This window comes from Lentzea californiensis (assembly GCF_024648825.1).
Taxonomy (GTDB): domain Bacteria; phylum Actinomycetota; class Actinomycetes; order Mycobacteriales; family Pseudonocardiaceae; genus Lentzea; species Lentzea californiensis.
Genome location: NZ_JANBBE010000007.1, coordinates 341,187 through 397,895, shown reverse-complemented (window position 1 = coordinate 397,895; position 56,709 = coordinate 341,187). Strand labels below are relative to the sequence as shown.

Annotated in this window: 54 protein-coding genes (2 of these 54 running past the window's edge); 29 read left to right on the top strand and 25 right to left on the bottom strand. The window is 68.3% G+C overall.

Annotated elements, in window-relative coordinates:
- Both LX88_RS26340 and LX88_RS26335 read right to left on the bottom strand, forming a co-directional pair.
- Window positions 1-294 carry the 5' portion of a hypothetical protein gene (locus LX88_RS26340; RefSeq protein WP_258950479.1) on the bottom strand. Its footprint begins 291 nt before the window's first position, so the window shows 294 of its 585 coding nt (coding positions 1-294); it begins with the start codon at window positions 292-294; the stop codon falls past the left edge of the window.
- 72 nt (window positions 295-366) lie between these two features.
- Window positions 367-1,293: a LuxR C-terminal-related transcriptional regulator gene (locus LX88_RS26335; RefSeq protein WP_258950478.1), complete on the bottom strand. Its 927-nt coding sequence runs from the start codon at window positions 1,291-1,293 to the stop codon at window positions 367-369.
- Window positions 1,294-1,475: 182 nt separating this feature from the next.
- Here LX88_RS26335 and LX88_RS26330 point away from each other — a divergent pair, with 182 nt between their 5' ends.
- Entirely contained in the window at window positions 1,476-3,272 is a 1,797-nt protein-coding gene (locus LX88_RS26330; protein ID WP_258950477.1) for a S8 family peptidase, read from the top strand.
- 92 nt (window positions 3,273-3,364) lie between these two features.
- Entirely contained in the window at window positions 3,365-4,114 is a 750-nt protein-coding gene (locus tag LX88_RS26325; RefSeq protein WP_258950476.1) for a PIG-L family deacetylase, read from the top strand.
- 56 nt (window positions 4,115-4,170) lie between these two features.
- Here the strand turns inward: LX88_RS26325 and LX88_RS26320 are convergent, their stop codons facing one another.
- The 4 genes from LX88_RS26320 to LX88_RS26305 all read right to left on the bottom strand — a co-directional run bounded on the left by LX88_RS26320 (window position 4,171) and on the right by LX88_RS26305 (window position 10,109).
- Entirely contained in the window at window positions 4,171-4,803 is a 633-nt protein-coding gene (locus LX88_RS26320; protein WP_258950475.1) for an LPXTG cell wall anchor domain-containing protein, read from the bottom strand.
- Between the two features lie 135 nt (window positions 4,804-4,938).
- On the bottom strand, window positions 4,939-7,809 hold the full coding sequence (locus LX88_RS26315; RefSeq protein WP_258950474.1) for an AAA domain-containing protein: 2,871 nt from the start codon (window positions 7,807-7,809) through the stop codon (window positions 4,939-4,941).
- 122 nt (window positions 7,810-7,931) lie between these two features.
- The gene (ku, locus tag LX88_RS26310; protein ID WP_258950473.1) at window positions 7,932-8,594 is read right to left on the bottom strand and encodes a non-homologous end joining protein Ku; all 663 of its coding nucleotides are present in this window, start codon (window positions 8,592-8,594) and stop codon (window positions 7,932-7,934) included.
- Between the two features lie 129 nt (window positions 8,595-8,723).
- Entirely contained in the window at window positions 8,724-10,109 is a 1,386-nt protein-coding gene (locus LX88_RS26305) for an SDR family oxidoreductase (protein WP_258950472.1), read from the bottom strand.
- 164 nt (window positions 10,110-10,273) lie between these two features.
- On the opposite strand from LX88_RS26305, the gene LX88_RS26300 reads away from it, so the two are divergent.
- The 6 genes from LX88_RS26300 (at window position 10,274) to LX88_RS26275 (ending at window position 14,418) form a co-directional block, all read left to right on the top strand.
- Entirely contained in the window at window positions 10,274-11,455 is a 1,182-nt protein-coding gene (locus tag LX88_RS26300) for an RNA-guided endonuclease InsQ/TnpB family protein (protein ID WP_258950471.1), read from the top strand.
- A 68-nt stretch (window positions 11,456-11,523) separates the two neighbouring features.
- Window positions 11,524-12,243 carry a haloacid dehalogenase-like hydrolase gene (locus tag LX88_RS26295; RefSeq protein ID WP_258950470.1) on the top strand — a complete coding sequence of 240 codons (720 nt, stop codon included), beginning with the start codon at window positions 11,524-11,526 and terminating at the stop codon, window positions 12,241-12,243.
- Window positions 12,240-12,398 carry a hypothetical protein gene (locus LX88_RS26290; RefSeq protein ID WP_258950469.1) on the top strand — a complete coding sequence of 53 codons (159 nt, stop codon included), beginning with the start codon at window positions 12,240-12,242 and terminating at the stop codon, window positions 12,396-12,398. Before LX88_RS26295 ends, LX88_RS26290 begins: the two co-directional genes overlap by 4 nt.
- A 43-nt stretch (window positions 12,399-12,441) precedes the next feature.
- Window positions 12,442-13,644, top strand: coding sequence for a DUF4231 domain-containing protein (locus LX88_RS26285; RefSeq protein ID WP_258950468.1), 1,203 nt, complete (start codon window positions 12,442-12,444; stop codon window positions 13,642-13,644).
- Window positions 13,641-14,057, top strand: a complete 417-nt coding sequence (locus tag LX88_RS26280; protein WP_258950467.1) for an SLATT domain-containing protein — start codon at window positions 13,641-13,643, stop codon at window positions 14,055-14,057. Before LX88_RS26285 ends, LX88_RS26280 begins: the two co-directional genes overlap by 4 nt.
- A 160-nt stretch (window positions 14,058-14,217) precedes the next feature.
- Window positions 14,218-14,418, top strand: a complete 201-nt coding sequence (locus LX88_RS26275; protein ID WP_258950466.1) for a hypothetical protein — start codon at window positions 14,218-14,220, stop codon at window positions 14,416-14,418.
- Here LX88_RS26275 and LX88_RS26270 read toward each other — a convergent pair.
- Entirely contained in the window at window positions 14,337-15,020 is a 684-nt protein-coding gene (locus tag LX88_RS26270; RefSeq protein ID WP_258950465.1) for a DUF2306 domain-containing protein, read from the bottom strand. The genes LX88_RS26275 and LX88_RS26270 overlap by 82 nt on opposite strands.
- A gap of 91 nt (window positions 15,021-15,111) precedes the next feature.
- Here LX88_RS26270 and LX88_RS26265 point away from each other — a divergent pair, with 91 nt between their 5' ends.
- From LX88_RS26265 to LX88_RS44630, 11 genes are all read left to right on the top strand, one after another.
- Window positions 15,112-15,327 carry an RNA-binding S4 domain-containing protein gene (locus tag LX88_RS26265; protein ID WP_258950464.1) on the top strand — a complete coding sequence of 72 codons (216 nt, stop codon included), beginning with the start codon at window positions 15,112-15,114 and terminating at the stop codon, window positions 15,325-15,327.
- A gap of 375 nt (window positions 15,328-15,702) precedes the next feature.
- On the top strand, window positions 15,703-17,196 hold the full coding sequence (locus tag LX88_RS26260; protein WP_090068874.1) for a sugar transferase: 1,494 nt from the start codon (window positions 15,703-15,705) through the stop codon (window positions 17,194-17,196).
- Window positions 17,197-17,210: 14 nt separating this feature from the next.
- Window positions 17,211-18,233: a Gfo/Idh/MocA family protein gene (locus LX88_RS26255; RefSeq protein ID WP_245983693.1), complete on the top strand. Its 1,023-nt coding sequence runs from the start codon at window positions 17,211-17,213 to the stop codon at window positions 18,231-18,233.
- A complete protein-coding gene (locus LX88_RS26250; protein ID WP_258950463.1) occupies window positions 18,233-19,231 on the top strand; it encodes an NAD-dependent epimerase/dehydratase family protein in 999 nt (332 codons plus the stop codon). The genes LX88_RS26255 and LX88_RS26250 overlap by 1 nt, the downstream gene beginning before the upstream one ends.
- A 151-nt stretch (window positions 19,232-19,382) precedes the next feature.
- Entirely contained in the window at window positions 19,383-20,510 is a 1,128-nt protein-coding gene (locus LX88_RS26245) for a DegT/DnrJ/EryC1/StrS family aminotransferase (RefSeq protein WP_258950462.1), read from the top strand.
- 148 nt (window positions 20,511-20,658) lie between these two features.
- The gene (locus LX88_RS26240) at window positions 20,659-25,434 is read left to right on the top strand and encodes a DUF4082 domain-containing protein (protein ID WP_258950461.1); all 4,776 of its coding nucleotides are present in this window, start codon (window positions 20,659-20,661) and stop codon (window positions 25,432-25,434) included.
- Window positions 25,431-26,078, top strand: coding sequence for a NeuD/PglB/VioB family sugar acetyltransferase (locus LX88_RS26235; protein ID WP_258950460.1), 648 nt, complete (start codon window positions 25,431-25,433; stop codon window positions 26,076-26,078). The genes LX88_RS26240 and LX88_RS26235 overlap by 4 nt, the downstream gene beginning before the upstream one ends.
- Entirely contained in the window at window positions 26,075-27,154 is a 1,080-nt protein-coding gene (locus LX88_RS26230) for a DegT/DnrJ/EryC1/StrS family aminotransferase (RefSeq protein ID WP_258950459.1), read from the top strand. The genes LX88_RS26235 and LX88_RS26230 overlap by 4 nt, the downstream gene beginning before the upstream one ends.
- Entirely contained in the window at window positions 27,154-27,714 is a 561-nt protein-coding gene (locus LX88_RS26225; RefSeq protein WP_258950458.1) for an acyltransferase, read from the top strand. Before LX88_RS26230 ends, LX88_RS26225 begins: the two co-directional genes overlap by 1 nt.
- Window positions 27,715-27,842: 128 nt before the next feature.
- Window positions 27,843-28,478 carry a DddA-like double-stranded DNA deaminase toxin gene (locus LX88_RS26220; RefSeq protein WP_258950457.1) on the top strand — a complete coding sequence of 212 codons (636 nt, stop codon included), beginning with the start codon at window positions 27,843-27,845 and terminating at the stop codon, window positions 28,476-28,478.
- 147 nt (window positions 28,479-28,625) lie between these two features.
- Window positions 28,626-28,937 carry an Imm1 family immunity protein gene (locus LX88_RS44630; RefSeq protein WP_372511424.1) on the top strand — a complete coding sequence of 104 codons (312 nt, stop codon included), beginning with the start codon at window positions 28,626-28,628 and terminating at the stop codon, window positions 28,935-28,937.
- Here LX88_RS44630 and LX88_RS26215 read toward each other — a convergent pair.
- Window positions 28,912-29,055 carry a hypothetical protein gene (locus LX88_RS26215; RefSeq protein WP_258950456.1) on the bottom strand — a complete coding sequence of 48 codons (144 nt, stop codon included), beginning with the start codon at window positions 29,053-29,055 and terminating at the stop codon, window positions 28,912-28,914. The two genes, LX88_RS44630 and LX88_RS26215, sit on opposite strands and share 26 nt — an antisense overlap.
- A gap of 204 nt (window positions 29,056-29,259) precedes the next feature.
- Between LX88_RS26215 and LX88_RS26210 the strand changes: the two genes are divergently transcribed.
- Entirely contained in the window at window positions 29,260-30,420 is a 1,161-nt protein-coding gene (locus LX88_RS26210; protein ID WP_258950455.1) for a M48 family metalloprotease, read from the top strand.
- Here LX88_RS26210 and LX88_RS26205 read toward each other — a convergent pair.
- The 5 genes from LX88_RS26205 to LX88_RS26185 form a co-directional block, all read right to left on the bottom strand.
- Complete coding sequence (locus LX88_RS26205) at window positions 30,417-30,872, bottom strand: hypothetical protein (protein WP_258950454.1); 456 nt, start codon at window positions 30,870-30,872, stop codon at window positions 30,417-30,419. The two genes, LX88_RS26210 and LX88_RS26205, sit on opposite strands and share 4 nt — an antisense overlap.
- 3 nt (window positions 30,873-30,875) lie before the next feature.
- The gene (locus LX88_RS26200; protein WP_258950453.1) at window positions 30,876-31,262 is read right to left on the bottom strand and encodes a hypothetical protein; all 387 of its coding nucleotides are present in this window, start codon (window positions 31,260-31,262) and stop codon (window positions 30,876-30,878) included.
- Between the two features lie 60 nt (window positions 31,263-31,322).
- Window positions 31,323-32,069: a maleylpyruvate isomerase family mycothiol-dependent enzyme gene (locus LX88_RS26195; protein ID WP_258950452.1), complete on the bottom strand. Its 747-nt coding sequence runs from the start codon at window positions 32,067-32,069 to the stop codon at window positions 31,323-31,325.
- Between the two features lie 57 nt (window positions 32,070-32,126).
- Window positions 32,127-32,894, bottom strand: a complete 768-nt coding sequence (locus LX88_RS26190; protein WP_258950451.1) for a hypothetical protein — start codon at window positions 32,892-32,894, stop codon at window positions 32,127-32,129.
- A 92-nt stretch (window positions 32,895-32,986) separates the two neighbouring features.
- The gene (locus LX88_RS26185; RefSeq protein ID WP_258950450.1) at window positions 32,987-34,168 is read right to left on the bottom strand and encodes an HNH endonuclease signature motif containing protein; all 1,182 of its coding nucleotides are present in this window, start codon (window positions 34,166-34,168) and stop codon (window positions 32,987-32,989) included.
- 188 nt (window positions 34,169-34,356) lie between these two features.
- Between LX88_RS26185 and LX88_RS26180 the strand changes: the two genes are divergently transcribed.
- Window positions 34,357-35,208: a helix-turn-helix domain-containing protein gene (locus LX88_RS26180; RefSeq protein ID WP_258950449.1), complete on the top strand. Its 852-nt coding sequence runs from the start codon at window positions 34,357-34,359 to the stop codon at window positions 35,206-35,208.
- Complete coding sequence (locus LX88_RS26175) at window positions 35,183-35,359, top strand: DUF397 domain-containing protein (RefSeq protein ID WP_258950448.1); 177 nt, start codon at window positions 35,183-35,185, stop codon at window positions 35,357-35,359. Before LX88_RS26180 ends, LX88_RS26175 begins: the two co-directional genes overlap by 26 nt.
- Here LX88_RS26175 and LX88_RS26170 read toward each other — a convergent pair.
- Both LX88_RS26170 and LX88_RS26165 read right to left on the bottom strand, forming a co-directional pair.
- Entirely contained in the window at window positions 35,343-36,671 is a 1,329-nt protein-coding gene (locus LX88_RS26170; protein WP_258950447.1) for an O-antigen ligase family protein, read from the bottom strand. The genes LX88_RS26175 and LX88_RS26170 overlap by 17 nt on opposite strands.
- Window positions 36,650-37,501, bottom strand: coding sequence for a YveK family protein (locus LX88_RS26165; protein ID WP_258950446.1), 852 nt, complete (start codon window positions 37,499-37,501; stop codon window positions 36,650-36,652). Before LX88_RS26165 ends, LX88_RS26170 begins: the two co-directional genes overlap by 22 nt.
- 137 nt (window positions 37,502-37,638) lie before the next feature.
- On the opposite strand from LX88_RS26165, the gene LX88_RS26160 reads away from it, so the two are divergent.
- Window positions 37,639-38,604, top strand: coding sequence for a TolB-like translocation protein (locus tag LX88_RS26160; protein WP_258950445.1), 966 nt, complete (start codon window positions 37,639-37,641; stop codon window positions 38,602-38,604).
- Between the two features lie 16 nt (window positions 38,605-38,620).
- Here LX88_RS26160 and LX88_RS26155 read toward each other — a convergent pair whose 3' ends face one another.
- Genes LX88_RS26155 through LX88_RS26145 form a run of 3 tightly spaced genes read right to left on the bottom strand, consistent with a single transcriptional unit; the run spans window position 38,621 to window position 42,281 of the window.
- Entirely contained in the window at window positions 38,621-39,814 is a 1,194-nt protein-coding gene (locus tag LX88_RS26155; RefSeq protein WP_258950444.1) for a rhamnosyltransferase WsaF family glycosyltransferase, read from the bottom strand.
- Window positions 39,811-41,259 (bottom strand): lipopolysaccharide biosynthesis protein, encoded by a 1,449-nt coding sequence (locus tag LX88_RS26150; protein WP_258950443.1) that lies wholly within the window; start codon window positions 41,257-41,259, stop codon window positions 39,811-39,813. Before LX88_RS26150 ends, LX88_RS26155 begins: the two co-directional genes overlap by 4 nt.
- Window positions 41,256-42,281, bottom strand: a complete 1,026-nt coding sequence (locus LX88_RS26145; protein WP_258950442.1) for a glycosyltransferase — start codon at window positions 42,279-42,281, stop codon at window positions 41,256-41,258. The genes LX88_RS26150 and LX88_RS26145 overlap by 4 nt, the downstream gene beginning before the upstream one ends.
- Before the next feature lie 110 nt (window positions 42,282-42,391).
- Here LX88_RS26145 and LX88_RS26140 point away from each other — a divergent pair, with 110 nt between their 5' ends.
- Complete coding sequence (locus tag LX88_RS26140; protein ID WP_258950441.1) at window positions 42,392-43,237, top strand: glycosyltransferase; 846 nt, start codon at window positions 42,392-42,394, stop codon at window positions 43,235-43,237.
- A 16-nt stretch (window positions 43,238-43,253) separates the two neighbouring features.
- Here the strand turns inward: LX88_RS26140 and LX88_RS26135 are convergent, their stop codons facing one another.
- Genes LX88_RS26135 through LX88_RS26125 form a run of 3 tightly spaced genes read right to left on the bottom strand, consistent with a single transcriptional unit; the run spans window position 43,254 to window position 48,394 of the window.
- Window positions 43,254-44,504 carry an MFS transporter gene (locus tag LX88_RS26135; RefSeq protein ID WP_258950440.1) on the bottom strand — a complete coding sequence of 417 codons (1,251 nt, stop codon included), beginning with the start codon at window positions 44,502-44,504 and terminating at the stop codon, window positions 43,254-43,256.
- Window positions 44,505-44,551: 47 nt separating this feature from the next.
- A complete protein-coding gene (gene asnB, locus LX88_RS26130; protein ID WP_258950439.1) occupies window positions 44,552-46,375 on the bottom strand; it encodes an asparagine synthase (glutamine-hydrolyzing) in 1,824 nt (607 codons plus the stop codon).
- A 3-nt stretch (window positions 46,376-46,378) separates the two neighbouring features.
- Window positions 46,379-48,394 carry a glycosyltransferase gene (locus tag LX88_RS26125; protein WP_258950438.1) on the bottom strand — a complete coding sequence of 672 codons (2,016 nt, stop codon included), beginning with the start codon at window positions 48,392-48,394 and terminating at the stop codon, window positions 46,379-46,381.
- Between the two features lie 111 nt (window positions 48,395-48,505).
- Here LX88_RS26125 and LX88_RS26120 point away from each other — a divergent pair, with 111 nt between their 5' ends.
- Both LX88_RS26120 and LX88_RS26115 read left to right on the top strand, forming a co-directional pair.
- A complete protein-coding gene (locus LX88_RS26120) occupies window positions 48,506-49,837 on the top strand; it encodes a glycosyltransferase family 4 protein (RefSeq protein ID WP_258950437.1) in 1,332 nt (443 codons plus the stop codon).
- Window positions 49,837-51,132, top strand: a complete 1,296-nt coding sequence (locus LX88_RS26115; protein ID WP_090069157.1) for a UDP-glucose dehydrogenase family protein — start codon at window positions 49,837-49,839, stop codon at window positions 51,130-51,132. Before LX88_RS26120 ends, LX88_RS26115 begins: the two co-directional genes overlap by 1 nt.
- A gap of 54 nt (window positions 51,133-51,186) precedes the next feature.
- Here LX88_RS26115 and LX88_RS26110 read toward each other — a convergent pair whose 3' ends face one another.
- A complete protein-coding gene (locus tag LX88_RS26110; protein WP_258950436.1) occupies window positions 51,187-51,888 on the bottom strand; it encodes a PIG-L deacetylase family protein in 702 nt (233 codons plus the stop codon).
- Window positions 51,889-51,949: 61 nt separating this feature from the next.
- On the opposite strand from LX88_RS26110, the gene LX88_RS26105 reads away from it, so the two are divergent.
- Both LX88_RS26105 and LX88_RS26100 read left to right on the top strand, forming a co-directional pair.
- Window positions 51,950-52,405, top strand: coding sequence for an SLATT domain-containing protein (locus LX88_RS26105; RefSeq protein ID WP_258950435.1), 456 nt, complete (start codon window positions 51,950-51,952; stop codon window positions 52,403-52,405).
- Between the two features lie 56 nt (window positions 52,406-52,461).
- The gene (locus tag LX88_RS26100; protein ID WP_258950434.1) at window positions 52,462-52,770 is read left to right on the top strand and encodes a hypothetical protein; all 309 of its coding nucleotides are present in this window, start codon (window positions 52,462-52,464) and stop codon (window positions 52,768-52,770) included.
- A gap of 60 nt (window positions 52,771-52,830) precedes the next feature.
- On the opposite strand, the gene LX88_RS26095 is transcribed toward LX88_RS26100, so the two are convergent.
- From LX88_RS26095 to LX88_RS26085, 3 genes are all read right to left on the bottom strand, one after another.
- Window positions 52,831-53,931: a right-handed parallel beta-helix repeat-containing protein gene (locus LX88_RS26095; protein WP_258950433.1), complete on the bottom strand. Its 1,101-nt coding sequence runs from the start codon at window positions 53,929-53,931 to the stop codon at window positions 52,831-52,833.
- Window positions 53,932-54,202: 271 nt separating this feature from the next.
- Window positions 54,203-54,970, bottom strand: a complete 768-nt coding sequence (locus LX88_RS26090; RefSeq protein ID WP_258950432.1) for an enoyl-CoA hydratase/isomerase family protein — start codon at window positions 54,968-54,970, stop codon at window positions 54,203-54,205.
- Between the two features lie 7 nt (window positions 54,971-54,977).
- Window positions 54,978-55,934 carry a magnesium transporter CorA family protein gene (locus tag LX88_RS26085; RefSeq protein ID WP_258950431.1) on the bottom strand — a complete coding sequence of 319 codons (957 nt, stop codon included), beginning with the start codon at window positions 55,932-55,934 and terminating at the stop codon, window positions 54,978-54,980.
- Window positions 55,935-56,003: 69 nt separating this feature from the next.
- Here LX88_RS26085 and LX88_RS26080 point away from each other — a divergent pair, with 69 nt between their 5' ends.
- A protein-coding gene (locus LX88_RS26080; RefSeq protein WP_245983686.1) for a serine/threonine-protein kinase crosses the window boundary here: on the top strand, window positions 56,004-56,709 show its 5' portion. The gene runs 620 nt beyond the window's last position; 706 of the gene's 1,326 nt are visible here — the first part of the coding sequence; the start codon lies at window positions 56,004-56,006; its stop codon lies off the right edge, out of view.

The window sequence follows — 56,709 nt, the reverse complement described above, 5'->3', positions numbered from 1 at the left end:
CACCGTGTTGCCCATGTACTGCATGTCGTCGAACACGCCCTCTGCCTCGCCACCCCAGTTGCCGGGCGAGACGTCCTGCGCGCCGCGGAAGACCCGCGGGTAGGCCGCCTGCTGGCGCGCGGAGAACCCGTCCGCCTGTTCCTGCAGCTCCGCCTTGGTCTTGTGGACCGGCGTGACGTCCTTCGGCGGCCACGCGAGCTCCCCGGAACCCGACGCCGACGCCGTTGCCGTGCCCGCGAGACCGATCAGTGCGAGGCCCGTCAGGGCAGCCGCCATCACCTTGCGCATGCGCATTCGTTGAATCCCCCTGTGAGTACGTGCTTGCACAGAGTGAGACGCCGCATGATCACGTGAGGTTGCGTCGGGCTACAGCCAACCGCGCCGCATCGCTTGAACGCCCGCCTGGAACCGGGTCTGCGCGCCGCACCGGTCCATCAGCTGCCGCACCCGCCGCTGCACCGTGCGCGGCGCGAGCCCCAGCTGCCGTGCGATCGACTCGTCGGTGAGACCCGCGGCGAGCAGTCCCAGCAAATTCGGGTCCACGTCGGCCGCCGCCGCGTAGATCCCGCCGGGGCTGAACGGGATCCCCTTGTCCCAGTACAGCTCGAACGTCGAGCGCAGCACGTCCAGCAACGCGGACGGCCGGATCAGCAGCACCTTGTCGACGATGTCACCGTTCACGACGGGGAGCACCGCCGCGTGCGTGTCGATCACCGCGAGCTTGAACGGCAGCGTCGGCGTGACGCGGGCGCGTTCGCCGGCCGCGACCAGGTCGATGATCTCCGTGACCCGGCCGGGGATGTCGACGGCCGAGCGGTCGTAGACGACCCGCCACTGCACGTCCCGTTCCCGCGTCTCGTCCTCCAGCGCGACGTGCTGGCCCAGCGGCGTCACGTACGGCGGCTGGTCGAGCACGCAGACCTCCCCGCGGGCGCCGCGCAGCAACGCGTGCCACAGCTCGCGGACGGCGTCCACACCGGACACCACCTCGACGAACGCGTTGTCCGCCAGTTCCTCGTCGCGGTTGCGCAGGTACAGCTCCATCAACGGGCCGATGTCCGCGCGGGCCCGGCGGTTCGCCTCCTCGCGGGCCGCGATCAGCGCTTCCACGGCCAGGTCCGGCGCCACGGCCTGCCACACGTCACCGGGCAGGTGCCGGACCAGGCCGAGCTCCCGCATCTCCTCCAGCACCGGGACCGCGACGCCGATCTCGTCCGTGGTGCGGCTTCCGCCCGTTACCAGAAGCTCGTAAACGGCCGTTAGCTCCGGCGCGACGCCCAAGTGTCCGAACACGGCCACATTGTGCGCCATTCGGCGCAGTACCCCTGTCGTGAACACGCCAGTGTCGTCAAACGGACTCCACTAGACCTGTTTTCGCAGGTGTGGCCGGGCTTACGGTCCGTCCACCTCCGCAGCCGGTTCAGAACACTGACGCCCTCAACGGCACGCGAAGGCCCTGCGTGGAAGGACCTCACGTGAACGGATTGCGACGCACGAGTGTGTGCGCCGCGGCAGTTTCCGCCGCCGTGCTCAGCGTTGTCGCCCCATCGGCGACCGCAGCCCCCGCCCAGATCCAGTCCCAGCCGGACTCGACCCAGGTGAACCGCCCCTTCGAGCGGCTGATCGTCGGCTACAAGCCCGGCACCGCCGAAGCCTCGTCCGACTCCGCTGCCTCGGACGACGCCCGCAGCAAGGGCAAGTCCGTGCACCGCCGCATGGCGAGTGGCGCGGTCGTCGTCGACCTCGGCGCGAAGACCACGAACGCCGACAACACGATCCAGGCGTTCAAGAACGACCCCGACGTCGCGTACGTCGAGCCGGACCTGCTGATGCAGCCGTTCGCCGAGCCGAACGACACCGAGTACTCCCGGCAGTGGGACCTCTTCGAGGCCACCGCCGGCATGAACGTGCCCAGCGCGTGGTCCAGCACCACCGGCGCCGGTGTGACCGTCGCGGTCATCGACACCGGCTACGTCGCCCACAGCGACCTGGCGGACCGGGTCGTCGCGGGGTACGACTTCGTCTCCGACTCGGCGCGGGCCCGTGACAACAACGGCCGTGACTCGAACCCGGCCGACCAGGGCGACTGGGCGGCGCGCGGCGAGTGCGGCACCGACGCCAACGGCAACCCGGTTCCCGCGCAGGACAGCAGCTCCTCCTGGCACGGCACGCACGTGGCCGGCACGATCGCCGCCTCCACCGGCAACGGCAAGGGCATCGCGGGCATCGCCTACGACGCCAAGATCCAGCCGCTGCGCGTGCTCGCCAAGTGCGGTGGCGCCACCTCGGACATCGCCGACGCGATCACCTGGGCGTCCGGCGGCACGGTGACCGGCGTGCCCGCGAACCAGACGCCCGCCAAGGTCATCAACATGTCGCTGGGCGGCAAGTCCTCCTGCTCCACGACGTACCAGAACGCGATCAACGGTGCCGTCAACCGGGGCACCTCGGTCGTCGTCGCGGCCGGCAACTCGAACGACAACGCGTCGCTCTACACCCCGGCCAACTGCTCCGGCGTGATCACCGTCGCGGCCTCGTCGCGTGAGGGCAACCGGACGTTCTACTCGAACTACGGCACCCGCATCGACATCGCGGCGCCCGGCGGCGAGACCCGTCGCGGCACCGACACCCCCGGCACCATCACCACGCCGGAGAACGGCATCTGGTCGACGCTGAACGCCGGCACCACCGTCCCCGGTGCCGAGAACTACAAGCCGTACCAGGGCACGTCGATGGCCGCCCCGCACGTCGCGGGCCTCGCGGCACTGCTGGTCGCGAAGAAGCCGTCGCTCACGCCGGCCCAGGTCAAGGACCTGATCAAGACCAACGCCCGTCCGCTCCCCGGCACCTGCTCGGGCGGCTGCGGCGCCGGTCTCGCCGACGCCGCGAAGACCGTGGCCGCGATCGACACGACTCCGCCGCCCTCCGGTGGCCTGGAGAACACGACCGACGTCGCCATCGCGGACCGCGGTGCCGCGGTCACCTCGTCCATCACCTCCACGGTGACGGGCAACGCCTCCTCGACCACCAAGGTCGGCGTGGACATCGTCCACACCTACCGCGGTGACCTGGTCATCGACCTGGTCGCGCCGGACGGCACCGCCTACCGGCTGAAGAACTCGTCCTCTTCGGACAGTGCCGACAACGTGGTGGCGACCTACACGGTCAACGCCTCGTCCGAGGTCGCGGCGGGCACGTGGAAGCTGCGGGTCCAGGACGTGTACTCCGGTGACACCGGGTACATCAACTCCTGGAACCTGACCCTGCGATAGCTCCACGAGTTCGCCGAGGGGCGGCGCCTCCCAGCCTGTATCTGGGGGAGCGCCGCCCTTTCACATGTGCACCCGCAGGTAACGTCGAGGGCATGGCCACACTGGTGACTTTCCACGCCCATCCCGACGACGAGTGCATCGTGACCGGTGGCGTGATGCGCAAAGCGTTCGAGGAGGGCCACCGGGTCGTGCTCGTCGTCGCGACGCGGGGCGAGGCCGGGGAGGTGCCCGACTTCCTGGAGGAGGGCGAGGAACTCTGGCAGCGCCGCGTCGTGGAGACGCACGCGGCGGCGGACCTGCTGGGCGTCGCGCGCGTGGAGTTCCTGGGGTACCGCGACTCCGGGATGATGGGCGACGAGCTCAACGACCAGCCCGGGTCGTTCTGGACCGCGGACGTCGAGGAGGCGGCCCAGAAGCTCGCGGCGATCCTCGTCGAGGAGGACGCGAAGGTGTTCACCACCTACGACAGCTTCGGCGGCTACGGCCACCCGGACCACGTCCAGACGCACCGGGTGGGCATGCGCGCCGCCGAGATCGCGGGCACCCCGGCCGTCTACCAGGCGATGGTGCGCGAGTCGGAGTTCCGCGAGGCGTTCCGGATGGCGGGCATCGAGGAGCCGCCGTCGCTCGGCGAGGGCGCGGTACCGGAGTCGCAGATCAACGTCGGCGTCGACGTCACGAAGTACCTGGAGGTCAAGCGGCAGGCGATGCGCGCGCACGCCTCGCAGATCCCCGAGCAGTCGTTCTTCCTGTCGCTCGACGAGCCGACGTTCGCGCACGCGTTCGGCACCGAGTGGTTCATCCGCGAGGGCCACGAGCCGGCGACCGCGCTGGACCTGTAGCAACGGCGAACGGGGGCGGTCCCAAGTGGACCGCCCCGTTCGGTGGTTCAGCTAGTTCACGCGCTGCGGCGGCGACGCAGGAACAGCAGGGTGCCGGCACCGGCGCCCACCAGACCCAGACCCGAGAGCAGCAACCACACCGGTGACGCGCCGGTCGCCGCGAGGGGCGGTTCCGGAGCGCTGCCGCCGGGAGCGGCCGGGGTGGTCGACGGCGGGACCTCGGAGGACGAGGGCACCTCCGGGGACGTGGTGACCGGCGGCGTGGTGGTGGTCGTGGTCTCTTCGGTCTTGGTCGGCGGCTTCTGCACGCACGGCTGGTCGACCGTGTACGTCTTGAACTTGTCGAAGTCCTGGCCCTTGGCCTTGTTCGTGTCGTAGGCCTTCACTTCGACCGTGAACTTGTGGGCGACAGTGCCGTCCAGACCCTTGTACGTCTTCGTCCAGGTGGCGCCGAACTTCTCGGTTTCCTTCCCCTTCGCGGGGGTGAGAACCGTGTCACCGTCCTTGACCACGACGGTGTTCCGCTTCTCCGGCGCGAACTGCGTCAGGTCCACGTGGAGAACGACGTCCTTGCCGTCGCACTTCGCGTACCCCTCAGCGGTGTGTGCGCTAGCCGGGGTCGCCATTGCCAGCGTGGCCATGGCTGCGGTGGCGGTCACCGCGAACGCGCCGAGAACTCTCCTTGCCAACGAATCTCTCCTGCTCTGTTTGATGCGTGGCGGGGCCGAGCACACATTCATGATCCGAATCACCCGACCGGGTGAACCGCGTCACGCTAACAACACAGAGGGGTCGAAAGGTCACCGTATGACAACGCTACGGTGTCACCACGGGTAGATCCGCATGTTCTCTGTTAGGCCGATCGTGCCCGCGATCAACCGCATCTGCTCCACACCGCGCACGTCGGCGTCCAGCAGCCGGGGCGAGCAGATCATCACGGCGAGCGTCTGGGCACGGGAGAGTGCCACGTTCAACCTGTTGCGTGACAAAAGAAAGTCCAGGCCACGCGGCAGGTCCACGGTGGACGACGACGTCATGGACATGATGACGGCCGGTGCTTCCTGGCCCTGGAAGCGGTCCACGGTGCCCACCCGGGTCTCGGTGAACCCCGCTTCGGCGAGCCTGCGCCGGATCACCCGCACCTGCAGGTTGTAGGGCGCCACGACCAGAACGTCCGCATCGGTCAGCTCGCGCGTTTTGCCGTTGTCCGTCCAGGTACGACCGACGATCGCGCGCACCGTGTCCACCACGGCCTCGGCTTCCTCGACGGACGACGTGATGTTGTGCCGGTGGTCGACCTCGCGCAGGTAGATCCCGGGCTCGATGCCGGAGATCGACCTGTGGGCCGCGGTCTCGTGCGAATGGAGCAGTCCGGCGTAGGAGAGCTCGGACACGGGACGGCACACCGCCGGGTGCATCCGCCGCGTCTCCGCCAGGAAGTAGCCCAGGTGCGGAGGGATCACGTCCGCGTCGCCGAGCAGGTGGCCCAGAGCGGAGGCGTCCGAACCCGGTGGGTGCACGCCCTGCACGACCTGCGGCAGTTGCTGCGGATCGCCCAGCAGCACCAGGTTGCGCGCGGCCGTCGCCACCGCCACCGCGTCGGCCAGCGCGAACTGGCCCGCCTCGTCGATGATCATCACGTCGAACGGCTGCGCCTTGATCACGGCGTTGGAGAACGTCCAGGCCGTGCCGCCGACCAGGTGGCCCTGCGGGTGCTCCTCACGCCACTGCGCCAGCGCGCCGTTGGTCTTCGGCTGGTCCCACGGGAGGCCCTCCTCGGGCTTCTTCTCCTTGGGACGCTTGGCCATCGGGATGTCGGGATCCACCGAAGACAGCACGTTCTCGACGGCCTTGTGCGACGTCGAGGTCACCGCCACGGTCTTGCCCTGGTCGATCAGGTGCCGCACGAGCTTGGTCGCGAGGTACGTCTTGCCGGCGCCGGGCGGGCCCTGCACCGCCAGCGTCCCGCCGTCGAGCTGGTCGACGGCCTTGATCACGGCCTGCACCACGTCGTCGTGCTGCGGCAACGGCTGCGCGGGCGGCGTGCGCAGCAACAGGTCGATACCGGGGTTGCGGGGGAGCAGCGGCAGCAGCCCCACGGCCTGCTCTGCCAGTTCCGCGACGGCCTCGTCCTTCGGCGACGCAGGCACCGGACTGCCCGGCAGCACGGCGACGGGCAGTTCGGAGTGCTCCTGCGAGTTGCTCTCGGTCAGCACCAGCTCGTACGGGTTGTCGTCGGCCACCACGGCGTTGCGCGTCACGTTGCCGGGGTAGAGCAGCCGGACCTGCTCGCCCGAACCGAACGGGTGCGGGCGTTCCGGGTCGATCCGCGCGTGCACCTGCCGCTTGTGCGTCCGGACCCGTCCGGCCGGAGGCACCCAGTCCTCGGCCTTGAGCGTGATCGGCACCGCGCAGTTCGAATCCGTCTCCAGGTCGGAGATCGGCGCCAGGGCCTGCCGGAAGTAGTCGCCCCACGCCGGACTCGACTCACGCCGGTGGTAGCCGACCGTCGCCGCGAACAACGCGTGCCCCTCGGCGAGCAACGGCTCCGTCAGCGCCGCCATCCGCCGCGCCCGCTCGGCCGCTTTCTCCAACGCCGTCTCGTCGCGTTCCTGCGGCGGCGCGGTCTCGATCTCGCGCTCGACCTTGACGCGGTGCAACAGGTCCCGCAGTCCGCGAGTGGGGATCTCGTCGTCCAGCAACGGTGTCAGCGCGGGCAGCGTGTACTCCCGTGTGGACACTCGGAGCACCCGCCGCGTCAACGCGCCGAGGTCGACGCAGCGCCGCACCAGTTCGTCCACTTCGGACTCGCGGGTCGCCGTCCGCGCGGCCCGCCCGGCGAGGTCGTGCGGCGTGAAGTGGTAGACGGTCCCGGACGGCGTCCGGTCGACGAACTCCTCGAACGTCCCCTGCCAGCCCGGCGTCCGGAACGTGTCGCCGTCGACCTCCAGGAACACGTCGTCCTCGGCGGGCTCCGGCAGGTTCGCCAACGCCTCCGGCGCCACGACCTCGTAGGTGATGACGCCCGTGCGTTCCTGCCGCACCTGCAGCCGGGCCTGCGCGGTCAACGCCATGAACGAAGCGGGGGAGAGGGTCGCCGGCCGTTCCTCGGTGGCCGCAAGCGCGTCGATCGTGTCAATGCCGACCGAAACCAGCTTCCGTCGCTGGTCAGCGCGAAGACCAGCCACCAGCGACAGGTCCCGCGCCTCTTCGCGACCGGAAGCGCAGTGACGGGAGAACCGGCACCCGGTGCAGGCCGCCCGCACGTCACCCCACGACCGCTTCGGGGCAGGTGAGGGCGTCGCGAGCCGAGTGCGCAACCGCCCCAGCAGGGGAGTGAAGTCGGCGATCCGGAAAGACATCCGGCGGCCGTCGACGATCAGGTGCGCGCGAGAGGCGTCCAACGCCTGCGCCGCCGCGACCAGCGACAGCACGGCCAGGGGAGTGGCGTCGGAGGCCTCGTCGCACGGCTCATAACCGTCGGCCGTGCGCACGAGGGTCTGAGCGGTGCAGTGGAACACGCCGTCGAAGAACACGGCGTTCTCGACCAGGTCCGCACCGGAACGCATCTCCGCGGCCGTCCGGGCGGCGGCAAGGTGCAGTTCGGAGGGGGCGCCGCGCCGTTCGTCACGAGCGAGGAAGCTGCGGTGCTCGCATTCGAGCAGGTCGACGAGATCGGACGGGCTGGCGAGCATGGCTGCCGATGCTAGCGCCGCCCCCTGACAGAACGGGCGCGCGACCCGCGTTCATCCCCGAGACCCGGGTCGCGCACCCGCACCATCAGGAGCCGTCAGACGTCCGCACCACCAGGTGCGGGTCAGACGTTCGCCTCCACCAGGTGCAGCAAGGCCTCGTGGTGCGTGTTGGGGTAGTCGTGCGGCCGGAACGGACGGGTCTGCGCGCGCACCAACGCCGCCGCGGCGGCCAGTTCGCCGGTGCGCACCTCGGTGTCGCGGTGCAGGAACGCGAAGTGCGGCTCCCGCACCTCGTCCGGCCACAGCAAGGTGTGCAGCACCAGAACGCCCTGCTGGGGCCTCAAAGCCGCCAGCGTTTCCCTGCTCCGCAAGGCGAACTTCACGATCGCGGCGGTCTTGGTCCGCTCCAGCGTCTCCCGCAGCAGCACGTAGGACCGCACGGCCAGGTCGTCCGGCTCCACGTAGTAGCTGCGGTGCAACGCGACCGGGTCCACGTCGACCTGGGGCGCGAACTGCTGCACGTCGATCACGCCGTCCTCCGGCGACGGCAGGTCGCCGGGATCGATCTGCACGATCCGGCCGTCGTCGAGCTCGTAACCCCGCCCGATGTCCTCCGGCGTCAGCCGCAGCGAACACTCGCCGCACACCTGCTGGTGGCGTACGCGGCCACTGTCCTCGCGGTGCACCAGGTGCACCTTGCTGCGATGTTCGGTGGCCGCGGACACCAGCCGCACCGTCATCGTCGACATCCCGAACCGAAGTGCTCCCCGCCACACAGTCCTCATGACAAATGAGTACTCGAACAGGTGTTCAACTAAGCGTAATGCCTGATGAAAGGCATCGTTCGGACGCGTCCGACAGGTGCCTCGGACACGTGTTTCCGACGAAAGTCACCCCGAAGGCCTACTTCGACATCACCAGGGGGAAGGCGCGTAATCCTTGAGGAAGCAGCCGTACAGGTCCTCGCCGGCCTCGCCGCGCACGATCGGGTCGTACACCCGCGCCGCGCCGTCGACCAGGTCCAACGGGGCGTGGAAGCCCTCCTCGGCGAGCCGCATCTTCATCGGGTGCGGTCGCTCGTCGGTGATCCAGCCCGTGTCGACGGCCGTCATCAGGATGCCGTCGGCCTGCAGCATCTCCTCGGCGCTGGTGCGCGTCAACATGTTCAGCGCGGCCTTCGCCATGTTCGTGTGCGGGTGCCCGGAACCCTTGTAGGCGCGGGAGAACTGGCCCTCCATCGCCGACACGTTCACCACGTACTTGCGGCGGTACGACGACTTCGCCATCGAGGCGCGCAGCCGCGAGATCAGCAGGAACGGCGCCGTCGAGTTGCAGAGCTGCACCTCGAGCAGTTCGACCGGGTCGACCTCGTCGACGTTCTGGATCCACGAGTTGACCGGCGCGGTGTCCGGCACCAGGCCGCCCGCGTCGATGTCCTTCGAGCCCGCCATCAACGCGAGTGTCGTCACCGAGTGCGCCTCGGGCACGGCGGTGCCGGGCAGCGCGAGCTGGCCGTGGCCGCCGAACGAGATCAACTCGGGCCGTCGGGCGTCCCCGGTCAGCGCCTCGTGCTCGGCGTTGGCCAGCGGCGTGTACGCACCGGCGGAACGGCGCACGGTCTGGGCGGCGTTGTTGATCAGCACGTCGAGCGGCCCGTGGGACGCCACCTCGTCGGCCAGCGCCAGCACCTGGGCCGGGTCGCGCAGGTCGATGCCGACGATCTTGAGCCGGTCGATCCAGTCGGCGGCGTCGGGCATCGAGGCGAACCGCCGCGCCGCGTCCTTGGGGAACCGGGTGGTGATCGTGGTGTGCGCGCCGTCACGCAGCAGCCGCAGCGCGATGTACATGCCGATCTTCGCCCGGCCGCCGGTCAGCAGCGCGTTGCGGCCCGTCAGGTCCGTGCGGGCGTCGCGCTTGCCGTGGTTGAAGGCGGCACAGGCGGGGCAGAGGTTGTGGTAGAAGGCGTCTACCTCGACAAACCTCGTGCGGCACGTGTAGCAGGACCGGGCGCGCAGCAACGTGCCCGCCGTGGCGCCCTGAGCCGTCGACACGAGGGGAAGGCCCTGCGTCTCGTCGTCGATGCGGTCCGGCGACCCGGTGGCCGTCAGCGCGGTGACGGCGCGGTCGTTGGCCACGACGGCGGCCTTGCGCTCCGTTTTGCGGAACTTCTTCGCGGCCTTGAAGATCTTCGCGGTGGCCCGGCGGACGCGCACGGCGTCGTCGTGTTCCGCCGGCAGGTCCTCGACCTGGGCAAGCACGCGCAGGCAGACTTCCAGCTCTGCGGGGTCGATTGAGGTCATCTGAGGTCCTCCGAAGAGCCCCGTCCTTCAGGGCGGGAAGCTGTCAGGTCCCTGCGAAGCAGGATCGGGACAGCCGGGCCGCCGTCAGGGCGACACGATGTCCACGACCCACCCACGCGGGTCCGCCAGATCGGCTTGGTAATTTGTGAAATGTGAATGGGCAGGTGAAGCGGGCGTTCAAGTTCCGCTTCTATCCGACTGAGGCGCAGGCTGTGGAGCTGTCGCGCACGTTCGGATGTGTCCGCAAGGTATACAACCTGGCGTTGCAGGCCCGAGCGGAGGCGTGGGCGCTGCGTGGGGAACGGGTCGGCTACGAGGCCACGTCGGCGTTGCTGACCTCGTGGAAGCGCGCCGACGAACTCGCGTTCCTGGCGGAGGTGTCGGCGGTGCCGTTGCAGCAAGCGTTGCGGCATCTGCAGGCCGGGTTCACGAATTTCTTCGCCAAGCGTGCCCGGTACCCCAGGTTCAAGTCGCGGAAGAAGTCTCGCGCTTCGGCGGAGTACACGCGGTCGGCGTTCCGGTGGCGTAACGGGATGTTGACGCTCGCCAAGATGTACGAGCCGCTGGACATTCGTTGGTCGCTGCCGTTGCCCGAAGGGGTGGAGCCCTCGACGGTGACCGTGTCGCGGGATGCGGCCGGACGCTGGTTCGTGTCCCTGCTGTGCGAGGACCCGAGCGTGGCGCCGCTGCCCACAATGGATGCAGTGGTCGGCATCGATGTCGGTCTCGATCACCTGCTGGTGCTGTCGACCGGAGAGAGGATCAGCAATCCCCGTCACGAACTTCGCGACCGGCAACGCCTGGCCAAAGCTCAACGAAGCTTGTGTCGTAAGCAGAAAGGCAGCAGCAACCGAGGCAAGGCCCGCGTCAAGGTCGCCCGCGTACACGCCAGGATCGCCGATCGGCGCACCGACTACCTGCACAAGATCACCACTCGCCTCGTGCGTGAAACCCAAACGCTCGTGATCGAGGACCTGTCCGTGTCGAACATGGTCGGCAACCGCCGGCTGGCCCGTGCGATCGGTGATGCGGGATGGCGGCAGTTCCGGCAGCTGCTGGAGTGCAAAGCGAGCTGGTACGGGCGGGAAGTGACCACCGTGGATCGCTGGTTCCCGTCGTCCAAGCTGTGTTCGGTCTGCGGCGCACTCAAGGCGGCGATGCCGCTGCACGTGCGGACGTGGACGTGTGGTTGCGGCGCGATCCATGATCGGGACGTGAACGCGGCGCGCAACATCCTGGCCGCCGGGCTGGCGGTGACAGTCTGTGGAGCCGGTGTAAGACCTCAACGGAACACTCCGGGCGGGCGATCGGCGACGAAACAGAAAACCCCGCGGCGCGAGCCGTAGGACTTCCCTCGTTCACGAGGGAAGAAGGTCAAGAGCAGGGATTTTACGCGTTGAGGGGTGGTGGTCCGGTGACCGGGCCTGAACTGCTGGTGCTCTGGGACATCGACGGCACGCTGATCTCGGCGCGCGGCTTCGGCGGGCTGATGTACCGCGAGGCGTTCCGCAGCGCTTTCGGCAGGGAGCTCAGCGGCCCAGTCGACCTCGGTGGCCGCACCGAGGCGGACATCATCGAGGAGACGCTGCGCCTGCACGGCATCGAGCACACGGAGGAGGCGGCCAGGCTCCTCGCCGACGCGCTCGCGGACTCCTTCGAGGCCCGGCGGGCCGAGCTGTCCGGCCACGGCGAGGTGCTGCCGGGGGCGCTGGCCGCCCTCCGGCACTTCGCGGACGACCCGCGCGTGCACCAGGGCGTGCTGACGGCGAACCTCAGGAGCGTGGCGCTGATCAAGCTCGAGGAGTTCGGTCTCGCGCACCTGGTCGACTGGGAGGTCAGCGCGTTCGGCGGCGAGCACGCCGACCGGGCCGAACTGGTGACGATCGCCCGTGAACGCGCGCGGCACATCCGGCCGTTCGCCCACCACGAGGTGGTGCTCATCGGCGACACGCCGCACGACGTGTACGCGGCGACGAAAGCAGGTGTTCGGCTGGTCGCCGTGGCCACCGGGCGCAGCGACGCGGACGACCTGCGCCGGGCCGGTGCCGAGGTCGTCCTCGACGACCTGGCGGACCTCGATGAGCTGACCAGGCAGGTGTGGAAGCCCGCACCGCAGGGAAACCGCACGGCATGAATCCCGAAGCAGCCGACGCGGACGTGCAGGAGCAGCAGCGCGAGGTCGTTCCGAGCGAGCCGGTCGAGACGCAGGACACGCCGCTGGAGGCGGACGAGGCCGACGCCCAGGAGCAGCGCCGGGAAGTCCCCGTGGACCACGAGGATGAGGTCTAACGGGCTCTGGCCCTCGATCGATCACGGCGTTATGGTGCGCGGCATGCCCACAGCAGGCGGCCCGACAGTCAAACGGCTGTCCCAGCCGGACGCCGACATCAAACCCAAGGCCCTCGGCTTGCCCCGAGGGCGCACGGTGATCTCGGTCTTCGGCTCCACAGAAGACATCGAGACGGATCTCGCCGCGAAGTTGTTGCCGGTGCTCAGATCCGTCGTCGTGACCGCGGCGCGCAACGGCGCCGTGTTCGTCACCGAAGGCACCGACCGAGGCGTTGTCCACTTGCTGGGCATGGCTTTGCAGGCGTGCGAGCAGCGTTGGCCCGTCGTGATCGGAGTCGCGCCGAGCAGCAAGGTGCACGACCTGACCGAGAGCGCCACCAACGGCCAGGTCCCGCTGGAACCCAACCACAGCGTCGCCGTCGTCGTCCCCGGTTCCGAGTGGACGGACGCGACCCCGGTGCTGTTCCGCACGATCGACGCCGTGCGCCACAAGAAGCCCGTCGTCGCCCTCGTCGTCGGAGGCGAGAGCGAGCGGGAGGTGGTCGATCACCTCAGTGGTGACAACCCGTTGCTGGTGCTCGCCGGCACGGGCGGTCTCGCGGACCGGATCGCGACCGGTGACCTCACCGGCGACCTCGCGGTGCTGGTGCGCAGCGGCAAGATCTTCATCATCCACGTGGACGAGGGCCCCGGTAAGGCCGTCACCGCGCTGGAACGGTTGCTGGGCAAGGAGAAGCCCGTCAAGCCGCCGAGGATCCTGCCCAAGGTCCGGTACCGGGCCCCCGAACCGCGGCCGTTGGTCGACCCCGGTTTCGTCGTCGCGTACCCGATGCTCGCCGACGCCATCCACGACGCGAACCAGGTCGTCGCGCCGGTGTTCCAGGAGCTCGACGCGGAAGCCGAGGTCGAGCAGAACCGCTACCGGCTCACGGCCGTGCTCGCGATCGCGGGCGGCCTGACGACGACGGTGTTCGCGGCGCTGCAGACGTGGCTGAAGGACACGCCGTGGCCCGGGGTGCTCGTCGTGGCGGGCGGCGCGTTCGCCGCGGCCATCACGATCGTGGCGCGCAAGCGCGAGTCGCTCGACAAGTACCTGACGGCCCGGTCGCGCGCGGAACGCCTGCGGGCGTTGTACTTCGCGCACCTCGCCTCTGTGGCGCCCGTCACGGAGGAAGAGCGCCAGGACAAGGTGGCGGACCTGGAAGCCGCGGTCAGCAACCGCAAGCACGAGGTGGTCAGGACATGAGCGACAAGCTGAGGCAGGCCCAGTTCGTCGAGGCGTACCTGCGCCACCGCTTCCAGGACCGGCTCGACCACTTCGAACGCAGCCGCAAGCGCTACTCCCGCGCCCGCACGTGGACGGTCGCGCTCGCCGCGGCCCTGTTCATCGCCGCCGCCGCGGCCGCCGCGATCGGCATGGCGGACGGGCCGCGCAGGGCCATGTGGGCTTTTGTGGCAACGACTTTGGCCGCTCTGGGCACCGCCATGTCGCTGTACGAGGCGACGTTCGGGTTCCGCCGCCTGGCGCGGGAGAGCGCCACCACTTCCGTTGCGCTGCAACGACTTGCGGTGGACGGTCCCACACCGGACGATGTGGACGACGAACGGCTGGTCGCATTTGTGACCGAAGTGGAGTCGGTGCTGAGGTACGGCCGGTAAAGCCGAATCGCGGCTGAAATCGTTCGGGTCTGGTTTCGAGAAATCGCTTCCACGGTTAACACGCAGCGTGGGTGATCGATTACGGTAAGCACAGGTTCTGGTGTTTCGGTCACTCACTTGCCATGATGACTACATCCCCCGATGCGGAAGCAGGCACGACATGACTTGGGCGCGTCCCGCGATCGCCGAGCCCGAAACCGGCACCTTCGCCGAGGCCAAGGCTCTGGAAAAGGAGCACAGCACGATTCAGAACAGCAAGGCGGCCCGCACCGTGGCGTCTCACGCCATGGACTCGCTCGACTGCGCCGACCTGCTGGAGATGCTCGGCCTGAGCGCCACGGAGGGCAAGGTCCGGGTGTAACCCCGCGACTGGATCCACCACTCGGCCACCAGCAGGTTCACCACGAACGACAGCCAGTTCGCGGTGGCGAAGATGAGCAGCCCGTCCCCGTCGGGCACCAGTGCGCCGAGAGCCAGGCCCCAGAGGCGACCCGTCACGGCGGCGCCAGTGAGTGCGAAACCGCGGATCATCCAGATGCGGTGCTCGCCGAACTGGCGCCGCCGTGCCGTCTTGAGGCCGAACACCGCGCTGACGAACCACAGCACCGACAGGACCGTCAGCGGCCCGGACGACGCCAGCCCGTACAGCGACAGCTGGGCGCACACGACGCCGAGCACGGACGACGGCAGGACCGCCGCGAAGTAGACGCGCCCCATCACCCGGTGCACGCGCGGATGCCGCCCGCGCAGCCCCGGCCAGAACTGCGAGACACCCGCAAGGACCGCGACCGTTCCGGTGAAGATGTGCGCGACCAGCAGCCCGTAGTGCACCGGTCCGTGCAGTGCCGGCCTCGCCTGGCCCATGTCCAGCGTGACGTACGCGCTCGCCGCGAAGATCGTTATCGCCACGCAGACGAATCCCGACACCGTCAACCAGGCGGCGTACCCCCTCGAAGTCTTCATGCACTGAAGCCTGTCAACGGCTTCACTCGAACGCGCTGGTGTGCGCCCCCGAGCGAGCACGGGGGAACGCCCTACTGGGATGATGGGACTCATGCGGACGGTCGAGATCTCCGAAGAGCCGATCAGGCTAGGACAGTTCCTCAAGCTGGCGCAGCTGGCCGAGGACGGCGGACACGCCAAGGTGCTCATCGAGGACGGGGAAGTCCACGTCAACGGCGCTGTGGAGGTGCGGCGCGGGGCACAGTTGCGCGACGGCGACGTTGTGGGCGTGGAAGGCGACGAAGTACGCATTTCCGTTCGGCCGTAACCTGTTGCTCCGTTCGGCGGTAAGAGCATGCACAATCGCAGTCGATCAGACTAGGGCCTGAAGACCTGTTCTGAACGATTACCTCGGGACATACGTAACCTTTATGTCCCTTGTGGACATCTGGAATCGTCTTGTGTCGCCACGTTTTCACAACCGTGAGACGCGCGTCACGTCCGGTATTCGGGCACTGGGGAAACTTTTTTCCCGGGTCTGTAACGCGGATGCCGGAACATACGAATCACCGGTAGCGAGCTTCGGCGGCCGAGCCCGAATGACGGCGTGGCCGAAGATCACTGAGTCCCAAGTTCGAAGGTCCTCGGGGTGACCTGCGTTGTGCACGTCCGGAATCGCCGCTGAGCCGGGGAGATCAGAACGATGAGTGAGCAGGTCCGCGCTGCCCGTGACGTCGACGGGTTGCGCTCCACGCTCAACACTCTGTCGGAACACAGACAGACCCATCCACCCGTAGCGCGCTGGGAAAGTCGCTACCGATATGCCGTGATCACCGCCGATGTGCTGACCGTTGTCCTGGTCGTCATCGCCGTCGGTGCCGTCATGAGCATGCGTCACACGGCCTTCGGCCCGCTTTCCCTTGCATTGCTGGACATACTCACAGTAGTTCTCGTGGTCGGTTCACTCGCCATCAACCGCGTGTGGACGCCGACCGTTCTCGGCCAGGGAGCCGAGGAGTTCCGAAGACTCGGCCGGGGTTTGTTCGGTGCCGTTGTGGCGCTCGGCCTCGGAGCGCTCGCCGTCGACATCCCCGGCGCCCGCCTGTGGATCTTCGTCGTAGTCCCCGCGATCGCCCTGGTCGCGTTTCCCATGCGCTACCTCCTGCGCCGCCCGCTGCACCGCGGCCGCAGTGAAGGACGTTTCCTGCTCTCGGTCCTCGCAGCCGGCAACCTGGACACCGTCGAGGACCTCATCCTCCGCACCAAGCGCGTCGCCCACCTGGGCTGGCGCGTGGACGCGATCTGCACGATCGACGGCCGCGGCCGCTCCGGCACGGACGTCGACGGCGTGCCCGTCGTCGGCCAGCTGCGCGAGCTCGCCGAGCACGTCCGCCGCGGTGGGTACCGCATCGTCGCCGTCACGCCCGACGCCTACTGGACACCTCGCCGTCTCCAGCAGCTCGCGTGGGCACTCGAGGGCTCCGGTGCCGAAATGGTCGTGTCGCCCGGTCTCATGGAGGTCGCCGGCCCGCGACTGCACATGAGCGCCGTGCTCGGCATGCCGCTGCTGCGCGTGAGCGAACCGGCTCTGAGCGGATTCCGCCGTCTGGTCAAGGAAGTCGTCGATCGCGTCGGAGCGTTCGTCCTCCTGGTCCTGCTGGCACCGCTCATGTTCGCCGTCGCGGCCTTCGTGATGATCGACAGCCGTGGTCCCGTGTTCTACCGCCAGAAGCGGGTCGGCAAGACCGGTGTCCCGTTCACGATCATCAAGTTCCGCACGATGGTGACCAACGCCGACGCGTTGCGCGCCAGGCTCGCCGGCGTCGACGAAGGCAACGGCGTGCTGTTCAAGATGAAGAAGGACCCGCGCATCACCAAGGTCGGCACGTTCCTGCGCCGCTACTCGATCGACGAGCTACCACAGCTGTTCAACGTCCTCGCGGGCAGCATGTCGCTCGTCGGCCCGCGCCCGCCGCTGCCGGAGGAGACCGCGAAGTACTCCTCGGACGTGCGGCGCCGCCTGCTGGTGAAGCCCGGCCTGACCGGTCTGTGGCAGGTGAGCGGCCGGAGCGATCTCTCGTGGGAGGAGTCGATCCGCCTCGACCTGCGCTACGTCGAGGACTGGTCGCTCGCACTCGACCTCGTGATCATGTGGAAGACCTTCCGCGCCGTCTTCGGCGGCCAGGGGGCCTACTGATGGGGAACCAAGACGTGATTGGCCTTGCTGTCATCGGAGCCGGGTACTGGGGGCCGAACCTCGTTCGCAACGCCCAGGCCACCCCGGCGCTGCACCTGCGCTACCTGTGCGACCTCGACGTGGAGAAGGCCCAGCGCGTGCTGGGCCAGTACTCGACGGTCCGGGCCACCGCGTCGCTGGACGAGGTCCTCGCCGATCCCGACGTCCACGCGGTCGCCATCGCCACCCCCGCCGCCACGCACCTGCCCGTCGCCCTCGCGGCGCTGGAGGCCGGCAAGCACGTCCTCGTGGAGAAGCCCCTCGCGGCCAACTTCGAGGACGGCCTCAAGCTCGTCGAGACCGCCGAGCAGCGCGGCCTCACGCTGATGCTGGACCACACCTTCGCCTACACGTCGTCGGTGCAGCACCTGCGCAAGATCATCCGCGGTGGCGACCTCGGTGACATCCAGTACATCGACTCGGTGCGCATCAACCTCGGTCTGGTGCAGCCGGACGTCGACGTGCTGTGGGACCTCGCCCCGCACGACCTGTCGATCTTCGAGGCGATCCTGCCGGACGACGTCCGCCCGGTGGAGGTCTCGGCACACGGCTCCGACCCCATCGGCGCCGGCGTCGCGTGCGTCGGCCACCTCACGGTGCGGCTGTCCAACGGGGCGATCACGCACGTGCACGTGAACTGGCTGTCGCCGACGAAGATTCGCACGATGGTCATCGGCGGTTCGCAGCGGACGGTCGTGTGGGACGACAACAATCCCGCGCAGCGACTGTCCATTTACGACCGGGGTGTCGACCTCTCCCCGGAGCAGCAGAAGATCTCCTACCGCACCGGCGACATGGTCGCGCCGGCGCTGGTGGAACGCGAGGCGTTGCGGTCGATGATGGCGGAGTTCGCCGCGTCCATCACCGAGAAGCGCGCGCCGCTGACCGACGGCCGCGCGGGACTGCGCGTGCTGGCGGTGCTGGAGGCGGCGTCGGAGTCGCTGCGCGCCGGCGGAGTTTTCGTTCCCGTCCAACAAGTCGAAGGCAGGGTTTCTTGATGTCGGCCCCCAAGGATCTGGCTCAGCCGATCACCGGTCAGCGCGCGCTCGTCACGGGCGGCGCCGGAACGATCGGTTCGTCGGTGGTGGACCAGCTCGTCGAGGCCGGCGCGGCCGAGGTCGTCGTGCTGGACAACTTCGTGCGCGGCCGCCGGGAGAACCTCGCCTCCGCGCTCGAGTCCGGTGTCGTGCGCATCGTCGAGGGCGACATCAACGACAAGGCGCTGGTGCGCGAGCTGACCGAGGGCAAGGACCTCGTCTTCCACCTCGCCGCCATCCGCATCACCCAGTGCGCGGAGGAACCTCGCCTCGCGCTGGAGTGCCTGGTCGACGGCACGTTCACGATCCTCGAGGCCGCCGCGGCCGCCGGGGTGAAGAAGGTCATCGCGTCGTCGTCGGCGTCGATCTACGGACTCGCGGAGTCGTTCCCGACCAACGAGCGGCACCACCCGTACAACAACGACACCTTCTACGGCGCCGCGAAGGCGTTCAACGAAGGCATGTTGCGCAGCTTCAAGGCCATGTACGACCTCGACTACGTGGCGCTGCGCTACTTCAACGTGTACGGCCCGCGGATGGACGTCCACGGTCTGTACACCGAGGTGCTCATCCGCTGGATGGAGCGCATCGTCGACGGCAAGTCGCCGCTCATCTTCGGCGACGGCGCCCAGACGATGGACTTCGTGCACGTGCACGACATCGCACGCGCCAACATCCTCGCGGCCAAGGCGCCGGTCACGGACACGGTGTACAACATCGCGTCCTCCCAGGAGACCTCGCTCAAGGAGCTCGCCCTCGCGTTGCTTGCCGCGATGGACTCCGACCTGCCGCTGGAGCACGGCCCCGAGCGCAAGGTGAACGGCGTGACGCGCCGGCTCGCCGACATCAGCCTCGCGGCCACCGAGCTCGGGTGGAAGCCCGAGATCGAGATGGACGGCGGACTGCGCGACCTCGTCGCGTGGTGGCGTGCCGAGAAGGCCGCCGCAGAGTCCGCCTGACCCACCAAGACCGCGGGCGCGGCCGACACCCCCAGGTCCGCCGCGTCCGCACCCCTTCCGCGGTCGTCGCTCTGTTCCACCCGCCGTCGAGCAGAGCGACGGCCGCGGACACCAACTCCGCCAGACAAGAGGTAGAGCTTTGATTCCGGTTATGCGGCCGTTGCTCGGCGAAGAAGAGGCGCTCGCCGCCGCCGAGGCCGTCCGGTCCGGCTGGGTGGCCCAGGGTCCTCGCGTCCGGGAGTTCGAAGAAGCGTTCGCCGCGTCGGTCGGCGCGCAGCACGGTGTCGCGGTGTCCTCCTGCACAACGGGCCTGCACCTCGCCGTGCACCTGCTCGGCATCGGCCCCGGTGACGAGGTCGTCGTGCCGTCGTTGTCGTTCATCGCCACCGCGAACGCCGTGCGCTACACCGGCGCGACCCCCGTCTTCGCCGACGTCGAGGCCGAGACCGGCAACCTCAGCGCGTCCACAGTGGAACCGGTGCTCACCGAGCGCACCCGCGCGGTCATGGTCGTGCACCAGGCCGGCGTGCCCGCGGACGTCGACGCCCTCAAGGCGTTCTGCGAACCGCGTGGCATCGCGGTGATCGAGGACGCGGCCTGCGCCGCGGGCTCCACCTACAAGGGCGAGCCGGTCGGCACGAACGCACTGCTGGCCGCCTGGTCGTTCCACCCGCGCAAGCTCCTCACCACCGGTGAGGGCGGCATGGTCACCACCGACGACCCCGACTGGGCCCTCCGGCTCAAGCGCCTGCGGGAACACGGGATGAGCGTGTCCGCCGCGGACCGCCACAACGGCGGGTCGGCCGTCATCGAGCAGTACCTGGAGACGGCGTTCAACTACCGGATGACCGACATCCAGGCCGCCGTCGGCCTGGTCCAGCTGTCCAAACTGGACGCCATCATCGCCCGTCGCCGTGAGTTGGCGGCGCGCTACCACGAGTTGCTGGCGGACACCGGCATCACCACGGTCACCGACCCCGAGTACGGGACGACGAACTACCAGTCGTTCTGGGTGTGGCTGCCCGAGGGCGCGGACCGCCAGGAAGTGCTTGCGGGTCTTGCCGAACGCGGCGTGAGCGCACGGCGCGGAATCATGGCGTCACACCTCGAACCCGCCTACGAGGGTCACGCCTGCGCGGAACTGCCGGTGACGGAGGCCTTCACGGCCCGGACGCTGATCCTTCCGCTCTTCCACGACATGACCGAGTCCGAACAGGACACAGTCGTGTCAGCGTTGTCGGAAACTCTCCACACATCCCGGCTGACCGTGCGTGGTTGAAAAGTAAAGATTCAACCCCCATCGGAACATTTTTGTGTTGACACGTAACAGTTCTAACGAGATCGCCGACGTTCGGAGTAGCAGCCCTGTGCTGTCCAGCGTAGTGCGCGGATCACACACGGTAACTCCGTCCGAGAGGTGAAACCCAATGGTGGCTCAGCAGTCGCGTCTCGTGCGGGTGCTTGTGATCACGGCATTAATCGCATCGACGATGTTCGTGCTCGGCGTCTTCAACCCTCCGAAGGCCAACGCCGCTCCGTGTGACTTCCCCGTCACCAACAAGGTCGCCTGTGAGAACACGCAGACCGGGGCGGACAACTGGCAGGCCCAGTACCGGGACGACACGATCCTCGGGTACACGACGGACATCAGCTACAACATCGGCCAGACCGTCAGCTTCAAGATGCTGACGTCGGCCTCCTCGTACAAGCTCGACATCTATCGGATGGGCTGGTACGGCGGCAAGGGCGCCCGGTACATGGGCACGGTCAACCGCAACACACCGCAGAACCAGCCACCGTGTCTGCGGGACACGCCGTCCGCGCTCGTCGACTGCGGCAACTGGGCGGTGTCGGTCAGCTGGAACATCCCGTCCACCGCGGTCTCCGGCATCTACTACGTGCGCATGACGCGCAACGACACCGGTGCCGAGAACGAGATGGCGTTCGTCGTCCGCGACGACAGCTCGACCTCGAAGGTCTTCTTCCAGACCTCCGACGCCACCTGGGTCGCCTACAACCGCTACGGCGGCAACAGCCTCTACTTCGGTGACGGCCCCGGCCAGGGCGGCAGCTCTTACAAGGTCAGCTACAACCGCCCGTACACCGGCGGTGATGGCGACGAGAACTTCATCTTCAACGCCGAGTACCCAATGCTCAGGTTCCTGGAGCGCAACGGGTACGACATGAGCTACACGACCGATGTGGACTCCGCCCGCCGCGGCAACCTGATCAAGAACCACAAGGTCTTCATGGCGGTCGGCCACGACGAGTACTGGTCGAACGAGCAGTGGAACAACGTGATGGCCGCCCGTGACGCGGGCGTGCACATGGCGTTCCTGACCGGCAACGAGATCTTCTGGAAGACCAAGTGGGAGAAGAGCATCGACTCCTCCCAGACCGACTGGCGCACCATCGTCTGCTACAAGGAGACGAAGGGTGCCCAGAACGACGGCGAGAACACCTGGACCGGCACGTGGCGAGATCCGCGCTACAGCCCACCGCAGGACGGCGGCAGGCCCGAGAACGCCCTGCTCGGCAACATGTTCACGGTCAACGGCCGGCGTGACGACGCGCTGCAGGTCCCGGCCGCGTACGGCAAGATGCGGCTCTGGCGCAACACCGACCTGGTGAACCTCGCCGCGGGCACCACGTACACGTTCGAGCCCGGCACGCTGGGCTACGAGTGGAACACCGTGTACGACAACGGCTTCCAGCCCGCCGGCGTCGCGCAGATGTCGCGCACGACGGTGAACCTCGACGGCTACTACGCGCTGAAGAACTACGGCGACGAGTACGGCTCGAGCACCGAGACGCACGCGATCACGTACTACCGCGCGCCTTCCGGCGCCCTGGTGTTCGGTGCCGGCACGGTCCAGTGGGCGTGGGGTGTCGACGACGAACACGCGTTCCCGACCAACACGCCGACGTCGGACAAGCGGATCAAGCAGGCGACGGTCAACTTCCTCGCGGACATGGGCGTGCAGCCCTACCAGCTGTGGGCGGCCGACCAGTTGACCATCTCCGGCGCCATCAACGACAACACGGCGCCCGGCGTGCAGATCACGACCCTGCCCGCGCAGTCGGCGGTGGGCCAGGCCTACACCTTCAGCGGCACCGTGATCGACGCCGCCGGCAAGGTCGCGGGCGTCGAGGTCTCGACCGACGGCGGCGCGCGCTGGCACTACGCCAACTGGCAGGCCGGCCAGACGTCGTGGAGTTACACCTACACGCCGAACCAGTCCGGCACGGCACAGCTGCGGGTCCGGGCGGTCGACGACTCGCTGAACCTGTCCGCGCCCGTGTCCGCCACACCGAGCGTCACCGCCAAGACCTGTCCGTGCGGCATGTTCTCCGGCACGGAGGTCCCCAAGGTCGCCTCCGCCAACGACAGCTCGCAGCTCGAGCTCGGCGTGAAGTGGCGGGCCGCGAGCAACGGCTACGTCCGCGGCGTGAAGTTCTACAAGGGCACCGGCAACACCGGCACGCACACCGGTTCGCTGTGGTCCTCCACCGGTGACCTGCTCGCCACCGGCACGTTCACCAGCGAGAGCCCGACGGGCTGGCAGACACTGCTCTTCCCGTCGCCGATCGCGGTGAACGCGAACACGACCTACGTCGTGTCGTACTACACGCCGACAGGGCACTTCGCCTACGACACCGGCGGGTTCTACCAGCAACAGGCGTACATGCAGCCGATCACCGGCCTGCAGTCCGGTGTGGACGGGCCGAACGGCGTCTTCCGCTTCGGCGCCGGCTTCCCGAACCAGACGTTCGACCACACCAACTACTGGGTCGACGTGGTGTGGGCGACGGACCCCGGTCCCGACACCCGTGCGCCGATCCAGAGCGCGTCGTCCCCGGTGACCAACGCCGGTTCCGTCGCGCTGAACACCACGGTGTCCGGCACCTTCGACGAGAACGTGACGCTCGCCTCGGCCCAGGTCACGGTGACAGGGCCGTCGGGCGCGGTCACGGGCACCAAGTCGATCTCGAACGACGCCCGCACGGTCACGTTCACGCCGTCGGCGCCACTGGCGGCGGCCACGGCCTACACCGTCACGATGAGGGCGGCGGACGCGGCGGGAAACCTGTCCACGCAGTCGAACTGGACGTTCACGACAGGCTCGCCGCGCCCGGCGACCTGCCCGTGCACGGTCTGGGACGACTTCGCGGCACCGGCCGTGATCGACTCCGGTGACACGAGCCAGGTCGAGGTCGGCACGAAGGTCCGCTTCGACGGCAAGGGCGAGGTGCTCGGCGTCCGCTTCTACAAGGGCACCGGCAACACCGGCACGCACACCGGCTCGCTGTACACCTCCACGGGTCTGCTGCTCGCGACCGGCACGTTCACCGCGGAGACGACGTCCGGCTGGCAGAAGCTGATGTTCACCTCGCCGGTCCAGGTGCAGGCGAACACGACGTACATCGTCTCGTACAACGCTCCGAACGGCCGGTACTCGGTCACCTCCGGCTACTTCAACGGCCAGGACGCGAGCTACCAGTCGCTGCACGCGTTGCAGAACGGCACGGACGGCGGCAACGGCGTCTACAAGTACGGCACCGGTTTCCCGAACAACTCCTACAACGCCACGAACTACTGGGTCGACGTCATCTACCGCAACGGCCTCAACGGTGACACCACGCCGCCGACGATCACGAACCGCACGCCGGTCGTGAACGCGACGAACGTGGGCCTGCAGAGCGCTCTCACGGCGACGTTCAGCGAGCCGGTCGACCCCGCGTCGGCGCAGATCTGGCTGAAGGACCCGAAGGGCGCCAAGCTGTCCGGCTCGGTGTCGCTGTCCGGCGACCAGAAGACGGTCACCTGGACGCCGTCCGCCAAGCTCGTGTCGGGTACGCAGTACCAGGCGCACGTGGGCATCGCGGACGTCAACGGCATCGCGATGACGGCTGCCGCGGAGTGGAACTTCACGACCACGACCACCGCGACCTGCCCGTGCTCGCTCTTCAGCACGGCGACGGTGCCGGACGAGACGTCCGCGGACGACTCGGGCGCGTACGAGCTGGGCGTGCGGATCACCCCGACCCAGTCGGGCCAGATCACCGGTGTCCGCTTCTACAAGGGAGCCGGCAACACCGGCACGCACACGGGTTCGCTGTGGAACGCGAGCGGTCAGCGCCTCGCGACCGGCACGTTCTCCGGTGAGACCGCGACGGGCTGGCAGACGCTCACCTTCGCGCAGCCGGTGATCGTCAGCTCCGGCCAGACCTACACCGCCTCGTACACGACGACCACCGGGCACTACGCGGTGAACGCCGGGTACTTCGGGACGGGTGCGGTCACCTCCGGTCCGCTGACGGCGCCGCAGGAGACGAACGGCGTGTTCACGCCGGGCAACGGTTTCCCGACCATGACGTACGGCTCCGGCAACTACTGGGTCGACGTGGTCTACCAGCCCAACGCGGACAACGTCGCTCCGGTGGCGCAGTCGCACACGCCGCTGAGCGGCGCGTCGGAGGTGGCCCTGAACTCGGCGGTCACCGTGTCGTTCGACGAGCCCGTGGACCTCAACTCCGCGCAGTTCGACGTCACCGACCCCGGTGGCGCGAAGATCGCCGGCACGCGGTCGCTCTCGCCGGACAGCAGGATGATCACGTTCACGCCTGCCGCTCGTTTCGCGGCGTCCACCGTGTACTCGGTGAGCGCGAAGGCCGCGGACACGTTCGGCAACATGATGGCCAACCCGGTCACGTGGTCGTTCACCGCGACTACCACGCAGACCTGCCCGTGTTCACTGTTCAGCGCCGCGACCGTTCCGACGGTGACCTCGGCTGACGACAACGGCGCGTACGAGCTGGGCGTCAAGTTCACGTCGAGCGCGAACGGGCAGGTCACCGGCGTGAAGTTCTACAAGGGCGCGGGCAACACGGGCACCCACACCGGGTCGCTGTGGTCCGCGGACGGCCAGCGCCTGGCCACCGGCACGTTCTCCGCTGAGACGGAGTCCGGCTGGCAGACGCTGACGTTCTCGCAGCCGGTCGCGATCACGGCCGGTACCGAGTACACGGCCTCGTACACGACCACCACGGGTCACTACGCGGTGAACGCCGGCTACTTCGGCACGGTGACCTCGCCGCCGCTGACCGCCGCACCGTCCGCCGGTGTGTTCACGGCCGGGTCGGGCTTCCCGACCTCGACCTACAACGGTGGCAACTACTGGGTGGACGTGGTGCTCGGGTGACCGCACGGCCACTGCTGTTCATCGGGGCAGGTGGACTCGCTCGCGAGACTCTCGCGGCGGTCCGCCTCCTCCCGGAGACGTGGAACCCCCTCGGGGCGCTCGACGACTCCACCGCCCTGCACGGCACCCTGATCGACGGGGTGCCCGTGCTGGGCGGGCTCGACCTCCTGGCCGATCATCCGGACGCGGCCGTCGTGCTGTGCATCGCGAGTGCGCGACGGTCGCTGGTCCGGCTGAGCGTGGCCAGGAAGCTCGGCCTGCCGGACGCGCGATGGGCGACCATCGTGCATCCGGCGGCGGTGACGTCCGGTGCTTCTGTCGGCGCCGGAACGATCCTGCTCGCGGGTGTCGTCATCACGACGCCGCTTTCCGTTGGACGGCACGTGGTGGCCATGCCCCAGGTGCTGATCACCCACGACGACGAGGTGTCGGACGGCGTCACGTTCGCCGGCCGCGCCTCGCTCGCGGGGTCGGTGCACGTCGGGGAGGCCGCGTACCTCGGACAGGGAGCCATGGTGCGCGAGGGTGTGAAGATCGGCGCCGGTGCCGTGATCGGCATGGGAGCCGTTGTCCTGCAGGACGTTCCGGCAGGAGAAACGTGGGCCGGCGTGCCGGCCCGCCCGTTGCGTGGGGAGAGCGCGTGATCGAGATTCCACTGGTGGACCTGCGTGCCCAGCACGAGCAGGTGGCCGACGAGGTGGCCGACGGCTGGGCCGAGGTGCTCAAGACGACAGCCTTCATCAACGGCCCCCAGGTCGCCCGGTTCGAGTCGGAGTTCGCCGCCTACCAAGAAGTTCCGCACGCCATCGGTGTCGGCAACGGCACCGACGCCATCGAACTGGCGTTGCGCGCGCTGGGCGTCGGCCACGGCGACGAGGTCGTGCTGCCCGCCAACACCTTCATCGCCACGGCCGAGGCCGTCGCCCGTGCCGGCGCGACGCCCGTGCTCGTGGACTGCGTGGACGACACGCTGCTGATCGACGTCTCGCAGGTGTCCTCCGTGGTCACTTCGCGCACCAAGGCCATCGTGCCCGTGCACCTCTACGGCCAGGCCGCCCCGGTCGAACTGCTGCCGCTCGGTCTCCCGGTCGTCGAGGACGCGGCCCAGGCCCAGGGTGCACGCCGCAACGGTGTGGCTGTCGGTGGGTTGGGTGTCGCGGCCGCGACCTCGTTCTACTCCGGCAAGAACCTCGGCGCGTACGGCGACGGCGGCGCGGTGCTGACGACGTCGGACGCCATCGCCGAGTCGGTCCGATTGCTGCGCGAGCACGGTTCGCCGCGCAAGTACGAGCACCCGGTCCTCGGCTTCAACAGCCGCCTCGACACGCTGCAGGCCGTCGTCCTGTCCGCGAAGCTGCGCCGCCTGGAGGGCTGGAACCAGGCCCGCCGCGCCGCGGCCCAGCGCTACACCGAGATGCTCGCCGACGTCCCCGGCGTGCGCACTCCGGTGGTCCTGGACGGCAACCTGCCCGTCTGGCACCTCTACGTCGTGCGCGTGGCCGACCGCGACCGAGTGCTGTCCGCTCTGCACGCCTCGGGCATCGGCGCCGGCATCCACTACCCGACGCCGCTGCACAAGACGGGCGCGTTCGCTCACCTGGACGGCTCGTTCCCGATCGCGGAGACCTCGGCCGCGGAGATCCTGTCGCTGCCGCTGTTCCCCGAGATCACCGAGGCGCAGCAGACCCGCGTCGTCGAGGCGTTGAAGGCAGCGCTCTGATGACGGGCGTCCGCGTGCACCCGCACGGCCTGTGCGAGTCGGACGACGTCGGCGACGGCACGCGCGTGTGGGCGTTCGCCCACGTGCTGCCCGGCGCGCGCATCGGCCGTGACTGCAACATCTGCGACGGCGCGTTCGTCGAGTCGCGCGCGGTGCTGGGCAACAACGTGACGGTCAAGAACGGGACTCTCGTCTTCGACGGCGTCACTTGTGAGGACGACGTGTTCCTCGGGCCGAACGTGTTGTTCACCAACGACCTGCGGCCTCGCGCGCACGTCAAGAAGACCGGCGACGCGTTGGAGACCACGCTGGTACGGCGTGGGGCGACTCTCGGCGCTGGCGCGATTGTCGTGTGCGGCACGGAGATCGGTGAGCACGCGTTCGCCGCGGCCGGCGCGGTGATCACGCGCTCGGTGCCCGCGCACGCGTTCGTGGCGGGCAACCCGGCGGTGGTGAAGGGCTGGGTTTGTGCTTGTGGGGTGAGGCTCTCAGACGATCTGTCGTGCCCCGAGTGCGGGATCCGGCACGAGGAGACCGCGGACGGCCTGAAAGCCGTCTGACAGCCGCCTGAGAACGAACCGAGGCCCCCGCGCGGATTCTGTGCGGGGGCCTCGGCCGTCGACCCGAGAACAACCGCGAACACCGGTACCGTCCCACTAGCTTCGACATGGTCTCGGGGAGGTTGCGAGTGGCGACGTTCAGCGAGATCTCGACGCAGATCGAGCGCGCTTGCGAACTGGCGAGCAAGGCTCGCGAGTTCTTGGAAAGTGCTCGCGAGTCGGCGTCGGACGCGATCACGTTGTTCGTCAACGCGATGGACGGATCGGTCGATCCTGAGGCGGAGACGACTCACGAACAGTGGCAACACGCGCGCAACGAGATCCAGGCTCTTGGCGAACTGCTGGGCGCAGCCATCGCTTCGGCCCGCAGCTATCAAGGTCCGCTGTCGCCACCATCGGCTCGGCTTGGGCAAGCCGTGCCAGCGCCCACTGGCTCACGTGGACAATCCGGGACGTCCTCGATCCCGTCCGAGGTCTCCGCGGAGCGCGCCGACGAGGTGCGCGGGGAACTGTCTCGTCCGGTCAATCCGATGACCGATCCCGGACGCAAGACGCACGGCCGTTGGGTCGGGCCTGACGGCCAGGTTCACGCGATCGTGAGCGGGAAGGACGAGGATTCTCACGCCGCCGGCGAGCTGCTCCAACGCCTCGGCATGCCGGTGCGGAGGATCACGAGATCCTCGCACGTGGCGATGAAGCTCGCCGCACGCATGGTTCGTGATGGCATTCCACACGTCGCGGTTTTCATCCAGCGCACCGTATGAACAGAGACGGCACGCTGTTGAAGAAGCGATACACAGGAGGTGCCCGCCCGCGGTGGCGCTAGAAGCGTGGTTCGACGGCGATGCGGAAGACCCGACGATCGTTCAGACCCCGGATGAGCTGGACGCGGTCCTGGACAAGATCACCGCCTGGCCGTACCCCGGCCAACTTCAGCTCCTCATCGCCGACAGCCCCGGCCATGTGGTTCTGGACGTTGGCCTGGACGGCACCAAGCAACGCGGGTTCTCTTCTACTCGAACCAGCGGCTCCCGGACGCATACGCGAGTCAGGGGAGTGACACGGCGGATTCCGCTCCCATCTACTACTACATGGGATCTGACACCGAGTTTCCCGCCACCGCTGAGATCCCCCTGGCTGACGTCCGCCGCGCTGCACACGAGTACATGAGCACCGGCGGCGGTCGCCCTCACGACATCACCTGGCAGGTTTGGAACGACTAGGCGGGCCCCAGCTGATGAGCCGGCCGAACACCCGCGCGTCACTCTCCAGCTCCAACTCCTCGACGGGCTTGCGGCCGTAGAAGGCCAGCACCAGTTCGCACGCGTTCGTGGCGGGCAACCCGGCTGTACTTAAGGGCTGCTGGGCTTGCGCTTGCGTGTGCGGCTCTCGGATCAGCTCTTTGTCTGGAGTGCGGGATCCGGCTCTGTTTGCTTTTCGGCGCATGTTCGCTGACTCGGCTAACGGAACAACGCCGATGACCGACTCTCATTAGGGCCAGGCGACACGATGACCGCGGCCGTCGCAGACCAAGAGGAGACCGGCATGGGGGCTTCCGCGCAAGCGAAGCGCTATCTCGACAGTGTGAATGAGAACTTGTTCCGGTCCCTGCCGACCCGCGACGCCCAGTTGGATGCGCGCCTGGCCCAGGTAACGGCGGAGTTCGTCGCAGCCCACCTGCCTGGAGGATCTCCCGAGGAATTGGCGAGGTTCGAACAAGGTCTTCTGGACCAGCGACGGTCTCATGGCGAGCCCATCAGCAAGTACGAGGACCTGAACACGTTCTTCATCTTGATGCAGGTAGCGAAGGAATTGGAGGAATACAGCCGAGAAGGCGGGTGGCCGGTTCCGGAACGGCCGCTGCTCGCCACGATGCCCACCGGGCAGATCAACGCCATGACGCTGATCGTGCCGGGTACCGACGAGCACCTGGTGCTGTTTGAGAGGCAACTGTTCCTGTTCGCGCACCTGGCCGCGAAGGCAGTGACCGAGGTGTTGCCCTTCGAGCTGCAAGAAGACGGTTCCGTCAACTTCTCCATCGACGAGAGCCGGGTCGAGGCGAACATCGCCCAGCGTCCCGAGGTCGCAAACCGGTTCGCCGAGATGATTACCGCCTACGTGGCGCGGGGACGGCCCGGCGCTGCGCCGCAATTCGTCCAGGACCGCATTCCCTCGGCGTTGACCGACGTGTTGGTGACCTCGGCCGAGATGTTCGTCCTCGGCCACGAGTACGCGCATATCGCGCTAGGGCACCTCGGTGAGCGCCGACCGGTGTCCCGGTTCAACGGCGCCGAGGACGCAGACCCAGAGGAGATCCACTACAGCCAGATGCAGGAGATCAACGCCGATGTCCGCGGCGTGGAAATGATGATGCGGGTTCGCACGGGGCGCTACGGCACGGCCTTGAGCTACAGCGGTGCCGATCTTTTCTTCAGCATGTCAGACCTGCTTGACCGGTCGGTCAGCCTGCTGCGCCACGGTGAGGAGGACAGGACAAAGTACACGACACATCCATCACCGGCCATCCGTCGTGACACCCTGCGCTACGTCTTGGCCGAGTCCTTGCCCGATGCGGAAGTGGAGTCGGCGCTGCATGTGGCCGTGCAGATTCAGAAGATCACGGAACTGCTGTGGAGCGGGATGCGCGACAAGTTGCTCGCCGCCCATCGCGGCGGCCTGCGCCCGCTGGACGTCTGGAAGGACTAGCCGTACCAGAACAGCCCGACCGCGGCGACGATCAATGCCAGCGTGACGAACGTGAGGACGATCGCGATCCGCAAGTCGCGGACAGCACGGCGGATCCGGGCCCGTTCGACCCGGACGAGTTCGCTCAGCCGTGCCGGCACATCCTCCTCTTTCGGCAGACCGAACGCGGACCTGGAGGCGACGAAGGCGCCGACGGCCGCAGTGATCACGGCGGTGAGCAGCAGGCAGCCGACGACGATGCGGACGGTCAGGCCGAGTCCTGCCACCGAGTCGCGGCCCTTGACCAGGGACACCGTGGTGACGAGGCCCAGCATGGCGGCGAGCGCGGTCCGCCAGCCCGCGGAGGCGGCCCGGACCTCACGCAGTTCCTCGGCGGTCCGGGACCGGACCGCCTCGAACAGCAACCGTTCGGCCGTCTGGGCCACCGGCCCTGGCGTAACCCGGACGGCCACGGCCTACACCCCCCATTCGACGCGTAGTGACCACGTGGCACCGCACCCGGACCTGCCGTCCGGGCGATCCGGGTGTGGCCGGCCGCACCCGCAAGGCACCAGCACCTCACGGACCCGTTGGTCGGCTCCGGCGCGGCGCAGGGCATCCCGCAGAACAGAGGTCGAGGCGAGGCCGGTGTCGTCTACGCCGTCGAGAGTGCGATAGCTGACCACTGGCTCGACGTGCGCCGTCTGGTGACTGCACCGCGGGCAGCGCATCGTCACGAGAATCACCGACGGCTCTGCCTCATCCGGCTCAACCCTCACGGTGGCGATGGCGGCGGCCATCTCGTTCCACTCGGCGCGGTGCTCCTCCGCGTACGCGACGTCGTCGCCGGAATCGTTTGTCACGGAATGATGATGTCACTGCCATGCGCGACCTTCCAGCGACATGGCAAGCACCGATGGGCTTTATTCGGGTTCCCAGGCCATGAGCCGGTCGAAGACGCGCAGGTGGTCGCCCTCGCCCTTCAGGTCGTCCGCGGTCTTGCGGCCGTAGAAGGACAGCACCAGGTCGCTCGCCGTGCCGCTGAACGTCGCGTCGGCCGTGCCCGGGACGTCACCGAGCCGGGCGCCCTCGGCGTCGAGCGTCACGCGCCAGGAGCGGCCCTCGGTGGCGTGGTAGTCGACGATCACGGGTTCGTGCGGCCACGGGGACGTCGTCGCGACGCAGGTCGTCTGGAACTCCTCCACGCCGTCGAGCGCCACCTCGGCCGGCAGCGGTTGTGGGGCGCCGATGGTGAGCTGGGCGTCGTAGGTGTGGACCGCGATCTCCTGGAGCTGGTGGCGGGCGGCGGTGCCGGTGGTCCTCGGCGACTGGAAGTCGCTCCACCACGCCCAGCAGCCGCGGTCCGGGCCGGACTCCTTCAGCGCGTCGATCAGCAACTGCGACGACTCGGTCATCCACGCGACCAGGTCGTCCCGCGGCGCCTCTACCGGAGTGCGGGCCGGGGGAGCGTCGGCCGGGCCCGCGGCGACGATCTCCGCCCACTTGCGGCGGCCGTCGCCCAGGTGCTGGACCAGGTCGTACAGCGTCCAGCCCGGGCAACTCGGCACCGGTGCGTCCAGGTCTGGGGCGGAGGCGATCGCGGTGGTGAAGGCGGCGGTGCGCTCCTCGATCAGTCGCAGCAGGTCGGGGAACGCCAGAGTGTTGTGCACGCCGCTGTCTATCACCGTGGTCCGGCCGTCGCACAGCGATTTTGGGAGCCTGGACGCTCAGCCGGGCTGCGGTGTCGATCCGGGGATTGGGTCCGGTGCGTGCTCCAGCACGATTCCCGGCACGACTTCCTGCTCTGTCTCGGGCCAGGACTGCGGGGCCGGGCCGAAGGCGCGGCGGGCGGCGCGGACGGCCAGGGTGGCGACGGTGGCGTTGGCGGCGCCGCCGATCAGTGCGCCGATACCGAACGGGGCTACTCGGCCGAGCACGATGATTCCCTGCTTGGTGCCGTACTTGGTGACGAAGTTCTTGCCCAGGACTTTGTTGATCTGCTTCAGCGTCGCCATGGGCACCTTGTTGACGAGCTGGCGGCCCCAGTGCTGGCCGGTGCGCTCGGCGACCTTGCCGATGGTCGCCGAGCCGGACTCGCCGAGCAGGATGCCCATCACGAGTGTGCGGCGGCGTTCCACCTCGTCCAGCCGGACGCCGTGGATCTCGGAGACCGAGAGTGCGAACAGGGTGCTCAGTTCCAGCGAGGAGAAGAACTCGCCTGCGGACAGTGCCAGTGCTACGCCGGTGCCCACGGCCGGCGCGGCCGCGGTGGCACCTACCGCGGCCCCCGTACTCGCCAGGGCGCTGACGTACATCTTCTCCAGGGTGCTGATCACCTCCGCTGGTGTCGCGTCCGGGGTGCGCTGGCGGGCGCGGGCGATGTTCTTACGCACCAACGGGGTCTGCAAGCCGATGGCCTTGTCCAACAGGTCCAGGACCCGCTGGCCTCCTCCGCTCGGCGCCGTGACCGGTTCTTCGAGGGGTGCAGAGGTCACACCGAGCTCCTTCGCGCGTGGTGGTCGTCGGTGAGGGTGTCGGACGCCGAAGATCCACCGTTACGCGGACAGGGCGGTGTGGCCGAGGCGGGTCAGGCGACGTCGTGGATCGGGTTTCGGCGTGGTCTTCGGTGGGGGTCCACGAACGCCGGTGGGAGGAAGGTCGGTACGCCGCCGGCCATCTGGAGTTGCCAGTCGGAGTGGTGGACCAGGTCGTGGTGGCGGCGGCAGAGCAGGGTCAGGTTGGCGACGTTGGTCTCGCCGCCGTTGGACCAGTGCTGGACGTGGTGGGCTTCGCAGTGGCTGGGTGGGCGGTCGCAGCCCGGGAAGGTGCAGCCCTTGTCCCTGGCCACCAGGATTCGGCGCAGGCCCGCGTTGATGGTCCTGGTCTTGCGGCCCACGTCGTGGACCTGGGAGCGGGTGCCCAGCAACATGGGGATGACAGCCGCGTCGCAGGCGATCTTGCGGACCTGGTGCATCGGGATCTGCTCGCCGTTGTCCAGGCGGGCGGCGCCGATGCCGGCTCGGAGCTTGTCGTAGTCGAGGGTGACGGTGAGCTGCACGCGTTCGCCGCCGCCGATGTGGTCGTGGCCGGCGCGCATGGCCAAGTTGATCACCTCGCAGAACGCGTCGCCCTCTCGCTCGGGTGCGAAGCGGAGGTCGGCCGGCTCGGGCTTGGCCAGTGGGTCGATCAGTGCGTCGAGCTTCGCGCCTGTCTCGGCGTCCACGTCGGCGAAGAGGTGGTAGCGACCGGCTTTCCACTGGCGGCGGACCACGTTGCGCGGCTGGACCGGCTCGGGGTCTCTCGGCTCTGGGCCGTCCTGGTCGAGGCGGTAGGCCAGTTCCTTGCAGAACGCCTTGGCCGAACGGGGTTCGTGCTGTTGTGCGTAGTCGACGAGGTGGGCTTCGGCTACCGCGGGCAGACTCGCCATCGCTTCGGCCACCACGTCCACGTGGTCCTCGGACAGCTCTCCGGCCGCCATCGCTGCCGCCGCGAGCGGTAGCAACGGCTCCACCGCCGCCCCGCTCGGAGTTACGGTGGGACACAAAGCCTTGGCTTGGCTGAGTTTGCGGCGCGACACCTTGGGGTCCCAGCGCAGCGCGTGCTTGAAGAGTTCGACGAGGTCCTTGTAGCCCAACGACTCTGCCGCACCCTGCTGATCCAGCACACCGACGATTTCCAGCACCTGGAACTGGAGCTGGTGCAGCGCGCGGACCTTTCGCTTGAGCTCGTCGAGAAGCTCAAGCGGGGAGGAGAGCGCGAGGGGCGGCATGCGTTCATCGTGGCATGAACAGGTGTTCGAATTCTATTCCACGATTGGGTGAAAGGCGCAGGTCAGGCGCCCTATGGCGCCGTGCGTGCCGTGTGCGTTGTCTCTCTCTAGATGCGCGACGCGGACACTCCGTTTTCACCCGAACGAGCCGTTCTATGGAGCTACTTCAACGCCTACGGTCCAAGAGCATGACCGCGATCATTTCCACCGCGTACAGCCGGGATCTGGGCGACGAACTGCGCAGGCTGCGCGAGAACAACACCAGCTTCGGAGGCCGTGCGATGGCCGCCCAGCTGGGGTGGGACCCGAGCAAGGTTTCGAACATCGAGACCGGCAAGGCCCGCCCCACCGAGGTCGACCTCGCCCAGTACCTGGCGACGTGCGGGAAGGGCATCGAGTTCCTGCAGGACTTCGGCAACAGGTACCGCCACGCGTTCGACCTCTACTTCGCCCAGGCGCCTGGCAACCTGCGCACGCTCGCCATGGTCGAGTCCATGGCCAAGAAGATCTTCGCCTACGAAATCCTGTCGATACCAGGCCTCCTGCAGACCGAGGCGTACGCACGCGCGCAGTTCGAGGAGGCTGGCAACGTGTCGCCTGAAGACGTCGACAAAGGCGTCAAGCTCCGCATGCTGCGGCAGAGCATTTGGCAGCGGCCGTATCGCCCTCAATGTGTGTTCTACGTGCATGAACTGGCGCTGCGGATGCGTGTCGGCGACGCCAAGGTCATGGAGGATCAGTACCTGCGCCTTCTCTTCAACGCGCATATCCTGCGAGTCGTGCCGGCGACGGTCAAGGGCATTGCGTTCCACTCGAAGTGCACGTTGTTCGAGTTCGGCAAGGTATCGCCGTTGGCCTACACGGAGACCGATCTGGCCAAGGTGTTCGCCCAGGAAGAGGCGGCCGTCGCGTGGAGCAGGAAGCTCTTTGAGCGGCTGGATGCGGTCGCGCTGGATGAGGAACAATCTCGGAGCAAGCTGGCGGAGTACGTCAGCGGACCTCGAGAGGATCTTCATGACCCGCGAACGGACCTGGCGTAAGAGCTCCTACAGCAGCGACACGATCGACAGCGACTGCGTCGAGGTCTCCCTGGCCCAGAACGCGTTGGTGCGGGACTCGAAGAACGCGAACGGTGACGTCCTCGCGTTCTCCGCCCCGGCCTGGCGCAGCCTGCTCAGCTGGCTGGACTGACCTCGGCCGCCTTGCGTGCGGCGGCCTCCTGTCTGGCTATTCGCAGCAACGCGCCGGACACGCCTATCAGCATGAACGTCATGCCGGTCGCGACGCTGAACGCGAGCTCGTCGAACGTGGCGGCGCCCAGTGCGGACGTCAGCATCGCGGCCACCAGGCACATGGCGATCCCGCGCACGCCCTCGTCACGGGACAGCGCCCGGGCCCTCAGTGCCGCGAAGATGGCGCCGAGGAACAGCAGGGCGAAGGCGATCAGGCCCAGGTAGCCGTTCTCGATCATCGTCAGCAGGTACTGGTTGTCGAGGATCGTGTACTTCGAGGGCAGGAACGTGCCGAAGCCCCTGCCCAGCCACGGGTGTTTGGCGATCTCCAGCCACGCGCCGTCGTAGTCCTTGGTGCGGCCCTGGAACGACGGGTCGTCCTCGATGTTGGAGAACATCGAGGTGACCGTGCCGAACAGGCCCGGCACGACGATGGAGGCGCCGCCCAGGAACACCGCGCCGACGCCTAGCAGCGGCAGGCCTCGTTCGCGGGGGAGCAGGATCGCCATCACGATGCCCGTCACCACGAGGCCGATGATCGCCGTGCGGGACAGCGACAGGATCGCCATCAGCGCCAGCAGCGACAGGGCGGTCCACCAGCGGCCGACGGGTTCGCCGCGGTCCTTCGCCTGGAACACGAAGTGCGCGGCGAACGGCACGCCCAGCACGCAGACCAGACCGAACTCGATCGGGTGGTTCACGGTGCCGGCCGGGCGGAAGAAGATGGACCGCGACTCCAGCGCCGAGTAGCCGTTGTCCTGCACGCGCAGGCCCGGCAGCGTGATGTACGACGCGAGGTCGAGGCCCAGGCCGAACTGGAACAGGCCGACGAACGCGCTGACCGTCAGGCAGGCCACCATCACCCGCAGTGCGCGGCTCAGCCTTTCGCCGCTGCGGATCGCGTCGCACACGAAGACCGCGAGCGCCGCCATCGACACGATCCTGATCAACGCCGAGTCCGACACCGACAGCTCGTCGATCGGCAGGTAACGCCGCGTGGCGAGCGCGTACGTCGTCAGGTGCAGGATCACGTAGATCGCGAGGATCGTGCGGACGGCGTTGCGGCCCTTGGCCATGCCGAGGTGGTCGACGAGGTGCGCGGCGAACCACACGATCATGAGGCACATCGCCATGAACAACGCCGGGGGCAGCGTGATCGGGACGAACGCGATCGTGAACCTGGCCGGGACGACGAGCAGCGCCACCATGTAGAAGATGAGGAGAGTGGCGCCGTCGGCTCGCTGGGCGGTCAGTCGTCTTTCGTCGGCCATGCCGGGTTCGGGGGCTTGGGGGCGGCGATGATGACGGTCTTCTGATGCGCGTTCGGCACACCGGGAGTCACGGGCCGCGGCGGGACGGCCCCGTTCCCGTTGGCCGGCGGATTCGGCCGGACCGGGGGGACGGGCGCCGGCGTGGTGTCCTTCTCGGACGGTGCCGGGTCCTTCGCGTCCTTGTCCTTGCCGTCCTTGCGGCGCTTGGCCTTCAGCAGGATCGAGTCGGCGGCGAACGTCGAGGCCAGCGTCAGCAGCAGCAACACGACGGTGGCCGCGCCGACGTACCGGACCTTGCCGCCGATCTTGGCCGAGGCCGTCGTCGGCTTCACCAGCACCTGTGCGGTGATGAACGTCTGTTCGGGCGCGCTCAACGCCTTCTGCTGCGCGGCCAGTTCGGCCACGGTCTTCTCGAGCACCTTGCCGACGAGGCCTTCGGCGGACTCGGCCGAGTCGGCCTCGGTCGTGACGAACAGCAGCGGGCCGCCGACGGGACCGGTGTTGGCGGTGTAGACGGCCGTGGAGCCCTCACCGGCCAGTTCCTCCGCCGTCTTCGGGTCGCCGAGGACCTGGGTGAGGATCTGCGCGGTGGTGGTGAGGCTGCCGTCGAACTGCAGCAGCGGGTTGACCCTGACGACGTCCTCGGGCTTGGTCTTCTCCGAGTACCGGCCGCCGGCCGCGGGGGAGGTGAGGACCAGCACGCCGCTCGACTCGTACCGCGTGGGCACGGTGATGTAGACGGAGAGCGCGAGGACACCGGTGAGCAGCACTGCGGGAAGGGCGATGTACCACCGCCGCCGCAGCACTCGTACGGTTCCCCAGAAGTCCATCAAAATCCCCGATCCGCGGCTCGGTCTTGCGAACGCACTGTTCGCAGGGTATCGCCTGCTTTGAAAATCGGGGTGAGCTGCCAACTGTTACAGGCCGTAGCTGGCGGACGATGAAGGAAGGGAATCCAGGAGGCAGCATGCGTGCAGGACGACTGACCGTGACCATCGCGGCCATTCTCGTGGTCATCGGTGGGACAACGGCTTACGTCGTCACGGCGGCCACCGACGCGAACCGGCCGGCGGGCGCCGAGAAGGTGTCGCAGGCCAAGACCGGCGATCTTCTGTTCGTCGATCTCGCGGGTGGTCAGAACCGGGTCGAGAAGCTCGCCGACGGCGGCGCTCGCACCCCGACGGAGCTGGTCTGCCAGCGGTTCTACGCCGCCGGCGGCACGAGCGTGTGCCTCAAGCTGTCCGGTCCCGGCCCGACCTACTCGGCCGAGGTGAGCCGCGGCGGCAAGCCGGTCAAGACCGTTCCGCTGCCCGGCATCCCGAGCCGCGCGAAGGTCTCGCAGTCCGGGAACGTGGTGTCCTGGACCAGTTTCGTCACGGGCGACTCGTACTCGGTGCCCGGTGGCTTCTCCACCCGCACCGGCTTCTACGACCTGCGCACGGGGGAGACGGCCGAGTCGCTCGAACACTTCGCCGCCACTGTGGAGGGTGTTCCGCACACGGCCAGTGACGTCAACTACTGGGGCCTGACCGTGGCTTCCGATGACAGGACCTTCTACGCGACGCTCGCCAGCGGCGGTTTCACCTGGCTGGTGAAGGGCGACCTTGCGACCAAGTCCGTGACGACGTTGCGCCGTGACGCGGAATGCCCGTCGCTCTCGCCGGACGGCACGAAGGTCGCCTACAAGAAGCGCATCGGCCGTCTCGGACCGTGGGACCTCGCGGTGCTCGACCTCGCGACCGACACGGAGAAGCGCCTGCCCGGCACGGCCGGCATCGACGACCAGGCGACCTGGCTCACGCCCGGCGAGCTCGCGTTCGCCGCGGTGCCCAAGGACGCCAAGCTCCCGGCCGTTCACGTCGTGCCCGCCGACGGCGCGCAGGACGCGAGGGTGCTCATCTCGGACGCCACCTCGCCATCCCCAGTGATGTGAAGCATGCTCTTGCGAGTCATGTGGACAGTTCGCGGCGGAGCACCTTTTCCAGCTCATGTCCTGCCGCATCCCAAGAACGTCCCTCCACACTGGATGCGGCCGCACGGGCGACCGCGCCGAAGTCCGGCGATGTGACCACTTCGGACAGAGCACGCGCCAGTGAGTGCGGGGTGGGTGTCGCGTACCGGACGTGGTCGTTGTCCAGGACTACGCGGTTGAAGTGCGCATCGTTCACCACGGGGACGCATCCGGCCGCGAGCATCTCGTGCGGCACGAGCGACACGTTGGTCATCGACAGTGACAACCCGGCGAAGCAACGGTTGTAGATGGCGTTCAGGTCGTCCGGCGTCACCAGGCCGTGGTCGAGGAACTGCGGCCCGAGGTCGCCGATCTTCTCGCCGTAGACGTGGATCTTGAGGTCGGGGTGCTTCTCGGCGAAGACCTCCAGCGCGAGCACGCCGAGTTCGAACGCCCTGCGCGGTGCCTTGCGCCGCGCGTAGAAGACGATGCCGTCGCGCTCCTCGTCGCCGAGCCGGTACCTGTCGGCGTCGCAACCGAAGTCGAAGTGGTCGGCCGGCATGCCGTGCTCGTCGCGGACCTTGTCGGCGAGGAACCGGCCGGCGGTGAAGCCGTGCATGCCCATCCGGTACGTGTTCTCCGCCAGCGCGTAGAGGCCGCCGGACGGGTAGAACCACGGTTCGTAGTCCTGCACGAGGTAGAACCTCTTGCCCGCGCAGGGGTCGTTGAACGCCGGGTACGCGGTGATCCACGCCGTGGCGAACACCGCGTGGGCGTCCGCCATCCCGTCCGTCACGTCGTGGATCGAGCCCTTGAAGAACGGGAACGCCGCGCGGATGCCCGGTTCGAGGTCGGCGACCGTGTTGCCGAACGTGTCGTACAGGTAGAGCCGGCACTCGTGCCCGAGCGACTCGAGGTGCCGGATGAGCCGGAACATCGTGGTGTGGCCGCCGGAGCCCTTCGACGGGGGAGTGGTGACCCAGTTGACGACGAGCCTGCCGTCCGCGGGGATCGGCGGGACCACCACGGGCTTGCGCGTCTCGACGTCGGCCTTGCGGACGTCGTTGAGCCGCACGGGCATTTCCTCGCCTTCGGCGCCGAGCCTGCGGGTCGCGGCGGTCAGCAGCCGGACGCCGAGCCCTCGCGCGCCCTGCTCGCGGACGATCTTCGTGACCTGCCTCAGTCGCCTCACGCGTCGGCCCTCTTCTTCAGCACCGCAACGATTTCGTGTCTCATCGGGAACACCACCAGCGCGTAGGCGAGACACGACAGCGCGCCGCCGACGAGGATCTGCAGCACCTCGCTGTCGATCATGTTCCGGACCGCGATCACGACGGCGACCATGACGACGCCGCCCAGGAACGGCCGCAGCAGCCTGGTGCCCAGCGCGCCGGCACGGATGCCGTAGGGCTTGAAGGTGATCAGGTAGGCGGGCGTGATGATCAGCACCGCCACGATCACGTGTGCCGCCGCGACACCCCGGATGCCGTCGAGATGCGCGCCCAGCGCCAGCAACGGCACCAGCGCGCCCAGCCAGACCACGTGGATCACGAGGATCGCTCGCGACCGTCCCGCCGACGCGAGGAAGTCGTAGCCGAGCTCGAGGGCGACCCGGACGGCGCCGAGCAGCACCAGCAACGCCAGAGCGGCGGCCGCGGGAGCCCAGCGCTCGCCGTAGACGACGCGGATGAGCGGTTCGGCCAAGGCGGCCAGCAGCACGCAGGCGGGCACCGTGACGAGCGCCAGGAGGCCCAGAGCACGTCCGAACGATCTCTGGAACAGCTCGGGATCCTCGCGGACCTTCGAGAACGCGGCCAGCGACACGCTGCGGACCGGGGCGCTGAACGCCGCCACCGGCCAGCTCGCGAGGTTGAACGCCAGCAGGTAGAAGCCCAGCGGGATGGTGCCGAGCATCGCGCCGACGATGATGTAGTCGACGTTCATCACGCCCAGGATCAGCAGGCTCGACCCGGCCAGCGGCAGGCCGAACGCGAGCAGTTCCTTGGCCTGCAACCGATTCCAGCCGGGGCGGAACCTCTCCTTGGTGAGCCAGAACATGATGACCGCGGCCGAGAGGTTCTGCGCGATCCGCTGCCACGCGAGGCTCCACGCGCCGAAGCCCATGAACGCCAGCACGACCGCGACGGCCGTGCCCGCGACGAACGCGGCGGTGTCGGCGTAGAACTTGTGGTCCTGCCGGAAGTTGCGCTGCATCAACGCGCCGGGCACCGCCGTCGCGCCGGCGATGACCAGGGCGATCGACATGAGCTGGATGATCCCGGCGGCTTCCGGGGCGTCCATGGCGTTGGAGAACCAGGGCGCGCCGAGCACGCAGATCAACGCCAGCAGACTGCCGGACGCGAGGGACAGCGTCGTGACGGTCGGCGCCATCTCGTCGATCGGGCCGTTGTGGCGGACCAGCGCGGCGCTGACGCCGAGTTCGGAGACGCTCAGCACGATGTTGAGCACGACCAGGGCGACCGCGAACACACCGAACTGCTCGGGTGCGATCAGGCGGGCCAGCAGGATGCTGATGCCGACCGCGGAGAGGCGTTGCAGGAGCGAGTTGATCGCACTCCAGCGGATCGCCGAGGAGACCTTGCCCTCGAGCTGACCCGCGTCCTCCTGCGTCGTCACCACTCGCCCCGCCACTTCCACCGCTGCGTCCCGACGAACAACTTCGCCCTCTTGTAGGCGTGCGGCGCGAGGAAGAGTTGCGTGCGGCTCAGAAAAGAGGAGCTGAACTTCTGGCGTCGCAACAGAGCGCGATGCTCCGGTAGCTCTTCGAGGTCCGGGTAGGTCTCGCGGGCGAAGTCGAGGAGTTCCTTCTCCGTGCCGTCGAGCTGGTCGCGGTCGTGCAGCCGGACCGCCCGCCAGAGCGCGTCGGCCGCGATCGCCTTGTGCGCCAGCGTCTTGAGCCGCACGGGCAGGTTCGGGTTCTGCTCCAGCACGAGGTCGAACACGTCACGGCGCTGCTCCAGGTCGGCGAACACCGACTTGAACGTCGTGCGCATCATCGAGTTCTCGTGCACCCGGTAGTACGCGCCGGGCCTGCCGCTGACGTAGCCGATGTCGGACACGGCCGCGATGCGCAGCCACATCTCCAGGTCGCCGGCGTGCGGCAGGTCGGAGCGGTAGCCGCCGACCTTCTGCTGGACCTTGGTGCGCACCACGACCTCCGGCGAGGAGATCACGTTGCGGCTGCTGCGGAAGCGGTTCTCGATCCACTCCTCGCCCCGCCAGACCTTCGACCTGACCGGGAGCTGAGTGACCCTCGGCAACGCGTTGTGGTCGCTGTAGTAGACGACGCGGCCGTAGACCATGCCCACTTCGGGGTTCTGCTCGAAGACCTCGGCCGCGCGTTGCAACGCTCCCGGCGCCAGCAGGTCGTCCGCGGACAGCAGCACCGTGTAGTCGGCGGTCGCCCAGTCCAGCAGGCCCTCGTTGTACGTGGCGATGTGCCCTCTGTTCACCTCGTGCCGGTAGCCCTCGACGCGCTTGTCCGCGGCCATCAGTTCGGCCATCACCTCAGGCGTGTTGTCCGACGACGTGTCGTCGATCACAAGCACCCGCACGTCGACACCGGGCTGGTCGAGGACGCTGCGGACGCAAGCCGGCAGGAAGTGGGCGTAGTTGTAACAGGGGATCACGACGTCCACTGTGGGAAGCGTTGGCACAACCTGAGTATCGGTACCGCCCGGCATTCGTTAGCGCCGCAACGTTTTGGTCTCATCAGGCGATGTAGGCGGTGACCGGAGTAAGGGGAGTCATGGCCGACCACGTCATCCTGACGCGCTTCAACCTGCCTTCGAAGGGGGCCGAGAGTTACGTCCGGGCAAAGGAAGGATGGCTGACCGAGCGCGTTGCGCTGTTCGAGCGGTACTGCCTGCCATCGGTGCTCGCGCAGACGGACGAACGGACGCGTTGGCTCATCTATTTCGACCCCGAATCACCGCAATGGCTCAAAGACAGAATCGCCTCACACGGTGACGCGTACACGCCCGTTTACCGTCCGGAAGTGTCGCGGGAAGAACTGAGGTCGGACATCCGGTCACTTTTCTCCCAGACCGGCTCCGAGCTGATCACCACGAACCTGGACAACGACGACGGCCTCGCGGCCGACTTCGTGGAACGCCTCTGCGAGGCTCCCCGGCCCACGACCACAGCGGCGTACTACCTGGTCAACGGCCTGATCAAGTCTCCTGGCGGGCTCTACCACCGGGTCGACCGGCACAACGCGTTCGTCTCGGTCCGCGAGTCCTGGGACGCACCGGTGACGTGCTGGGCGCACTGGCACAACCACATGCACCTGCACTTCCCCGTGGTGGAACTGGGCGGGGCGCCGGGCTGGCTGCAGGTCGTGCACGGCGGCAACGTGTCGAACCGCACACGCGGCCGGCTCGTCTCGCCCGAGCCCTACAAGGCGGCGTTCGGGGACTCGCTGGACGACGTGTCCGCGCCGGGCACGATCGCCGTGGCGCAGGACCGCCTGGTGGATCAGCCGGTCCGGTTCCTGCGCGACTCGGGGCGGGTGGCCGCCAAGAACGCGGCCATGAGGGTCCTCGGCAAGGGTGGCTTCGAGAAGATCAAACAGAAGCTGGCTGCTCGCGGTTGATTCCCGCTTGTCTCTCTCAGGAGCGCTTTTCTCGTGAGAGAGACAAGCGCTGCTCTTCAGATCCTCCTAGATGCGCAGCAGCGATGAGCGTCACGGTGAGTGCTGCCAGCGCCACCGTGATGCTCGTCCCGAAGCTCGAGAACTGCAGCAGGAGTCCAAAGGCGACGGACGAGACCAAACGGCCCAGCGCCTGCCCGGTCTGCACGACCGAAAGCCCTGACGCGCGCAGCGACTCCGGCGCCGTCTCGCTCACCTTGGCCGACAGCACGCCGTCCGTCGCCGCGTAGAACAGGCCGTGCAGCAGCAGCGCCGCGATCGCGACCCCCATGCCGCCCTCGGGGATGAACAGCAGCGCGTACACGCCGAGCAACAGCGCGTGGCCCGTGAGGAACATCCGCCAGCGTCCCACCCGGTCCGACAACTTTCCGAGCGGTGCGGCGGCGGCGAGGAAGACGACCGCGGTGCCGAGCGGCAGCAGCGGCAGCCAGCCGAGCGGGATGTTCGTGGCCTTCTGCACCAGCACGTAGACGAACGCGTCCGACACCGTCGCGAGGCCCAGCATCCCGGCGGAGATGGTGGTCCGGCGGAACTGCCGGTCGGTGAGCAGGTTCAGCCCTGCCCGGAACGACGGCCGCGGTCCCTTCGGCTTCTTGTCGGCCGGCGTGTCGCGCACGAACGCGATGAGCACGATCAGGCCGATGACCGCGAACGCCGCCGACACCGCGAAGATCGGCCCCGGCACGGTCCCGATCTGGATGAGGAGCAGGAACGTGATGAGCGGGCCGAGCAGCGCGCCGAACGTGTCCATGCTCCGGTGCACGCCGAACGCCGCCCCGAGCCGATCTTCCGGCGTGGCCAGGGAGATCATCGCGTCACGAGGCGCGGTCCGGATGCCCTTGCCCGCGCGGTCGGCCGCCATCAGCGCGCCGATGCCGAACGGCGAGGCGCCGACCAGCGGGAAGAACACCTTGGTCGCGGCCGACAGCCCGTACCCGGCGGCCGCGACGGCCTTCGGCTTGCGGAACTTGTCGGAGACGCTGCCGCCGACCAGGCGCAGCACCGCCGTGGCACCGGTGTAGATGCCGTCCAGCAGGCCGAACTGCGCGTAGCCCAGGTTCAGCGTGAACAACAGGTACACCGGCAGGAACGCGGTGATCATCTCCGCGGAGACGTCGGTCAGCAGGCTGACCGTGCCGAGCGCGAACACCGTGCCCGGCAACCGCTTGCGGAAGTCGGTCTTGGACGGGCGGGAGGAGGCGACGTACATCGGTCACCCACCCGCCCCGGAGAGGAAATCCCTGTTCATGAACCGTCCTACCAGCTGAGCGTTTGGTGCCACACCTCTAGGGACAACAGCGTCCAGATGCGCGGCTGCTCGTTGCGGTCACCCGAGTCGTGGTCGTCGAGCAGTGAACGCACTGCCGCGCGGTCGAAGGTCTTGCCCACGAACGACGTGGGCCCGGTCAGCAGGTCGTAGGCCATGTCGCGCAGGCCGTCGCGGAACCAGGCGTCGAGCGGCACCTTGAAGCCGGACTTCGGCCGGTCGACGATGTCGGCCGGCAGGTGCTGGCGCGCCACCTCCTTCACGACCCACTTGGTCGTGCCGCCGCGGACCTTCACGTTGCTGGGCAGCGAGAACGCCAGCTCGGCCACGCGGTGGTCGAGGAACGGCGGGCGGAGCTCCAGCGAGGCGGCCATCGACATGCGGTCGCCGCGCTCGAGGAGGTTGTCGGCGAGCCAGGTGTGCGAGTCGGCGTAGAGCATGCGCCGCAACGCGTCCCCGCGTCCGTTCTCGTACGGCGCCAGCACGGACCGGGTGGCGGGACCGCCCAGCAGCGCTGCCCGTTCGGACACCGTGAACGGGGCGAACCAGCCGCGCATGCGTTCGGCGTAGGACGGTTCGGAGATGGCGCGCAGAGCGACGCCCAGCCGTGCCTTGGAGGCGGGCAGGGCCTTCTCCAGGCGCTTCAACGCGAACGAGGGCGCCATGCCGGCGAGCCGGGTGGCCGCGGCGAAGCGGTACTTGGGGTAGCCGCCGAACAGCTCGTCGCTGCCCTCGCCCGACAGCACGACCTTCACGTCCCTGCGGGCCAGCTCGGCCAGCCGGAACACGGCCACGTCGGCGGGTTCGGAGAGCGGCGCGTCGCGGTGCCAGGAGAGCTTGGCCCAGCTGTCGCGGAAGTCGTCGGCGGTGACGATGACGTTGTGGTGCCGGCTGCCGACGAGCCCGGCGACCTTCTCGGCGTGGTGGATCTCGTCCACGCGCGGGTCGCCGAAGCCCGCGGAGAACGTGTGCAGCTCCGCGTCACCCCGTTCCCGCGCCACCAGAGCCGTGATGAGTGACGAGTCGACGCCGCCGGACAGGTAGGCGCCGACCGGCACGTCCGCGACCAGGGCGTCGCGCACGGACGCGGTGAGCGCCTCGTCCACGAGCCGCACGGCCTCCTCGGGCGTGACCTGCCGGATCTGCGACTCCCGCGGCAGCTCCCAGTACGCCTCGGTGCGCACCTCGCCCTTGGCCGTCACGACCAGGTGGTGGCCCTGCGGCACCTTCCGCACGCCTCGGACCAGCGTGTGCGGCGCGGGCACCGAACGGTGCGCCAGGTAGTCGTGCAGCGACTCGTGGTCGACCTCGGCCGCGCCGATCGCGGGCAGCAGCGCCTTGATCTCGGACGCGAACGCGAACATCTTCGAGTCCGCGTAGTAGTACAGCGGCAGGATGCCCAGCCGGTCGCGGAACAGGTGCGTCTCGCCGGTGTGGGCGTCGTGGATCGCGTAGGCGAACTGGCCGCGCAGCTTGGCGACCGCGGACGGCCCGTGCTGTTCGTACAGCGCCAGCAGGACCTCGGTGTCGCCGTTCGTGCGGAACGGGTAGGACAGCTCCGTGCGCAGCTGCCGGTAGTTCAGGATCTCGCCGTTGAACGCGATCGTCGTCGTGCCGGACGCGCCCGCCATCGGTTGCGGCGACCCGGCCAGGTCGATGATCGACAGCCGGGTGTGCGCGAAGCCGATCGAGCCGTCGGACCAGAACCCGTTGTCGTCGGGGCCGCGGTGGTGCAGCCGTTTCGCCATCTCGGCGAGTACCTCGCGCGAGACGGGGGCGCCGTCGAACCGTCTGATGCCTGCGATACCGCACATGTCCTAGCGCTCCCCGGAAGAGGACTTTTCGGCGATCTGCATGAGTTCCCGGGCACGGGAGTCCCACGACGAGGCCAGCACGGCCGCACGGCGTTCGGCCGGGGTCTTCAGGCCGCCGTCCTTGAGCGTGAGCCGAATCTGGTCGATGAAGTCGGCCTCGCCGTGGGCGATCCGGATGACGTCGCCGTAGCGCCCGACCTCGGGGAAGTCCGTCGACACGACGGCCAGGCCCAGGGCCAGGTACTCCTTCATCTTGATCGGGTTCGCGTGCTTGATCCAGTCGTTGTCCAGCCACGGCATCAGCGCCACGTCGAACCCGGAGCCGTAGCCGGGGATCTGGTCGTAGGACCGGAAGTCGAGCCAGTGCACGTTGGGGTACTTCTCGTAGCGCTCCATCGAGCAGGTCGCGTCACCGATCAGCACGACCGACGCCTCGGGGAACTCCTGCGCGACCTTCTCGATCAGGTCGAAGTCCACGAGGTAGTCGTCGAGGCTGCCGAAGAACCCGATGCGCGGGCCCGGGATGCCCGCGATGTCCGCGGGAAGTTCGGTGCGGCGGGTGAAGTGGCCGACGTCCACGCCGTGGTCGAGGAAGTGCGCGCGGTTTCCCGTCAGCGCTGACTCCTCTTCCTGGAGCGCGCGGCTCACGTACAGCACGGTGTCCGAATTGGACAGCAGCTGGTTCTCCAGCGCGGCGATCGTGCCCTGGTCGGCCTCGGGGAACGCCGAGTGCCGGTCGGAGCGGTTGAAGATCAGGCCCTTGGTCTTCATGGGCTTCACGACGTCCCACGCGGTGGGGATCGTGGCGACGACGACCGGCGTGCCCATCCGCAGGAAGAAGCAGACCGCCCTCACCTGGGTGCGGACCAGGACCGAGTTGAGCTTGCGCAGCCACGGCTTGCCGTAGAACGGCAGGGGAGCGGGCGTCATCACGTAGAAGTTCGGCGTGTCCTCGATGGGACGGCGCACGAGCTTCGCGACGCTCATGGCCTTGCGGAAGATCCGGCGCAGGAACTGCGTGCTCTTGCCGGGCGACGGCATCCGCAGGCCGATGCTGTTGACCAGCAACACCTTGCGGTGCTTGGCGACGCGGCGCAGCAGCTGGAAGTCCGAGTGGGCGCGGTTGTGGTACCACCAGTCCTGCGCGGAGAAGCACAGGTAGCTGGGGCCCTCGGAGGCCACTTCCTCCGGCCAGCGGCGCATGCGGAAAAGCCCCTTCAACGCGGTGCGGTGCTTCGGCGAACGCGCGCGAAGCCCTTCGTTCACGACCATGGCGAGCCACATGGAGGACGCGGCGAAACGCCCGTGCAGTTCGCGGTGCAGGCGGACCTTGTTCGAGGTGAGCATCGACCACAGCCGCGCGTTCGTGGAAACCTCGCCGCCGATGTGCGTGACCACCGCGCGCGGCTCGAACCAGACGCCGCCGGCCCGCATCATGTACTCGGTCTCCTCCGAATAGAGGAAGTAGCGTTCGTCCAAAAGGCCGTGCTTCTCGATGACCTCGCGCTTGACCAGCCACGCGCAACCCGTGGCCCAATGGGCGGCGTGCGCACCCTGGTAGGCCTTGGCATCGGTGACGGTCTCACCCAGGCCGATCCGGCCGGCCCTGGTGCCGCCGATGAGGGCTTCCGCGAGGGCGCCGGTGGCGGTCGGCTTGCGGCGCAGCGAGTAGGAGAGCGCGCCGCTCTCGTCGACCAGGCGAGGCACGACGATCGGCTTGCCGGCGGCGCGCAGTGATTCCACGGCTCCTGGGTGCAACCGGATGTCGGCATTCAGGATCAGGACGTCGTGACCTTCGGCTGCTTTGACGCCCAAATTCACGCCGGCGGCGTATCCGCCGTTGACCGGACTGCGCAGAATTTCCACGCCGGGTCGAGTGGCGGCCGCCACAGTGCCATCGGTCGAGGCGTTGTCGACGACGATCACCCTCACGTCGTCCGGCACCGAGTCCAGGCATCCCGCGATGACCTGTTCGCTCTGGTAAGTGACGATGACCACCGCGACAGGTGACCGCTCCACAACCGCTCCTCGCATTTGGGTCTCTTCGCGCTACATCGAGTGCTTTGCAACCTCCGTTACGAGAATCGGCGAAGGTGTAACCGTTTTGCCCTCGGAAACGAGAACCAGAGCGTGACGTCATCGCCTCACGTGTTGATCATCGTGCAGAACCTCCCCGTACCGCTGGACCGCCGGGTGTGGCTGGAATGCCGTGCCCTGACCAACGCCGGGTACGAGGTTTCGGTGATCTGCCCCAAGGGTCCGGGTGATCCCGCTTACCAACTCCTCGACGGAGTGCACATCTACAAGTACGCTCCGCCGCCCCAGGCCGAGGGCGCGCTGGGCTATGCGTGGGAGTTCCTGTACTGCTGGGTGCGCACGGCGTTGCTGAGCGTCAAGGTGCGTGCCCGCAGGCGGTTCGACGTCATGCAGGCGTGCAACCCGCCGGACACGTACTGGGCCCTGGCGCTGCTGTGGCGTCTCGGCGGCGTGAAGTTCGTCTTCGACCACCACGACCTCAACCCCGAGGTCTTCCTGTCGCGCTTCGGCGAGCCCGAGGGTGTCGCGGGCAAGGCGCAGTACCGGATCCTGAAGTGGCTGGAGCGCCGCACGTTCCGCACGGCCGACCGGGTGACGTCGACCAACACCTCGTACCAGAAGATCGCTTGGACGCGCGGCGACGTGCCGCCCGAGCACACCACTGTCGTGCGCTCCGGCCCGGACACCACCGTGATGCGGCCTGTCGAGGGCGTGGACGAGCTCCGACGCGGCGGCAAACATCTGGTGGCGTATCTCGGAATCATGGGACCGCAGGACGGCGTCGACGGGGTCCTCGAAGTCGCACGGAGAGTTGTCTTCGACCACGGCCGCACCGACGTCAGGTTCGCGCTGCTGGGCTTCGGAGACTGCCTCGAAGACCTGAAGAAGCAGGCCACGGCCTGGAAGCTCGATCCGTACGTCGAGTTCACGGGACGTGTCGGGCCCGAACAGATCAGCCGCTACCTGTCGACCTCGTCGGTCGGACTGGGCCCGGATCCGTTGTCGCCTTTGAACGACGTGTCCACTATGAACAAGACCATGGAGTACATGGCCTACGCGCTGCCGGTCGTCACGTACCGGTTGCAGGAGACCGTGGTGTCCGCCGGCGAGTGCGCCGTGTTCGTCGAGCCGGGTGACGTCGAGGCGTTCACGACGTCGCTGCTCGACCTGCTCGACGACGCCGAACGCCGTGCGCGCCTCGGCTTCGAGGGCCGGCGCCGCTGCGAGGCGGAGCTGGACTGGCGTCCGCAGGCCGAGAACTACGTGGCGGTGTTCGACGGGCTCACCGGTTTCGCCTCGCGCGGCCCGTTCCCCGACGGCAGGCCCGAGCTCGGCGCGGGCACCGACCAGTGGGGCAACAAGTTGATCGACGTGAGCGACGACGCCGCGCTCCGCGCGTTCGCCGTGAACCGAACGGGAGAATGATGTTCGTCAGAAGGATCGCTGTCGTCGGCACCGGCTACGTCGGTCTGACCACCGGTGCCTGTCTCGCCTCGCTGGGCCACCGCGTGGTGTGCGCGGACGTCGATGCGGGCAAGGTCGAGCGCCTTTCGCGCGGTGAGGTCGACATCCTCGAACCGCGTCTGGCCGAACTGGTGGCCGAGGGTCTGGCCTCAGGTCGCCTCTCGTTCGTGCTCGGCGCGTCGGCCGCGGTGGCCGACGCCGAGGTCGTGTTCCTCTGCGTGCCCACGCCCATGGGCGTCGGCGGCATCGCGGACCTCGCGGCCGTCGAGTCCGTTGTGGACGAGACGCGTGACCTGCTGCCGTCCGGCACCGTGATCGTCAACAAGTCGACCGTGCCGGTCGGCACGTCGATCCGCACCGCCGAACTGCTGCGCCGTGACGACGTCGCCGTCGTCTCGAACCCCGAGTTCCTGCGCGAGGGCTCAGCCGTGCACGACTTCCTGAACCCGGACCGCATCGTCGTCGGCTGCGACCAGCAGGACGCCGCCGAGCGCGTCGCCGCCCTGTACGCACGCCTCGGCGCGCCCACGGTCCTGACCGACGCGGCCTCGGCCGAGATGGTCAAGTACGCGGCGAACTGCTTCCTCGCCATGAAGCTCTCGTACGTCAACGCGGTCGCGGAGCTGTGCGAGCGCCTCGGCGCGAACATCACCGACGTCACCGAGGGCATGGGCTACGACAAGCGCATCGGCCAGGCGTTCCTGAACCCCGGCCCCGGCTGGGGCGGCTCGTGCCTGCCCAAGGACACGCACGCGATGCTCCAGGTCGCGGACGCCGCCGACTTCGAGTTCCGCCTGCTGCGCGCCACGATCGACACCAACGAGCGCCAGCGCCAGCGGATGGTCGAGAAAGTCCGCCTGGCCGTCACCGGCAAGCGCGGCGGCTCGCTGTCCCACGTGCGCCTCGGCCTGCTGGGCCTGACGTTCAAGGCCGGCACCGACGACCTGCGCGACTCCCCGGCCCTGGCCGTGGCCGCGCTGCTGAAGCAGGCGGGCGCGGAGCTCGTCGGCTACGACCCGGCGCTCACCGGCGGCACGGACCTCGGCCCGGTGTCCGTTGTGGACGATCCGTACCAGGCGGCCAAGGACGTCGACGCGCTCGTCGTGCTGACCGAGTGGCCGGAGTTCCGCTCGCTCGACTGGGCGCGCCTGGCCGAGACCGTGCGGCAGCCCGTGGTCGTCGACACCCGGAACATCCTGGACCCGGACGTCATCCGCCGGGCTGGCCTGACCTGCACGTCGCTGGGCCGCCGATAGTCCACTTGAGACGCTCTTCGGGGCGTTCGCCGTTCACGGCGAACGCCCCTTTGCTCACCACCGAGGCAGATCCGGCCCGTGGTGCGTGATGCCGGCGAAGAGGTCGGTCTCCGGCAACGGCGCGTTCGTGGTGTCGATGGCGCGGATGTAGGACTCGGCCGCGAACCGCTGCTGTGCCGTCAGCTTCCCGATCAGCGACTGGCTTTCGTAGCAGTGCAACGCCTTGCGCTTCACGTCGGCCACCGCTGACGTGTCGATCGTGGTCGTGGCGAGGCTGTCGTGCGCTTCCAGGTACAGCTTCGCCGGAATGCCGGTCTCCTTGACCGCGTGCTGCGCGACGCGTGCCGCGTGGACGTGATCGCGGTGCTGGTGCGGGTTGTGGTGGTCGTGCGTGACGACGACCTGAGGCCGGAAGTGCTCGATCAGCGCGGCCACCCGTCCCGCCGCGGTCTCGACGGGGATCGAGCAGAAGGCACCGGGCGGAACCTGACCCGTCTCGCCGGAGTCGTGATATCCCAACAGTTCCAGGTCTGTGATGCCGAGCACGTCGCACGCCGCGTTGAGCTGCGACCTGCGCCGTGCCGCCACCGCCTGCGGGTGGTGGTTGAGCTCGCCGGGCTTGACGCCGCCGGGCATGTCGCCCAGCTCGCCGCCCGTACACGTGACGAGGACGATCCGCACGCCCTGGCGGGCGTAGTGGGCCAGGATTCCTCCGGTCGACCGCGACTCGTCGTCGGGGTGAGCGTGGACGGCCATCAAGGTTCTCGGTCCATCGAACTGCACGCGGGGAAGTTACCTCGAAACTATTGTCTTGCCGGTGACCGACTTGCCGTCTGGCCTGAAGCCGCACGAACTCGCACAACACCTGCGCGGGCAGATCGAACGCGGGCACGCGTACGCCCGCGCGCGCAAGCAGCGGTTCAGGTGGAAGTCCGTAACTGTCCGACTGACCACTTTGGTGCTTTCGGCGGTGTCGACGATCATCCTCGGACTGCAGAACCTCGACCCCTGGACGGGCACGGCGTTCGCGCTGGTGGCGGTGGTGACCGTGGTGTCCGCTTTGGAGCCGTTCTTCGCGTGGCGCTCGTTGTGGGTGCTGATGGAGGAGGCCAGCTACAAGTTCCACCGGCTGGAGGACGACCTCTCGTACTACGTGGCGTCCACTCCTGCCGACGAGGTGGATCCGGAGCGCGTGCGGGAGATGTTCGAGCGCTACCAGGAGATCTGGGACTCGCTGAGCGGCCGGTGGCTGAAGTTCCGCGACAACGGCTGAGCGGGTGCCGTGGCCGGTAGAGTCGATCTCCGCTGTCCCAGGATCAGGGGGTTCTCATGTCGGACGCTTGGGCTTTGCTGATACCCGTCACCGCTCTCGTGGTGATCGTGCTCGGTGGGATCGCCGTGATGAAGCTGCAGAAGGCCTTGTTCGGCGCGCTGGGCACACGCACGTCGGACGCGGCACCCGGCGGCGGCCCTTTTTCCGGGTTCCAGCAGTCGCCGCACGAGAGCCGGGAGGACTTCGTGCGAAGGCACTGGCAGCGCCCCGGCGTGGTGGCCGACGGCGTGACCCTGGTCGATCTCTACGACCGCATCCGGGCCCTCGAGGAGCGCCTCGCCGAGGCCGAGCGCCGTTCCGCCTGACTGAGCCCGCGCCCCGCCCGCGCCGCCGGCGGGGGCTCGGCGGCGAAGGCGGTCACGGGACTACGGGGTGGGCGCGGGCTTGCCCTTGGCGTCCGGCGCGGCGGCGTCATGCAGGAAGTTGTCCTGCCACACCGCCCACTTGTGGGAGGCGCCCTTCTGGCTCACGTACGCCGCGCCCCACCCGGTGCCGGTGAAGCGGTTGTTGATGGACTTCATGTTGCGGCCGTAGACGTTGTCGAAGCCCGACTCCAGGCCGAGCTGGTAACCGCCGCCCTCCAGCAGGTTGCCCTCGACGGTGACGTTGTCGATGTCACCGCCGTAGGTCTGGATGAACAGGGCGCCGGTGTCGTTGCCGGTGGAGCAGTCGATGCGGTTGTTGCGGAACGTCAGGGTGCGGCCCGCGTTCTTGTCGAGCGGGAAGTCGCGGACGGTGGCGCCGTCGTTGTGCGACTCGCCGTCCGAGCGCAGGCCGCGGACGTAGTTGCCCTCGGCGAGGGCGCTCAGCGAGCTGCCGGTGTTGAAGAAGCAGATGCCGGAGCCCATGCCGCTGATGTAGTTGCGCTGCAGGGTGCCGACGCCGAGGAACGCGCAGGAGCCCGCGATGGTCTTGGCCGGGAGGGCCGAGCCGTCGATGTTCGAGTCGCGGATGGTGACGGGGGCGCCCGTCACCTGGCAGGAGTTGCTGCCGCACGGCCCGTTCGTCGTGATCAGCGGAGCCGTCTCACCGAGGTTCTTCGGGCGGATGCAGGACTTCTCGACGGTGATGTTGCCCGCGAACAGCGTCAGGGCCTGCTCGATGCGCTTGCCGGAGATCACGGTGCCGGCGGCGGGGGCGCCGGGTCCGGTGTAGAGCGGCAGGGAGTCGCAGTTCAGGCCGTGCGCGGCGAGACCGGTGTTGCCCTGGGTGAGCTTCCAGCCGGGGGAGCCGGAGGGGGCGGGGTTGTTGGCCGGGGGCTTCACCGGGCCGTTGGTGGCGGACTTCGTGGTCGAGCTGGGTGCCGCCGAGCTGCTAGGGGCGGCGGAGGAACTGCTGGGGGCGCTGCTCGAGGTGGCGCTGGTGCTGCTGTCCGCCACGGGTGTCGGTTGGGCCGCCTTGGTCGGGGAGCAGGCGGCCAGCACGATGACACCACCGGTCAGCAGTACGGCCAATCTCAGTCTCACGGCTGGTTCTACCTCCACGCGTGTTCACGACGGGGGACCGTGAACTCGCTAATTGTGTCGTCGGCCGTTGCGGAATGTGTACAGAACTCGCGCGACGGAGTTTCGTACGGGGCCGTTGAACGGTCAGCACACTGCACGGGACGACGGGTGGAGTCAAGCGGATCTCCTTGTGGCGCAACATCATCTTCCGCCTGGAAGGGAATGTTCGCTCCGCTTGAGCAGGTAGATCACGGTTTTATCACCGAGCCATATGAATTTTTGATGTGTGAGATCAGCGACCGAGGAAAGACGCGCGGCCCGGACCGTCCGTGAGGAAGCTGTGCACAGCGCGTGGCAGGTCCTCGGTCTCGAACAACGCCGACGCGATCGTCGTGACGTGAGCGTCGGCCTCCGGGACGCCACCGTTCTCGAAATGCGCGAGCACCTGTTTGGTCGCGAAGTGCGCCTGCGTCGGACCGGCCGCGAGCGACAGGGCGAACTGTTCCGCCGCGAGCGCGAAACCCTCGTCCGGAAACACCCGGTTGACGACGTTCCAGCGTTCCAGCGTCGCCGCGTCGTAAAGATCACCGGTCATCACGAACTCCTTCGCGCGGCCCACGCCCGCCCGTGCCGCCAGCCGCTGCGTGCCGCCCATCGTCGGCGTCAGGCCCACGACCTTCTCGACCAGCCCGAAACGCGCCGACGACGCGGCCAGGATCAGGTCGCACGCCACCGCCAGCTCGAAAGCCCAGGTCAGGCACAGCGCGTGCGCGGCGAAGACGGTCGGGATCGGCAATGCGGCGAGGCGCTGAGGCAGCAGCAGCATGCGGTCGAACAGTTGCTGCGCCTCCTCGCGGTACTCCTGCGCGGCGAACAGCGACACGTCCACGCCGCCCGACACGACCCGGCCCGAGGCGTTGACCAGCAACGCCCGCGCGTCTCCCAGCTCGTCCAGGGCCTCGTGGAACTCCGCGTCGAGGTCGAGGGAGTAGAGGTTGAGCGGCGGCGCGTCGATCGTGATGATCGCGAGCTCGTCGCGGCGGGTCAGGTGGATCTTCACAGGTGGCTCACAACCAATCGCGGCGCTTGAACATCAGGTACAGGAAGTAGGAGAGGCCGAAGATACCCAGCGTGGCGACCCAGACGCCCCACTTCTGCTCGAAGCCGGGGTACGGGACGTTCATGCCGTAGTAACCCGAGATCGCCGTCGGCACCGCGATGATCGCGGCCCAGCTGGTGACCTTCTTCATGATCGAGTTGAGCCGGTTTCCCTGCACGGCGACCTCGGCCTCGCGCAGGTTCGTGATCAGCTCCCGCATCGACTCGGTCAGCTCGGCCGTGAACAGCGTGTGGTCCTTCACGTCCAGGTAGTACGGCATCATCACGTCGTCCACGAGGTCGTGCTCACGGTGCAACAGCGACCCGAGCACCTCACGCATCGGCAGCGCGACACGCCTGAGCTGCACCAGGGCACGCCTGAGCTGCAACGCCCTGCGTCCGACGTGCGGCTTCTCCTCGTAGATGTGGTCTTCCAGGGCCTCGATGTCGTCGTCGAGGGCCTGTGCGGCGGCGTAGTGGCTGTCCGCGACGTCGTCGAGCAGCCCGTGCAGCAGGAACCCGACGCCCGACGAGGCCAGCTGCGGCGCGCTGTCCCACCGCCGCTCGACGCCCTCCAGGACGTAGTCCTCACTCTCGCGCACCGTCACGAGCGCATTCCGCGCCACGAACACGTCGACTTCGCACGCCTTGATCTCGTGCTTGTCGTACCGGACCGCGTACACGGAAAGGAACAGGTGAGTGGGATAGCGGTCGACCTTCGGGCGCTGCCGCTCGGAGAACGCGTCCTCGATCGCGAGCGCGTGCAACCCCAGTTCGTCGCGCAGCAGACCTATCTCGTCTTCGGACGGCGCGCAGAGGTCGAACCACACGACGGCGGAGTGATCTTCGAGACGCCCGGCCACCTCCGCGACGGGGAAGTCCCTGTCCACGAGTTCGCCGTTGCGGTACAAGCGGGTCCTGCCCATGGGTGACAACCATACGTAGATCTACTCAGATGTGAGGTTTCAGCCCGAGTTCCCGCTACCCTCGATCCGGTGAAGGTGGACCAACCACAGCGCATCGGGGACTACCTGCTCTTGGGCAGGCTTGGCCGTGGTGCCATGGGAACGGTCTACCTGGGGCAAGGCAGCGACGGACGCCAGGTCGCGGTCAAGGTCGCGCGCGCCGAGCTCGCCGACGACCCGCGTTTCCGCGAGCGGTTCCGCCGCGAGGTGCAGATGGCCCGTGCGGTCGGTAGCGCCGGCACGGCGGCGGTCGTGGACGCCGACACGCGTGCGCCCCGGCCGTGGATGGCCACGGAGTACGTGCCCGGCCCGACGCTCCAGGAGGCCATCGAACGGCACGGTCCGTTGCCGGAGCACCATTTGAGACGCCTCGCCGAAGGTCTGGCCGAGGCGCTCACCGCCATTCACCGGGCGGGTCTGGTGCACCGCGACCTCAAGCCGTCCAACGTGCTCCTCGGAGCCGACGGACCCCGCGTCATCGACTTCGGCATCTCGCGCGCGATGGAGCACACGGCGCTGACGGAGACCGGCATGGTCTTCGGCACGCCCGGCTTCCTCTCGCCCGAGCAGATCACCGGCCAGGACGTCGCGTCCCCGAGCGACGTCTTCGCCCTCGGTGCCGTGCTGGTCTACGCGGCGACGGGCAGGGGCCCGTTCGGCGAGGGCCCGACCGCGACGCTGCTCTACAAGGCCGCCCACGGCGAGCCGGACATCGACGGCGTGCCCAAGCCGCTGC

What these genes read in the sequence shown, in the direction of transcription:
- LX88_RS26185 (WP_258950450.1), bottom strand. Translation starts at nt 34,168, where the DNA reads ATGCCGCCCCTCGCGCTCTCCTCCCCGCTTGAGCTTCTCGACGAGCTC.
- LX88_RS26265 (WP_258950464.1), top strand. Translation starts at nt 15,112, where the DNA reads ATGCGGACGGTCGAGATCTCCGAAGAGCCGATCAGGCTAGGACAGTTC.
- asnB (WP_258950439.1), bottom strand. Translation starts at nt 46,375, where the DNA reads ATGTGCGGTATCGCAGGCATCAGACGGTTCGACGGCGCCCCCGTCTCG.
- LX88_RS26290 (WP_258950469.1), top strand. Translation starts at nt 12,240, where the DNA reads ATGAATCCCGAAGCAGCCGACGCGGACGTGCAGGAGCAGCAGCGCGAG.
- LX88_RS26100 (WP_258950434.1), top strand. Translation starts at nt 52,462, where the DNA reads ATGTCGGACGCTTGGGCTTTGCTGATACCCGTCACCGCTCTCGTGGTG.
- LX88_RS26315 (WP_258950474.1), bottom strand. Translation starts at nt 7,809, where the DNA reads ATGCTCGCCAGCCCGTCCGATCTCGTCGACCTGCTCGAATGCGAGCAC.
- LX88_RS26170 (WP_258950447.1), bottom strand. Translation starts at nt 36,671, where the DNA reads ATGGCCGACGAAAGACGACTGACCGCCCAGCGAGCCGACGGCGCCACT.
- LX88_RS26250 (WP_258950463.1), top strand. Translation starts at nt 18,233, where the DNA reads ATGTCGGCCCCCAAGGATCTGGCTCAGCCGATCACCGGTCAGCGCGCG.
- ku (WP_258950473.1), bottom strand. Translation starts at nt 8,594, where the DNA reads ATGAGGACTGTGTGGCGGGGAGCACTTCGGTTCGGGATGTCGACGATG.
- LX88_RS26275 (WP_258950466.1), top strand. Translation starts at nt 14,218, where the DNA reads ATGACTTGGGCGCGTCCCGCGATCGCCGAGCCCGAAACCGGCACCTTC.
- LX88_RS26285 (WP_258950468.1), top strand. Translation starts at nt 12,442, where the DNA reads ATGCCCACAGCAGGCGGCCCGACAGTCAAACGGCTGTCCCAGCCGGAC.
- LX88_RS26165 (WP_258950446.1), bottom strand. Translation starts at nt 37,501, where the DNA reads ATGGACTTCTGGGGAACCGTACGAGTGCTGCGGCGGCGGTGGTACATC.
- LX88_RS26180 (WP_258950449.1), top strand. Translation starts at nt 34,357, where the DNA reads ATGACCGCGATCATTTCCACCGCGTACAGCCGGGATCTGGGCGACGAA.
- LX88_RS26325 (WP_258950476.1), top strand. Translation starts at nt 3,365, where the DNA reads ATGGCCACACTGGTGACTTTCCACGCCCATCCCGACGACGAGTGCATC.
- LX88_RS26240 (WP_258950461.1), top strand. Translation starts at nt 20,659, where the DNA reads ATGGTGGCTCAGCAGTCGCGTCTCGTGCGGGTGCTTGTGATCACGGCA.
- LX88_RS26280 (WP_258950467.1), top strand. Translation starts at nt 13,641, where the DNA reads ATGAGCGACAAGCTGAGGCAGGCCCAGTTCGTCGAGGCGTACCTGCGC.
- LX88_RS26305 (WP_258950472.1), bottom strand. Translation starts at nt 10,109, where the DNA reads ATGACCTCAATCGACCCCGCAGAGCTGGAAGTCTGCCTGCGCGTGCTT.
- LX88_RS26140 (WP_258950441.1), top strand. Translation starts at nt 42,392, where the DNA reads ATGGCCGACCACGTCATCCTGACGCGCTTCAACCTGCCTTCGAAGGGG.
- LX88_RS26135 (WP_258950440.1), bottom strand. Translation starts at nt 44,504, where the DNA reads ATGTACGTCGCCTCCTCCCGCCCGTCCAAGACCGACTTCCGCAAGCGG.
- LX88_RS26210 (WP_258950455.1), top strand. Translation starts at nt 29,260, where the DNA reads ATGGGGGCTTCCGCGCAAGCGAAGCGCTATCTCGACAGTGTGAATGAG.
- LX88_RS26110 (WP_258950436.1), bottom strand. Translation starts at nt 51,888, where the DNA reads ATGGCCGTCCACGCTCACCCCGACGACGAGTCGCGGTCGACCGGAGGA.
- LX88_RS26225 (WP_258950458.1), top strand. Translation starts at nt 27,154, where the DNA reads ATGACGGGCGTCCGCGTGCACCCGCACGGCCTGTGCGAGTCGGACGAC.
- LX88_RS26085 (WP_258950431.1), bottom strand. Translation starts at nt 55,934, where the DNA reads ATGGGCAGGACCCGCTTGTACCGCAACGGCGAACTCGTGGACAGGGAC.
- LX88_RS26260 (WP_090068874.1), top strand. Translation starts at nt 15,703, where the DNA reads ATGAGTGAGCAGGTCCGCGCTGCCCGTGACGTCGACGGGTTGCGCTCC.
- LX88_RS26160 (WP_258950445.1), top strand. Translation starts at nt 37,639, where the DNA reads ATGCGTGCAGGACGACTGACCGTGACCATCGCGGCCATTCTCGTGGTC.
- LX88_RS26175 (WP_258950448.1), top strand. Translation starts at nt 35,183, where the DNA reads ATGACCCGCGAACGGACCTGGCGTAAGAGCTCCTACAGCAGCGACACG.
- LX88_RS26270 (WP_258950465.1), bottom strand. Translation starts at nt 15,020, where the DNA reads ATGAAGACTTCGAGGGGGTACGCCGCCTGGTTGACGGTGTCGGGATTC.
- LX88_RS26245 (WP_258950462.1), top strand. Translation starts at nt 19,383, where the DNA reads ATGCGGCCGTTGCTCGGCGAAGAAGAGGCGCTCGCCGCCGCCGAGGCC.
- LX88_RS26115 (WP_090069157.1), top strand. Translation starts at nt 49,837, where the DNA reads ATGTTCGTCAGAAGGATCGCTGTCGTCGGCACCGGCTACGTCGGTCTG.